The sequence below is a fragment of the Micromonospora sp. NPDC050686 genome, assembly GCF_040654475.1.
GTDB lineage: Bacteria > Actinomycetota > Actinomycetes > Mycobacteriales > Micromonosporaceae > Micromonospora.
On the sequence record NZ_JBFAID010000012.1, the window covers coordinates 1 to 55,773 of the forward strand.

The window sequence follows — 55,773 nt, forward strand, 5'->3', positions numbered from 1 at the left end:
ATCCACCACCCCCCCCGGGGGGGGGGCCGCGCGCCCCCCCCCCCCCCCCCAGCCGTCTCCCACCCACTGCGTTGATCAAGGGGTTTGCGTCGGAATCCGAGCCCTCGGTGACGCAAACCCCTTGATCAAACCGATCGGGGGCGGGGGAGGGGGGTGAAGGGGGTGGTCAGGTGGGGGGTGGCCAGGTGGGTGGCGGGACCGGCCTCGGCGAGGGTGTGCAGCAGGGTGGTGCGGGAGGTGCGGGCCTGGGCCTGGTCCTCCTCGTGGGCGTAGGCGACGGTCGGGTCGACGAGTTGGACGGCGTGCACCAGCAGGTCGCCGGTGAGCAGCAGGCGCTCGTCGTCGGTGTCGACCAGCACAGACTGGTGACCGGAGGTGTGGCCGGGGGTGCTCAGGGCGCGTACCCCGGGGGTCAGGTCGGTGTCGCCGTCGACCACCCGGAGCTGGCCGGCGGCGCGCAACGGCGCGATCAGGCCGGCCGGCAGCCCGGGGTTGATCGACTCCATGGCGTCCAGCTCGGCCCGCTGCACCACGTACTCGGCGTTCGGGAAGTAGGGGCGGCCGGGGGTGCCGGTGACCGCCCAGCCGATGTGGTCGCTGTGCAGGTGGGTCAGAACCACGGCGCGTACGTCCGCCGGGTCGATGCCGGCGGCGGCCAGCTCCGCGGGGAGCCGGCCCGGCACGGGCGCCCAGCTCGCGGCGGGTGAGTCCGCCGGGCCGATGCCGGCGTCGACCAGCATGACCGGCCCGTCCCCGGTACGCAGCGCGAAGGCGCGGAACGGCAGCCACCACTCGCCGTCGGCGGTGACCGCGCCAGGGTCGCGCCGGTCCGCCTCGCGCCAGTGCGCCTCGGTGGCGTCCGGGAACGCCTCGGTCCGCGGCTGGAAGAACAGGCCCTCGCCGTCGGTGAGGGCGGTGACCGTGATAGACCCGAGGGTGCGGCTCACTGGCATCGGCTGATGATGCCAGTGATCTCCCACGCCCGGTGTCCGGTGCTCAGGCCGGTCCGGGCCGGCTGGGGAGTGCCGGCGGGTTTCCAGTACGCTCGTACTGCTTGAGCACGTGTCCCCCGAGAGGAGCGCCGGCCGATGGCGAAGATCAAGGTAAACAACCCGGTCGTAGAGCTCGACGGCGACGAGATGACCCGGATCATCTGGAAGCAGATCCGGGAGCAGTTGATCCTGCCCTACCTCGACGTCGACCTGCACTACTACGACCTGTCGATCCAGCACCGCGACGAGACCGACGACCAGGTCACCATCGACGCCGCCAACGCCATCAAGGAGCACGGCGTCGGCGTCAAGTGCGCCACCATCACCCCGGACGAGGCGCGGGTCGAGGAGTTCGGCCTGAAGAAGATGTGGCGGTCGCCGAACGGCACCATCCGCAACATCCTCGGCGGCGTCGTGTTCCGCGAGCCGATCATCATGTCCAACGTGCCGCGGCTGGTGCCGGGCTGGACCAAGCCGATCATCATCGGCCGGCACGCGCACGGCGACCAGTACAAGGCCACCGACTTCGTCGTCCCCGGCCCGGGCACGGTGACCATCACCTACACCCCGGCCGACGGCTCCGAGCCGGTCGAGATGGAGGTCGCCAACTTCCCCGGCGGCGGCATCGCGATGGGCATGTACAACTACGACGAGTCGATCCGGGACTTCGCCCGGGCCTCGTTCCGGTACGGCCTGGACCGCAACTACCCGGTCTACATGTCGACCAAGAACACCATCCTCAAGGCGTACGACGGCCGGTTCAAGGACATCTTCGCCGAGGTGTTCGAGAACGAGTTCAAGGCCGAGTTCGACGCCGCCGGCCTCACCTACGAGCACCGGCTGATCGACGACATGGTCGCCGCCGCGCTCAAGTGGGAGGGCGGCTACGTCTGGGCCTGCAAGAACTACGACGGCGACGTGCAGTCCGACACCGTCGCGCAGGGCTTCGGCTCGCTCGGCCTGATGACCTCGGTCCTGCTCTCGCCCGACGGTCGCACGGTCGAGGCCGAGGCGGCGCACGGCACGGTCACCCGGCACTACCGGCAGTACCAGAAGGGCGAGAAGACCTCGACCAACCCGATCGCCTCGATCTACGCCTGGACCCGTGGCCTGGCCCACCGGGGCAAGCTGGACGGCACCCCGGCGGTCACCGAGTTCGCCAACACCCTGGAGCAGGTCATCGTGTCCACCGTCGAGGGCGGCCAGATGACCAAGGACCTCGCGCTGCTCATCTCGCGGGACGCCCCGTGGCTGACCACCGACGAGTTCATGAACGCGCTCGACGAGAACCTGGCGCGCAAGCTCGCCGCCTGATCCGCGTCGTCTCGCGCTCCGACGAGCCCGCCGGCCCTCGTGCCGGCGGGCTCCGTCGTGTCCGCAGTGGTCCCGTCGTCCCTGTCACGCACCGTCACGGGGGCGCTGCCCGCCAGCAGGGCGCGTCACCGGCCGGCGGTTGGCTCGTTGTATCAGGTGGACGTGGTGCCAGTCGCGTCCAGGAAGGTTGACCGCGGTCGCCTCGCGGCACGAGTGCCGATCAGCCAGCCTTCCCGGCTGTCGTGCACAGCCAGCCGTCCCTTCCCTGCGGGGGGCCCTGTCCCGGGCCCCCCGCGCCCTGTCTCCCGGTCGCCGGCGCCCGAAGCCGGCCCGGCGGCCCGGTCAGCCGGCGCGGAGAAGTTCGGCGGCCCGTTCCGGGGCGATGTCGTTGATGAACACGCCCATCCCGGACTCCGAGCCGGCGAGGAACTTCAACTTGTCCTTCGCCCGCCGGATGCTGAACAGCTGCAGGTGCAGGTGGCCCAGCTCGCGGTCGACGCGGACCGGGGCCTGGTGCCAGGCGGCGATGTAGGGCATGGGCAGGTCGAACAGCCCGTCGAAGCGGCGCAGCAGGTCCAGGTAGAGCGGCCCGAAGGCGTCCCGCTCCGCGTCGTCCAGCGCCGGGATGTCCGGCACCGGCCGGTGCGGGGCCAGGTGCACCTCGAACGGCCAGCGGGCGGCGGCCGGCACGTACGCCGTCCAGTGCTCGTTGGCCGCGACCACCCGGTCGCCGGCGGCGCGCTCGGCGGCGAGCACGTCCGCGTAGAGGTTCCGGCCGCCGGTGCGCTCGGCGTGCCGGCGGGCCGCCGCCAGCAGCGCCCGGGTCCGGGGGGTGACGAAGGGGTACGCGTAGAGCTGCCCGTGCGGATGGTGCAGGGTCACCCCGATCTCGACGCCCCGGTTCTCGAACGGGAAGACCTGCTCCACGCCCGGCAACGCGCTCAGCGCCTCGGTGCGGTCGGCCAGCGCGTCCAGCACGGTGCGCACCCGGCGCGGCGGCAACTGCGCGAACGAGGCGTTGTGGTCGTCGGTGAAGCAGACCACCTCGCAGCGCCCGCGCCCCGGCCGGACCGGGGTGAACGGGGTGATCTCGGCCGGCTCGTCGGCCACCCGCTGGCTCAGCGCGGGGAAGCGGTTCTCGAAGACCGCCACGTCGTAGTCCGGTGCCGGGATCTCGCTGAGCCGGTCGCCGCGGGACGGGCAGAGCGGGCACTGGTCGGCCGGGGGCAGGAAGGTGCGGGTCTGCCGGTGCACCGCCACCGCCACCCACTCGTCGGTCAGCGGGTCGTACCGCAGCTGGGACGCCGGCGGTGGCGGCGGCAGCTCGCGCCGGTCCGGCTGGTCCCGGACCGCGTCGTCCCGCTCGTCGAAGTAGATCAGCTCGCGGCCGTCGGCCAGCTCGATCCGCGTACGCTTCACTGCGCCCCCTCGCTGCCCGTCACGATCACCAGTTCGCCCACCTTTTCGCCGAGCACCCGCCGGGCGTCCGGCGCCAACCGGCCGTCGCTGATCAGCACGTCCGCCGCGGCCAGCTCGACGATCGAGGAGATCCCGACCGTGCCCCACTTGGTGTGGTCGGCGAGCACCACCAGCCGGTCGGCGGCGGCCACCAGCGCCCGGTCGGTCTCCGCCTCCATCAGGTTCGGCGTGGTGTAGCCGGCCCGCTCCGTGATCCCGTGCACGCCGAGGAAGAGCAGGTCCAGGTGCAGCGACCGGACGGCGGCGACCGCGAGCGGACCGACCAGGGCGTTCGACGGGGTACGCACGCCCCCGGTGAGCACCACGGTCTGATCCGGCCGCCCGCCGGTGTGCAGCACCTCGGCCACCGGCAGCGAGTTGGTCACCACGGTCAGCCCGGGCACGTCGACCAGCCGGCGGGCCAGCTCGGCGGTGGTGGTGCCGGCGGAGAGCGCGATTGCGGCGCCGGGGCGGACCAGTGCCGCGGCGCGCGCGGCGATGGCGGCCTTCTCGGCCGGCTGCCGGACCGACTTCGCCGCGAACCCGGGCTCGTCGGTCGAGCCGGAAAGGGCCAGGGTGGCGCCGCCGTGCACCTTGGCCAGCAGCCCGCGTTCGTGCAGCGTGTCCAGGTCACGCCGGATGGTCATGTCGGAGACGCCGAACTCGCCGGCCAGGTCGCTGACCCGGACCCCGCCGGCGGCCCGGACCCGGTCCAGGATGGCCGCCTGCCGCTGCCGCGCCAGCACCCTTCCCCACCCCCGGTTTCCCGCGCACGCCTCACGCGATCGAACGTGTTCCAACAAAGACGAACACTAGCGCGCGGGCCGGGCCCGACGGAAGGCGGACGGCCTGGGGTCAGGCCGACTGGAGGCGGGGCTCGACCCAGCCGTGCTCGGTGAGGTGCTCCATCACCACGCGGACCGCCTCCTCGACCGTCAGGTCCGTGGTGTCCACCACCACGTCCGCGTCGGTCGGCTCCTCGTACGGGTCGTCGATGCCGGTCATCCCGGTGAGCAGGCCGGCCCGGGCCCGGGCGTACAGGCCCTTGCGGTCGCGCTGCTCGCACACCTCGAGCGGGGTGGCCACGTGCACCAGCAGGAAACCCGCCCCGGCCGCGAGGGCCATCTCCCGAGCGGTCGCCCGGGCCTGCGCGTACGGGGCGATCGGGCAGCAGATGCCCACCCCGCGGTGCCGGGCGATCTCGGCGGCCACCCAGCCGATCCGGCGCACGTTGGCGTCCCGGTCGGCCTTGCTGAAGCCCAGCCCGGCGGAGAGCTCCCGGCGCACCACGTCGCCGTCGAGCAGGGTGGTCGTCCGGTCGCCCTGCTCCCGCAGCACGTCCGCCAGGCCCCGGGCGATGGTCGACTTGCCGGAGCCGGAGAGGCCGGTCAGGAAGATCACCATGCCCCGGTGCCGGCGGGCCGGCCGGGCCCGGGACAGCTCCTTCGCCACCGCCGGCGGGGTGTGCCACTCCGGCAGCGGGAAGCCGCGGTCCAGCAGGTCGTCGATCTCGGCGTGGGTCAGCGCCAACCGCCGGTTGCGCGGCGGGATGTCCTCCCGCCAGCGCCACTGGCCGTCCCGGTTGTCGTAGGCCAGCTCCCGGGGCACCAGCACCCGCAGGCCGGCGCCGGAGAGCATCTCGCCGGTGGAGAGCAGGTGGGTCACCCCGTACGCGGCGGCGACCCGGGCCCGCAGCAGCGCGTCGCTGATCTCGTCGACCCGGCGGGACAGCGGCACCGCGACGATGGTGGCCGGGGGCATCCGGTCCCGGGCGGCGAAGACGCTGCGGACCAGCGCCTCGGACGGCAGCCCGCCGCCCACGCCGTCACCCACCGGGATCATCACCAGCAGGTGCGCGCCGATGGTGCGGGCCGCGTGCGCGATCTGGGCGAGCTGCGGGCGGTGCAGCGGGCGATCGGCGAAGACCCCGAGCACCCGGCCCGGCGGCAGCAGCGGCCGGATCTCCTCCGGCCCCCGGCGCAGCCGCTGGAACGGCCCGTGACCGCCGTCACCGACCCGGCGTACCGGGCCGCCGACGCCGACCAGCCCGTCCCGGGCGGCCCAGCGGTCGGTCACCTCCAGCCCGGCCACCGGGGCGCCCTCGCCGTCGGTCAGCAGCAGCGCCCGGCGCTCCGGGTCGTCCGGGTCCAGCCCCTCGGCGAGCGCGGCCGGTACGTGCAGGGTGACCGGCACCGGCCAGGGGATGCCGTCGGCGAGCCGGCCCCGCCGGGCGAGCGAGGCCAGGTCGGCGCGGGTCATGAAGCCGGCGAGCGGCGCGTACGCCCCGGACAGCAACAGCTCCAGATCGGCCAGCTCGGCAGGGCGCGGCGTGTACGCCTGCGCGCCCCGAAGCACCTCGTCGGGCAGCACCCACCCGTTGCTCATCGAACCCCCACTCCTGGTCGGCACACAGTCTCGCAGTCGGTCGTCGTTCGGTCGAGACCGCCACTCCTGCGGGACCGGAGGGGAGTACGGCGGTCAGCCGGCCGGGTCGAGCGGGGCGGCGCCGAACGACACGGCGAACCGTTCGCACCAGATGGAGACGCTGGTCAGGCCGGCGAGGTCGGTCCCGGCCGGTATCGGGTACACCTGGTCGCCGCGGTTGCCCTTGAGCGCCCCGAGCGGGACGTAGCGGCCGTTGTCGAAGACGTCCCAGGCCGCCCGGCCGGTCCGGACCGGCTGGTCGGTCAGCCAGACCTTGAGATCGGGGCCGTTGGAGGTGTCCAGCCCGACCAGTTCCAGCCGGTGCCGCCCTTCGGCGTCCCGGACGATCCGCGCGGCGCCGGTGGTCTCGTGCTCGTGGCTGACGAACGAGCCCCGGCTGACCACAGTCGGCCCGGCCGCCGCCGAGGCCGCCGGGGTGCGGGCCCCGCCGGGTGTGGGGGAGGGTCGGCCGGACTCCTCGACTGCGGTGAGCGTCTCGTGTACCTCGGTGTCGGTGACCAACTTCCACGGCTGGAACCAGAACAGCCCGAAAGCGGTGCCGACCGCGAGGACGGCGAGCGCGAGCCAGGCCAGCGGTGTGCGGAGCAGGCGGATGCACATGGCATCGAGTGTTGCGCCGCCCGCGCCGGCGGTCACCCCGGGTAGCGGTTACGGAACTCTTACCACTCCTCGTCACCCCCCTGTCGCCTGCGATCCATAGCCGGTCCACAGGCTGTTCATACGAAGTTTCCATGGCTGTCCGCTTTCCTTCCTCGCAAGCCGTTCCCTGCCCACGAAACGACAGAGGAAGACCCATGCGTCTGCGGTTCAACCGCCGTGCCCGCCCGCCTGATCCGCCCACCGACGAGGAGGCCACCGCCGTGCCGGAGTCCCGCCGGCCGGAACGGCCGGCCAGCCGGGACAGCGACCAGGCCGGCCACGCCCTGCGCGCGCCGAGCAAGCTGCACGCCTTCAACCGGTACGAGATCAAGTACCTGGTCGACAACACGAGGCTGGCCGCCCTGCGGGACCAGCTCGCCGCCCGCCTCGTGCCGGACAGCCACGGTGCCGACGGTGGGTACGGCGTCTGGAGCGTCTACTACGACACGACCGACCTGCGCTTCTACTGGGAGAAGATCGAAGGTCTGAAGTTTCGCCGCAAGCTGCGGATACGCCACTACGGCGACCGCTCCACGGTGGACGACGACAGCACCGTTCATGTCGAGATCAAGCAGCGGGTCAACCGGGTCACCCAGAAGCGGCGCATCGCCCTGCCGTACCGGGTGGCGCGGCAGCTCTGCGACGAGCGGCAGATGATCGAGCACGACCCGTCCCAGCACGGGTTCGTCTCGGAGGTGCTGGAACTCGTCTCCGGGCTGGATCTTCGGCCGGTCGCGATGACCGGTTACCAGCGGGAGGCGTTCGTCGGGCAGGACGCCGACCTCGGCCTGCGGGTCACCCTTGACCGGCGTGTCCGGGGTCGGGACCGGGACTTCCATTTCGGCGCCGACGCCGAGAACCGACTGATCGTCCCGGCGTCGCGCTCGATCGTCGAGATCAAGGCCAACGAGCGGGTTCCGTACTGGCTCACCGACCTCTCCGCGAAGGCCGAACTGCAGGTGGTGCGGGTCTCCAAGTACTGCCAGTGCGTGGAGGCGTACGGCCGCGCCCCACGCTCGATCTTCCACATCCAGGACGACGACCCGTCCGCCGAACTGCTGACCACCACCACGAGAAGTGAGGCCTGAGTACCGATGGACATCACGTTCCAGGATCTGTCCGGCACCTTCAGCGTTGGCGACATCGCCATCGCGTTGTCACTGTCCTTCCTGCTCAGCGCGTTGATCGGCTGGGTGTACCGGGCCACCCACCGCAACGTGTCGTACAGCCAGTCGTACGTCCAGACCTTGATCATCCTCGGCATGCTGATCTCGCTGATCATGTTGGTGGTGGGCTCGAACATCGCGCGCGCCTTCGCCCTGGTCGGCGCGCTCTCGGTCGTCCGCTTCCGCAACGCGATCAAGGAGACCCGGGACGTCGGCTTCATCTTCCTGGTGATGGGGGTCGGCATGGCCGCTGGCACCCGCTTCTACACGCTCGCCATCGTCGCCGCGGTGGCGATCAGCTTGATCATCCTGGTGATGTACCGGTTCAACTGGTTCGCCCTGAACGTGCAACGCCAGGTGGTCAAGGTCCAGGTGCCGGCTGGCGGCAGCTACGCCAGCGACATCCAGGACGTGCTGGTCCGCTACACCACGGAGTTCGAACTGGTCAGCATGGAGTCGATTCGGGCCGGCGCGCTCACCGAGCTGATGTACACCGTTCGGCTGAAGAAGGGCAGCGAGCCGGGTGACCTCATCTCGGCGCTGAGCGAGCGGACCTCCGGCCAGCGGGTGACGGTGCTGACCGGCTACGACCAGACGGACCTGTGATGCGGGAGCCGTTGGTCGCCCGTTCACCGCTGCCCCGCCGGCTCCGGCAACGGCTGCCGTTGCGGGTACGGCAGAACTGGAAACTGCTCACCGTCTGCGCGGCGTTCCTGGCGGTGCTCTCGCTGGTGTTCGGAACGGAACGGATCCGTCCGTACGTCAGCAGCGCGAGTGACCGGTCGTCCGAGGTGCCGATCACGAACATCGCCGGCGGCGTGGACCTGTTCGACGCGAGCACGCGGCACAGCATCAAGCTCACCTTCCGCAACGCCGACTACGAGCGGATGCTCGACACCTACTGGAAGGAGGGGGAGAAGGAGTACGTCGAGGCGGACCTGACGATCGACGGCACCACGGTCCCGAGCGTCGGCATCCGGCTCAAGGGCAACTCGACCCTCGGCTCGTTGAGCTGGAAGGGCCAGACCAAGCCGTTTCGGGGTGGCGAGGGCGACCAGGGTGCCAGGCCGGGCGGCGCCCAGTTCCCGGGCGGCGCCCAGTTCCCGGGCGGCGGCCAGGTGCCCGGCGGCCAGCAGCCGGGCGGCGGCGAGCGACCGGGTGGGGCGCCCGGTGGCGGGATGACCCGGGTCGCGCTGAAGGCCGAGGAGCCGGAGACGCTGCCCTGGTTGATCAGCTTCGACGAGTTCGTCGACGGCCGGCGCTATCAGGGGTACCGGGAGGTGGCGGTCCGGGTCTCCGGCATCGGTGGCGGCTCGGCGGTGCCGAACGAAGCGCTGTCCCTCTCCCTGCTCGACAGCGCCGGCGAGCCCGCCCAGCGGTACGCGTACTCCTCGTTCACGGTCAACGACCGGCCCACCGCCGCCCGGTTGCTGGTCGAGCACCCGGACGAGCAGTACGCCGACCGGATGGGGAGCCACGGGGTGCTCTACAAGTCGCTGGCCAGCAGCAGCTTCACCGATCAGGGTGACGACCCGACCGACTACCAGGACGACTTCAAGCAGATCAATATGCGCGGCAGCCAGGACCTGCAACCCGTCATCAACCTGATCAAGTGGGTGAACTCAGCCAGCGACGAGGAGTTCGACGCCCACCTGGCCGACAAGGTCGACGTGAAGTCGTTCGTCCGCTACCTCGCCCTGCAGAACCTGCTGCTCAACTTCGACGACATGGGCGGACCGGGGAAGAACTACTACCTCTGGTATGACCTGACCACGAAGAAGTTCAGCGTGCTCAGCTGGGACCACAACCTGACCTTCAGCGGCAGCGCCAGCCAGGGACCGCACGACAGCGGCAGCTTCAGCATGCCCGGCGCCGCCGGCCAGAACCCGGGCGCCGGCCGGAATCCCGGCGGTGACCAGGGGAACCCCGGAGCCGCCGACCAGGACCCGGGCGGCCTGGCGCCGCCCGCGGGAATGCAGCTCCCGGAGGGCTTCAAACTGCCCGAGGGCATGGAACCCCCGCCAGGTATGCAGCCGGACGGCGGTGCGGGGCAGCCGGGCCGGGCCGACGGAGGCAACGGCGGGCGAATGGGCGGCATGATGATGGGCCACAAGCTCAAGGAGCGATTCCTCGACAGCGATGCCTTCAAGCAGGTGTACGAGGACGCGTACCGGGAGCTGTTCCAGGAGGTCTACGGCAGCGGGCGGGCGACAGAGTCGCTCGACGCCATCACCGCGGTGCTGAAGACGGTGGACGGTGTGGACGCCGCGGCCGTGGACAGCGACGCCGGAACCCTGCGCACCCTGATCCGGCAGCGTACCGAGAGCCTGGCGAAGGACGAGGTGATCAGCCGGAGTTGACCCGAGCGGACGACGGGGGGCCCGGACAGCACTTCGGGCCTCCGGGTGGGCGGAAATCAGGGGCATCCCCGAGCGTTTCCCGATGCCCTGGCTGGCATCAGCTCCCTACGCTGAACCCCGTGGCACTGCTCGCGACCGAGTCGCTCACCAAGACGTACGGCGGACGGGTGACCGCCCTCGCCGACCTCACCGTGTCGGTGGAGCCGGGGATCATCGGACTGGTCGGTGCCAACGGCGCCGGCAAGTCCACCCTGATCAAGATCCTGCTGGGTCTGCTCCCGCCGACCAGCGGCCGGGTCTCCGTGCTCGGCCTGGACCCGACCACCGACCCGGCGGCGGTGCGCGCCCGGGTCGGCTACATGCCCGAACACGACGCCCTGCCACCCGATCTCTCCGCCGCCGAGCTGGTCACCCACCTGGGTCGGGTCAGCGGCCTGCCGCGCACCGTGGCCCGGGAGCGGGCCTCCGAGGCGCTGCGCCACGTCGGCCTGCACGAGGAGCGGCACCGGGCGGTGGGCGGCTACTCCACCGGCATGAAACAGCGGGTGAAGCTGGCCCAGGCGCTGGTGCACGACCCCGACCTGCTGCTGCTCGACGAGCCGACCAACGGCCTCGACCCGGCCGGTCGGGACGCCATGCTCACCCTGATCCACCGGATCGGCACCGAGTTCGGCATCTCCGTGCTGGTCTGCTCGCACCTGCTCGGCGAGGTGGAACGGATCTGCGACACGCTGGTCGCCATCGACGGCGGGCGGCTGCTGCGGGCCGACCGGGTGTCCGCCATGACCACCGCCACCGACGTGCTCGCCGTCGAGGTCAGCGAGGGCACCGACGGCCTGGCCGCCCGGCTGGCGGCGCTCGACCTGCCGGTGGCCCGGGAGGGGCGGCTGCTGCTCGTCCCGCTCGCCGACGAGGCCACCTACGACCTGATCCTCGGCGCGGTGGCCGAGCTGGACCTGCCGCTGCACCGGCTGGACCAGCGGCGGCACCGGGTGGCCGAACTCTTCGCCCCGAGGGAGCCCAGCCATGTCTGAGCTGACCGGCGTCATCCACGACATCGGCTACCAGCGCTACACCGGGCCGCGGCTGGGCCGCCGGCACGTGTTCGGCGCGCTCTACCTGCACGGCGTACGGACCGCGTTCGGCCTGGGCCGGTCCGCCAAGGCCAAGATCTTCCCCTGGCTGGTGGTCGCCATCGTGCTGGCCGTCGCCGCCGGGCTGACCGCGGTACGCGCCCAGTTCGGCGAGACCGTCATGACGTACGCCCAGTTCGCCGACGCGATGAGCTGGCTGGTCATCTTCTTCGTCGCGGTCGCCGCGCCCGAGCTGGTCTCCCGTGACCTGCGCAGCGGTGTGCTGCCGCTCTACTTCTCCCGGCCGCTGCCCCGCGGCGACTACGCGCTGGCCAAGCTCGGCGCGCTGGCCACCGCGCTCTGGCTGCTGCTCGGCGCGCCCCAGCTGGTGATGTTCCTCGGTGCGGCGTTCACCACCGGCGACGGGATGAGCGGGGTCTGGCACGAGCTGCTCGACCTGCTCCCGGGCCTGCTCTACGCGGCCCTGTGGGCGGTGGTGTTCGCCTCGATCGGCCTGCTGATCGCCTCGCTCACCGGCAAGCGGGCGTTCGCCGCCGGTGGCATCGTGGCGATCTTCCTGATGACCACGCCGGTCGTCGGCGTGCTGTCGATCATGCCGTCCCGGGCGATCAACGAGCTGGCCTTCCTCGCCTCGCCGTCGACCCTGGTCGGCGGCGTGGGCACCTGGGCGCTCGGCGACCTGCTGGTGCCCGAGGGACAGGGCGGCGGCATGCCGATCGGCGACTTCGGGCCGGTCTACGCGGCCGCCGCCGTACTCCTGGTGGCCGGCTGCGTCACCCTGCTGCTGCTGCGATACCGGAAGGTGGCCGCCCGATGACCACGATCAGCGCCCAGCCTGCGGCGCCGACCACGCCCGCGTCCACCCTCGACCTCGCCGGGGTCTCCCGGTGGTACGGCAACGTGGTGGCGGTCAACGACGTCTCCATGCGCCTCGGCCCGGGGGTGACCGGCCTGCTCGGCCCGAACGGCGCCGGCAAGACCACCCTGCTGCACATGATGGCCGGCTTCCTCAGCCCGTCCCGGGGCACGGTCAGCCTCGACGGCGAGCCGACCTGGCGCAACCCCCAGGTCTACCGGCGGTTGGGCCTGGTCAGCGAGCGGGAGGCGGTGCACGCCTTCCTCACCGCGTACGAGTTCGTGCTGGCCAGCGCGAAGCTGCACCAGCTGCCCGACCCGGCGGCGGCGGCCCGGCGGGCGATCGACCTGGTGGAGATGGCCGACGCGCAGGACCGGCGGATCGGCACGTACTCCAAGGGCATGCGGCAGCGCACCCGGGTGGCCGCCGCGCTGGTCCACGACCCGCAGGTGCTGCTGCTCGACGAGCCGTTCAACGGGATGGACCCGCGCCAGCGGCTGCACATGATGACCCTGCTGCACCGCCTCGGCGACGCCGGCCGGACCATCCTGTTCAGCTCGCACATCCTGGAGGAGGTCGAGCAGGTCTCCGGCACCGTGCAGGTGATGGTCGCCGGCCGGCTCGCGGCGTCCGGCGACTTCCGTACCATCCGCCGGTTGATGACCAACCGGCCGCACGTCTTCGCGATCCACTCCACCGACGACCGGGCGCTGGCCGTGGCGCTGATGGCCGAGCCGTCGGTCACCGGCGTCGAACTCGGCCGCACCGGCCTGAGCGTCAAGGCCGGCGACTACGGCGCCTTCACCCGGGCGCTGCCGAAGCTCGCGCTGCGCCACGGCATCCGGGTCCGGCAGCTGTTGCCCGAGGACGAATCGTTGGAGAGCGTCTTCTCGTACCTGGTGGAGGCATGATGTCGACCGTTGGTTGGATCACCGCGCGCGGGCTGTTCGGCCGCCGCCGATTCCTGATGCTGGTGCCGCTGCCCCTGCTGCTGGTGGGGCTGGCCGTGCTCTGCCGGGCCCTGGGGGTGGCGCCCGGTGAGTGGGGTCCGGCGGTGCTGGTCGGGCTCGGCCTGGCCGTGGTCCTGCCGGTGGTGGCGCTGGTCGTCGGCACCGGCGTGCTGGGCGCCGAGATCGAGGACGGCACCGTGGTGCACATCCTCACCAAGCCGCTGCCGCGCTGGCAGATCGTGCTGCCGAAGCTGGCCGTGGCGACCGGGGTCAGCGCGGCCACCGTCGCCGTCCCGCTCTTCGCCGCGGGCACGCTCGCCGACTCGGTACGCCTCGGCCTGGCGCTGGCCGCCGCGTCGGCGCTGGGCGCGCTGGCGTACTCGGCGTTGTTCCTGGCGCTCAGCCTGCTCACCCGCCGGCCGGTGCTGCTCGGCCTGGTCTACGTGCTGATCTGGGAGGGGCTGCTCGGCCGGTTCGCGGACGGCACCCGGGTGCTCTCCGTCCAGCAGTGGGTGATCGCGCTCGCCGACCGGATGGCCCCCACCGACCTGCTCGGCACGTCGGTGTCGGTGCCGGTCGCCGCGGTGCTGACCGCCCTGGTGGCGGTGGGCTTCACCGTGCTCGCCATCGACCGCCTCCGCTCTTTCAGCGTCGCCGGCGAAACCAGCTGAGGTGTGAGGAGGGGGCCCTTGTTGACAAGGGCCCCCTGCGCACCCTCCTGCGGCTCAGAAGGCGCAGGCGATCACCAGTTCGGGGGTGCGGTCCGGCAGCAGGTCGAGTTTGGCGATCCGGCCCGCCGCGCGGACGTCGGCGGCGACCAGGGTGAGCTGGTCGAGCAGGGCGGCCGGGCCGAGCGCCTCGGCCAGCGGCACCTCCGCCTTCATGGACAGCTTCCGCTCCGACTTGGCCCGGCGCACCTGGCCGAGCGCATCCGCGGCCAGCCGCAGCAGCTCCGGATCACCCGGGGCCTGCACCGCCCGGCCCACCTCGTACGTGGTGGGCCAGGGCGCGCGGTGCACCGAGCCGTACCGCCACCAGGACCACACCTCCTCGGTGACGAAGGGCAGCACCGGGGCGAACAGCCGCAGCTGCACGGAGAGCGCGGTGGCCAGCGCCGCCCGGGCCGAGTCGGCCCCCGGCCCGGTGCCGTAGGCGCGTTCCTTCACCAGCTCGATGTAGTCGTCGCAGAACCGCCAGAAGAACGCCTCGGTCGTCATCAGCGCGGCGGTGTGGTCGTACCCGTCGAAGGCGGACGTCGCCGTCCCGACCAGGCCGGAGAGTTCGGCGAGCATGGCGGTGTCCAGCGGCTCGGTGGCCGGGGCGCGCAGCGCGTCGGCGGCGCCCAGCCCGAGGGCGAACTTCGACGCGTTGAGCAGCTTGGTGGCCAGCCGCCGGCCGACCTTGATCTGCGCCGGGTCGAAGGCGAGGTCCATGCCGGGCTTGCCGTTGGCGGCCCAGTACCGGACCGCGTCGGAGCCGTGCCGCTGCAGCAGCTCCATCGGGGTGACCACGTTCCCCTTGGACTTGGACATCTTCTTCCGGTCCGGGTCGAGGATCCAGCCGGAGAGCACGGTGTTCCGCCAGGGCAGCACGTCGTGCTCCAGGTGGGACCGGACCACGGTGGCGAAGAGCCAGGTCCGGATGATCTCCTGCCCCTGCGGGCGCAGGTCCATCGGGAAGACCCGGCGGAACAGGTCGTCGTCGGTCTCCCAACCGCCGACGATCTGCGGGGTCAGCGACGAGGTGGCCCAGGTGTCGAGCACGTCCGGGTCGCCGACGAACCCGCCCGGCCGGCCGCGCTGCGACTCGGTGAACCCGGGGGGCGGTTCGCTGGACGGGTCGACCGGCAGCAATGACTCCTCCGGTGTGAGAGGCTGGGACCAGTCCGGTTCGCCAATGTCGTCGAGCCGGTACCACACCGGCACCGGCACCCCGAAGAAGCGCTGCCGGCTGACCAGCCAGTCACCGGTCAGCCCACCGACCCAGTGCTCGTAGCGGTGTCGCATGTGCTCCGGCACCCAGCGCAGCTCCCGGCCGCGGGCCAGCAGCTCGTCGCGGAGCCGGCCGTCGCGGCCACCGTTGCGCAGGTACCACTGCCGGGTGGAGACGATCTCCAGCGGCCGGTCGCCCTTCTCGTAGAACTTCACCGGGTGGGTGATCGGGCGCGGCTCGCCCACCAGCGCGCCCGCGTCGGCCAGCAGCGCCACGACGGTACGCCGGGCGCCGTTCACCGCCTGCCCGGCCAGCGCCGCGTACGGCTGCGCCGGCACGCCGGCCGGCGGCTCGGGCAGCAGCCGCCCGTCCCGGCCGATCACCACCCGGGTCGCCAGCTCCAGGTCCCGCCACCAGGTCACGTCGGTCAGGTCACCGAACGTGCAGACCATCGCGATGCCGGTGCCCTTGGCCGGGTCCGCCAGCGGGTGCGCGCGCACCGGCACCTCGACCCCGAAGACCGGGGTACGCACCGCGGCGCCCACCAGGTCGGCGTACCGCTCGTCGTCGGGGTGGCAGACCAGCGCCACGCAGGCCGGCAGCAGCTCCGGCCGGGTGGTGTCGATCAGCACCTCCCGTCCGTCCGGCCCGGCGAACCGCAGCCGGTGGTACGCCCCGGGCCGCTCCCGGTCCTCCAGCTCCGCCTGGGCGACCGCGGTGGCGAACCCGACGTCCCACAGGGTCGGCGCCTCCGCCTGGTACGCCTCGCCCCGGGCCAGGTTGCGCAGGAACGCCCGCTGGCTGGCGGCCCGGGCCACCCGCCCGATGGTGGTGTACGTCAGCGACCAGTCCACCGACAGCCCGAGCCGCCGCCACAGCGCCTCGAAGACCTGCTCGTCGGAGGCGGTGAGCAGCTCGCACAGCTCGATGAAGTTGCGCCGGGAGATCGCGGTCGGGTTCTTCCGCGCGTCGTCGTTCACCGGGGTGGCCGGCGCCGTCCAGTCCGGGTCGTACGGCAGGGCCGGGTCGGGGCGCACCCCGTACACGTTCTGCACCCGGCGCTCGGTGGGCAGGCCGTTGTCGTCCCAGCCCATCGGGTAGAAGACGGCCTTGCCGCGCATCCGCTGGAACCGGGCCACGGTGTCGGTGTGCGTGTACGAGAAGACGTGCCCCATGTGCAGCTCGCCGGATACGGTCGGCGGCGGGGTGTCGATCGCGTACACGTCGGACCGCTGCTTGCTGCGGTCGAACGCGTACGTGCCCTCCTCCTGCCAGCGGCGCGCCCAGGGGTCCTCGAGGCCGTCCAGGGTGGGACGCTCGGGGACTCCGGCGCGGGACGTCTTCGCCGTGTCGCTCATCGCCCGATCGTAGGCAGCGCCGCTGGGCGGGACCACCGGGTTGCGCTCAGATCAGCGATTCGCGCCACTGCCGGTGCAGGGCCGCGTACCGGCCGCCGGCCGCGGTGAGCCGGTCGGGTGGGCCGTCCTCGACGATCCGCCCGCCGTCGACCACCAGCACCCGGTCGGCGATCTCCACGGTGGAGAGCCGGTGCGCGATCACCAGCGCCGTCCGGTCGTGCAGCACGGTGGCCAGCGCCCGCTGCACCAGCCGCTCGCTCGGCACGTCGAGCGAGGAGGTCGCCTCGTCCAGGATCAGCACCCGGGGGTCGGCCAGGAACGCCCGGGCGAACGCCACGAGCTGCCGCTGCCCGGCGGAGAGCCGGCCGCCGCGCCGGTGCACCTGGGTGTCGTACCCGTCGGGGAACGCGGCGATGAACTCGTGCGCGCCGATGGCCCGGGCCGCGGCCGTCACCGCGGCGTCGTCGGCGTCCGGCCGGCCGAACCGGATGTTCTCCGCCACCGTGCCGCTGAACAGGTGGTTCTCCTGGGTCACCAGCACCACCGCCCGGCGTAGCTCGGCGTCGCCGAGGTCGCGCAGGTCCACCCCGTCCAGGCTGACCGTGCCGGTGTCCGGGTCGTGGAACCGGGCCACCAGCTTGGCGATTGTCGACTTGCCGGCGCCGGTCGGCCCGATCAGCGCCACCGTCTGCCCGGCCGGGATCCGCAGCTCCAGCCCGCACAGCACGGCCGCGTCCGGCCGGTAGCCGAAGGTGACCGACCGGAAGGCCAGCGCGCCGCGCCCGGGACCGGCGGGCAGCGGCACCGGCCGGGCCGGCTCCGGCACCGTGGACCGCTCGTCGAGCACCCCGGCGAGCTTCTCCAGCGCCGCCGTCGCCGACTGCAACGAGTTGTAGAACTGGCTCAGCTCCTCCATCGGCTCGAAGAAGCGGCGCAGGTAGAGCAGGAACGCGGCGAGCACGCCGACCGCCATGTCGCCGCCGAGCACCCGGGCACCGCCGTAGCCGAGCACCACCGCGACCATCACGTTGCCGACCGCCCGGATCCCCGGCGAGTAGAGCGCCCCCAGCCGGAAAGTGCGCAGGATGGCCGCCCGGTAGTCGTCGTTCACCGCGTCGAAGATCCGCTGGTTGCGCCGCTCCCGCCGGTACGCCTGCACCGCCCGGATGCCGCGCAACGACTCGACGAAGTGAACGATGACCAGCGCCACCGTCTCCCGGGTGCGCCGGTACGCGGTGGCCGACGCCCGGGTGAACCAGCGGGACAGCCAGAACAGCAGCGGGAAGGCGAGCAGGGCCACCCCGGCCAGCGGCGGGTCCAGCCAGAGCAGGATGCCGGCCACGGTGAGCACCGACAGCGCGGAGACCACCAGCCGGTCGATGCCGCCGTCGACCAGCTCGGCGATCGAGTCCAGGTCGCTGGTCAGCCGGGACACCATTCGGCCGGAGGTGTACCGCTCGTGGAAGCCGACGGGCAGGTGCAGGAAGTGGCCGTACACCCGGCGGCGCAGCTCCAGCAGGACGGCCTGGCCGATCCGGGCGGAGAGGGTGAGGAAACCGCGCCGGGCCGCGTACTCGATCAGGGCGGCGGCGGCGAACGCGCCGGCGATCGCGACCAGCGGCGCCGGGTCGCCGGCCCGCAGCGGGCCGACGCCCCGGTCGATGCCGAGCATGACCAGGTACGGCCCGGCCATCGCGGCGGTGTTCTGGGCGAGCAGCAGCGCGACCGCCCCGCCCAGCCGGCGGCGGTGCGGGCGCAGCAGGTCCCGCAGCAGCGCCCGGCTGCGCATCCGCAGCCGGGCCACCGCCTCGGGGGAGGCGTCCTCGGCGCGGCTGCGGTCCGCGTCCGGGTCGGTGGCGCGGCCCCGCCACCGGGCCAGCTCCGCCGCCTCCGCCTCCGCCGTCGCCTCCGCTTCGCCGCCGTCCCGCCGGCCCGGACCGGGCCCCGGTGCCGGTGCGCGGGCGGCCGGGCTCGCCCGGTCGCGGGTCACGAGCGCACCAGCCCGGCGCCGTCCGGCTCGCCCAGCCGGGGCCGCGGGACGGCCGGGGGGTCGGTGCCGGCGGAGAGCACCGCCCGGTACGCGGGCACGGTGGCCAGCAGCTCGGAGTGGCTGCCGGTGGCCACGATCCGGCCCCCGTCGAGCAGCGCCACCCGGTCGGCCAGCGCGACCGTGGACGGACGGTGCACCACCAGCAGCGCGGTGGTGTCCCGCAGCACCCGGCGCAGCGCCGCCTCGACCTGCGCCTCGGTGTGCACGTCCAGCGCGGAGAGCGGGTCGTCCAGGATCAGCAGCGCCGGGTGGCCCAGCACCGCCCGGGCCAGCGCCAACCGTTGCCGCTGGCCGCCGGAGAGCGACAGCCCCTGCTCGCCGACCCGGGTGGCCAGCCCCCACGGCAGGTCGTACGCGAAGTCGGCCTGGGCCAGCGCCAGCGCGGCCCGGACCTCCTCCTCGCCGGCGTCCGGCCGGCCCAGCGTGAGGTTTTCCCGGACCGACATCGAGAACAGGGTCGGCTCCTCGAACGCCACCCCGACCAGCCGGCGCAGCGACCCCAGCCGCACGTCCCGCACGTCGTGCCCGTCCAGGGTGATCCGGCCGCCGGTCACCTCGTGCAGCCGGGGCACCAGCGAGAGCAGGGTGCTCTTGCCGCACCCGGTCGCGCCGACCAGCGCGAGGGTCTCGCCCGGTTCGACGGCGAGGTCGACGTGCCGCAGCACCGGCTCCGGGCTGCCGGGGTAGCGGAAGGAGACGCCCTCGAAGGCCAGCCGGCCGCGCACGGTGGCGCGGGACAGCTCCACCGCGTGCGGGGCGTCCACGATGGCCGGCGGGGTGTCCAGCACGTCGTGGATCCGGTCCGCGGCGGTGGCCGCCTCCTGCCCGTTGGCGATGATCCAGCCCAGCGACTGGACCGGCCAGATCAGCATCAGCTGGAGGCTGACGAAGGCGACCAGCTGGCCGACGGTCAGCGCGCCGTGCGCCACCGCGGTCGCGCCGGCCACCAGCACCACGCCCAGGGTCAGGTTGGGCACCAGGTCGAACAGCGCCGAGGTGCGGGCCAGCAGGCGGGCCTTGCCCACCCCGATGTCGTGCAGGGCGCCGGCGCCGGTGGCGAACCGCGCGGCCAGTTGCGGCCCCCGCCCGTACGCCTTCATGGTGCGCAGCCCGGCGGCGGTCTCCTCGACCAGCGTGGCCACCTCGCCCTGCTGTTCCTGCATCCGCCGGGACGCCGCGTGGTACGTCCGCGCGAACCGGCGGCTGATCAGCACCAGCGGGACCGCGCTGGCCGCGACCAGCAGGCCCAGCGCCGGGTGCAGCCGGACCAGCAGCACCACCACCGCCACGTAGGTGACCAGGTTGAGCACCAGGAAGAGCAGGTTGAAGGAGAGGAAGCGGCGGATCGCCGACAGGTCGCTGGTGACCCGGGACAGCAGCTGGCCGGTCTGCCACCGGTCGTGGCAGCCGGCCGGCAGCCGTTGCAGGTGGGCGTAGACGTCGGCGCGGATCGCCGCCTCCATGCCCACCGACGCGGACGACTGGGTCCACCGCCGGACGACGATCAGCGCGGCCTCGGCCAGCCCGAGCAGCAGGGCCAGCCCGCCGAGCCGCAGCACCCCGGCGGGATCGCGGTCGGCGATCGGCCCGTCCACCACCCGCTGGGTGAGCAGCGGCACGGCGAGGCTGGCGGCGGTGGCCGCCAGCGCGGCGGCCAGCAGCCAGCAGTAGCGCGGCAGATACGGCCGCAGGTAGGGATGCAGCCGCAGCATGTTGCGAAGCGGCCGCCTGCGGGGGGTGAGGTCGCCGTCGCGCTGCGCGGGCACTACCCGACGGTAGCGGCAGAATCCGAGAGTTCTTCTGTCAGGTTGCCGTCATCGGCCGCTCATGGGCGAGAAGCCACCTCTTCACCGGCAGGCCCCACCGGTAACCGCCGAGCGTCCCGTCGGTGCGCAGCACCCGGTGGCAGGGGACGAAGAGGGCGACCGCGTTGCGGGCGCAGGCGGCCGCCGCCGCGCGGACCGCCGCGGGCCGTCCGGCGCGGGCGGCGAAACCCGTGTACGTCACCGGCTCGCCCGGCTTCACCTCGCGCAGCACCTGCCAGGCGTGCGCCATGAACACGCCGCCGGTGTGCTGCTGGACCGGCACCCCGTCGAGCGCGGTCAGGTCGCCGGCCAGGTAGTCGGCGACGGCCCGGTCCACCGGCCCGAGGTCGGCCCGGTGCCGCAGGTCGCCGCGCATGCTGGGGTGGGTCAGCGGGAGCAGGGTCGCCGGGTCGGCGGTGAAGCCGGCGGCGCGTACCGCCCCGTCGGGGCCGGCGAGGACGCTCAGCGGGCCGGCCGGGGTGTCGATGACGGTGCTGTCCAGGATGGTCATGCCGCTCTCCAGAGTCGGATCACCGCGTACGACCGCCAGGGGCGCCAGCGGTCGGCGTACGCGTCGAGGGTGGTGGGGGTGTCGGGCAGGCCGAGGGCGGTGGCCCCCCGGCGTACCGCCAGGTCGGTGGGGAGCAGGACGTCCGGGTCGCCGAGCGCCCGCATGGCGACGTAACCGGCCGTCCAGGCGCCGATCCCCGGCAGCGCGGTCAGCCGCCGTACGGTCTCCTCCCGGTCCCCGCCCGGATCAAGATCGAGGCGCCCCTCAACCACCTCCCGCGCCAACGCCCGGATCGTCTCCCGCCGCGCCGCCGGCATCCGAAACCCCTCATCCCCCACCCGCAGCACCTCCTCCGCACCGGCAAACACCCCCAACGGCTCGTCGCGTTGATCATGAAGTCTGCGTCCGGCTGAGGCCGTTTCCTCGACGCAAACTTCATGATCAACCCGGTTGGTGGCGAGGAGGAGGTGGGTGAGGGTGGTTTTGGCGGAGGCCAGGGAGATCTGTTGGGTGGTGATGGCGCGGAGGGCGATCTCGAAGCCGTCCACCGCGCGGGGAAGGCGGACGCCGGGCTCGACCGCCACCGCCCCGGCCAGCGCCGGATCGGTGGCCAGGGTGGCGTCGACGGCTTCGGGGTCGGCGTCCAGGTCGAGCAGGCGCCGGCAGCGGGCCACCGCGGGTGCCAGGTCCCGCATGTCGGTCAGCCGCAGCGTGGCCACGACGTGGCCGTCCGCGGGGGTCAGGACCGCCTCGCCGGTGCCGCGTGGCAGCCGCAGGCCCCGGTGGTACGTCCCGTCGCGTACCTCCTCCACGCCGGGCAGCGCCCGCACCGCGAGGAAGTCCAGCAGGGCGGCGGCGTGCAGCGGCGGCCGGTACGCCAGCCGCAGCGTGATGGTGCCCGCCCCGGCCGGTACCGGCTGCCGGCCGCGGGTGATCCGCAGCTCGGACGGGGGCGCCGCGTACACCTCGCGGATCGTGTCGTTGAACTGCCGGACGCTGCCGAAGCCCGCCGCGAACGCGATTTCCGCCATCCCCATCGCGGTGGTCTCGATCAGCGTCCGGGCGGTCTGTGCCCGTTGCGCCCGGGCCAGCGCGAGCGGCCCGGCGCCGAGCTCGGCGTGCAGCATCCGGTGCAGGTGCCGCTCGGTGTAGCCGAGCCGGCTGGCCAGCCCCGGCACGCCGTCCCGGTCCACCACCCCGTCGGCGATCAGCCGCATGGCCCGGCCCACCACGTCGGCCCGGACGTCCCACTGCGGCGAGCCGGGCGCCGCGTCGGGGCGACAGCGGCGGCAGGCGCGCAACCCGGCGCCCTGCGCCGCGGCGGCCGACGGAAAGAATCGGACGTTGCGCCGCTTCGGCGTCATCGCCGGACAGGACGGCCGGCAGTAGATCCCGGTCGACGTCACGCCGGTGTAGAACCAGCCGTCGAACCGCTGGTCGCGGCTGTCCACGGCCCGGTAGCACCGCTCGAAGTCCAACTCCATGTCACCGATCCTGCCTCGCAGGTGGGACGCTCGGCTGGCGGGATTCGGACCTGACCGTCTCGGGCCCGGCGGTGGCGCGTCGTCGCGGTGTGCGCAGGTACCCCTCGGGGTCGGCGTGCCGCAGCGTCCGCCACCTCGGGATCGTTTTGGCCAGCGCCGACTGGAGGAGATCCTCGGCGGCGTGCCGATCGCCGGTGAGCAGGTACGCGACCTGCATCAGCGCCGGCGTACGGCCGGTCACGAACTCGGCCAGCCGCGCGCGTTCGTCCTCGTCCACCCACCCTCCCGCTCTTCTTCGTCACAGATACAGACGCCCCAGCTCAGGCCAGCTATCCCTGACGCGGCAACGGATTTCGCGGCGGAAAGTGTCGGTGGTGGCCGTTACCGTCCCGCCCACCAACTCAAGAAGAAGGTGCGGGGAAATGGCGAGCGTGGCCGGGCGGGGTGCCCGCTGATGCGGTCGGGGCGGGCACGGCTGGACCGCGTGGTGGTGCAGGGCTTCTACGACCGGATGCGGGTGGTGGCGCCGGCCGCGTACGGCGCGATCGAGCGGGACCGGGCCGGTGACCCGGAGCGCCCGTTCGCCGAGACCGCCTGCGGCCGGCTCGCCGGCTCGCTCGACGCCGACGGGCTGCGCGCGCTGGGCATGTGGGCACACCACTGGTGCATGCGCTTCTACGACGACGACACCCGGGTCGGGCTGCGCCTGGTGCGGGAGATCGCCGGCCGGACCGGGCTGGGCTGGACGCTCGACGAGGTGCGCTGGCTGCTCGGCGAGTCCTACGCGGCCGGGCCGGCCGCCGCCCATCGGTTCACGCTGCCCCGGGCGGCGGTCGCGGAGCTGCCGTCGGGGGCGCTGCCCGAGCTTGCCGCCGGCGAGGTGGACTGGCGCCTGGCGGGCTGACGCCGGGTGCGGGGCGGCAGCTGGGCGACGATCATGGCCGCCATCGCGACGGCGAAGCCGCCGAGCTGGACCGGGGTGAGCGCCTGCCCCAGCACCAGCCAGCCGAGCGCGGCGGCGGTGAGCGGGCTCAGCGCCCCGAGGATCGAGACCTGGGTCAGCGGCAGCCGGGCCGCACCCCGGAACCACAGCGCGTACGCGAGCGCGGTGCCGGCCAGCCCGAGCCAGGCGTACCCGAGCAGGGCCGGGCCGTCCGGTGCGGGCGGCGCTCCCTCGACGGCGACCGCGACCGGCGCGATGAGCAGGCCGCCGGCGGTGAGTTGCCAGCTGGTGGCGGCGAGGCCGCCGATCCCGGCCGGGCGCCCCCATCGGCGGGTGAGGACCAGTCCGGTGGCCATCGCGGCGGTGGCGACGAGCCCGGCGGCGACGCCCAGCGGGTCGGTGCCGGCGTCCGGCCGGAGCACGACCAGCCCGACGCCCAGCGGGGCGACCGCGGCGGCGAGTAACGCCCGGCGGTGCGGGCGGTCCCGCAGGGCGAGCACGGTCAGCCCGGCGACCAGCAGCGGCTGGACGGCGCCGAGCACCGCGGCGGTCCCGCCGGGCAGCCGGTACGCGGCGAGGAAGAGCAGCGGGAAGAACGCGCCGATGTTCAGCGTGCCGAGCACCGCGCTGCGCCACCACCAGGAACCGTGCGGTGCGCGGCGGGTGACGGCGAGCAGCAGCAGGCCGGCGGGGAGAGCGCGGAGCGCCCCGGACCAGAGCGGTCGGTCGGCGGGCAGCAGCTCGGAGGTGACGAGGTAGGTGGTGCCCCAGGTGGCGGGCGCGAGGGCGGTCAGCGCTACGTCGGTGCCGCGACGGCTCATCGGACCCTCGATTCTCTCTCGGCGCTAAGTAGCTTAGCACTAAGCTAATCATTGCCGAGTGAAGAAGGGAAGTGAGCTGTGCGGCACAATCCGGTGGTGACCGAGCAGGACGACGTCGACGTGATCGTCGAGCAGTGGCGGCGCGAACGCCCCGGCATGCGGCCGGAACCGATGGCGGTCTTCGGCCGGATCTACCGGCTGTCCCGCCTGGTCGGTGACGCACAGGAGAAGGTCTACGCCGGCTGGGGGATCAGCCGCGGGGAATTCGACGTGCTCGCCGCGCTGCGCCGCTCCGGTGAGCCGTACGCGCTGGCGCCGAAGGCGCTCGCGGCCGGGCTGATGCTCACCTCCGGCGGGATGACCGGCCGGCTGGACCGGCTGGAGCGGGGCGGCCTGATCCGTCGTACCCCCGATCCGGCGGACCGGCGCGGGCTGCGGATCACGCTGACCGGCGAGGGGCGGCGGGTGGTCGAGGAGTCGGTCGACGCCGGCCTGGCCGTGCAGCGGCGGATCCTGGATGCCCTGCCGGTGCAGGACCGGGAGCGCCTGGGTGAGCTGCTGCGCGCCCTGCTCGCCGCCGCCGAGACGGGGGCCTGATCCCGCCGGCGAGGCACCGTGCCGGAGGATGATCGTCGGCACCGACGGAAAGGAAGAGCGATGCCCGCCAGCGAACCGACCATCGTCGCCACCAGCATGGGTTACTCCCGGCGCAACCGCGGCCCGTGGGACGCCGCGCCCGGGCCGGTCTTCGACCTGATGGCCGAGCTGTCCGGCGCGGACGAGCCGAGGATCTGCTATCTCAACCAGGCGGTCGGCGACCAGCCCACCTCGTACACCGTCTTCTACGGCGCCTTCGCCGGCACCCGGTACCGCCCCTCCCACCTGGCGCTCTTCCCGATGCCCAACGTCGACGACATCCGGGCCCACCTGCTCGGTCAGGACATCGTCTGGGTCGGCGGCGGCAGCGTCGCCAACCTCTGCGCGGTGTGGCGCACCCACGGTCTCGGCGAGATCCTCCGGGAGTGCTGGGAGGCCGGCGTGGTGCTCGGCGGGGTCTCCGCCGGCTCGATCTGCTGGCACGTCGGCGGCGCCACCGACAGCTTCGGCCCGCGGTTGCGCGGCTTCACCGACTCGCTGGGCTGGCTGCCGTACGGCAACGGGGTGCACTACGACAGTGAGGAGCAGCGCCGGCCGCTGATGCACCGGCTGGTCGGTGACGGCACGCTGCCCACCAGCCACTGCACGGACGACGGGGTCGGGCTCGTCTACCGGGGCACCCGGCTGGTCGAGGCGGTCGCCGACCGGGCGGGCGCGGCCGCGTACGAGGTGAGCCGGGGCGAGGACGGCACCGTGCGGGAGACCCGGATCGAGCCCCGGCTGCTCACCGCCTGACCCCGATCCCCCGGTGACCGGGGTCCCTTTTCGCGCCGGGGCGGGCCTGGCTGCCCGCACGGCGCGGCGAACCGCGTAAGCTGGCTCGTCGTGAGTCTCACCATCGGCATCGTCGGCCTGCCCAACGTCGGCAAGAGCACCCTGTTCAACGCGCTGACCAAGAACGACGTGCTCGCGGCGAACTACCCGTTCGCGACGATCGAGCCGAACGTCGGTGTGGTCGGGCTGCCGGACGATCGGCTGGCCACGCTGGCCGAGATCTTCTCCTCGCAGAAGGTACTGCCGGCGCCGGTCTCGTTCGTCGACATCGCCGGCCTGGTCCGCGGCGCCTCCAAGGGGCAGGGCCGGGGCAACGCGTTCCTGGCGAACATCCGCGACGCGTCGGCGATCTGCCAGGTGGTGCGCGCCTTCTCCGACCCGAACGTGGTGCACGTCGACGGCAAGGTCTCCCCGGCCGACGACATCGAGACGATCAACACCGAGCTGATCCTGGCCGACCTCCAGACCCTGGAGAAGGCGCTGCCCCGGCTGGAGAAGGAGGCCAAGCTCCGCAAGGACCGGGCCGCCGCCGTCGAGGCCGCGAAGAAGGCCGCCGAGGTCCTGGACACCGGCACCACCCTGTACGCGGGCGCCGCCGCCGCCAAGATCGAGCTGGAGCACCTGCGCGAGCTGCACCTGCTCACCACCAAGCCGTTCCTCTACGTCTTCAACGTCGACGAGGCCGAGCTGGGCAACGCCGAGTTCCTCGACGAGCTGCGGGCGCTGGTCGCCCCGGCCGAGGCGGTCTTCATGGACGCCAAGATCGAGTCTGAGCTGGTGGACCTGCCCGAGGAGGAGGCCCGCGAGCTGCTGGAGTCGATCGGCCAGTCCGAGCCGGGGCTGGACCAGCTCATCCGGATCGGCTTCCGCACGCTGGGGCTCCAGACGTACCTGACGGCCGGGCCCAAGGAGGCACGGGCCTGGACCGTCCCGGTCGGCGCGACCGCGCCGGAGGCCGCGGGGGTCATCCACAGTGACTTCCAGCGCGGCTTCATCAAGGCCGAGGTGGTTTCCTACGCCGACCTGGTCGAGGCCGGATCGATGGCGGCGGCGAAGGCCGCCGGCAAGGTCCGGATCGAGGGCAAGGAGTACGTCATGCAGGACGGCGACGTGGTGGAGTTCCGCTTCAACGTGTAAGCAGGGGCCCCCTGTTAACGCTTTCGGTAGCGCAGGCGCCCCTTGTCAACGCGTCGGCCGAGCGCGACGGCTCAGGCGGCATCCGGCACGGGAGCGGCCTCGGGGCGGGGGTGTTGCCGGGCGGCGCGGGTCAGCAGGTGGCTGAGCGTGGACAGCAGCAGCCCGAGGACCAGCCCGCAGAAGCTCAGGGCGAGGTCGCTGTCGGCGCCGTTGACCGGCGGGTTGCCCGCCACCACCGTCATCGCGCTGCCGACCCCCATGCCGACCAGGTACAGGGCGATGGCCGCGGGAAGCAGCGCCGCGCCACTGATGATCGCCACGGGGAGCAGCCGGCCCAGCGGGACGTCCCGGGCCGCGGCGACGGCGAGCGTGGCGCCGACGAACATGACGATCATGCCGAGCGGCTTGCCCCCGCCGTCGCTGCCGACGGCGAGCCAGGCACCGAGCGCGGCCACCCCGACGAAGGCGGCCACCCGCGGCAACTGGGCGGCGGTGTGCACGACGAGCGCGAGGGCGGCGGCCAGGAACAACACCACCAGCGCGGCCTTGAGGCCCGCCAGCGCGTTCTCGACCGTGACCCGATCGGGTGCGCTGACCGGCTCGTCCCACGGCGTGCTGACCACCATCGTGGTGACCGCCAGCAGCGCGGCGACCGTTGCCGTCACGTGCCGGGCCAGCGGTGACCCGTCCGCACCGGCGGACATCCGGTGCGCGAGGACGGCGCTGGCGGCGAAGACGGCGATCCCGCCGGCCGCGAGCCACGCCGCGGCGGCGGCACCGGCCACGTCGATCCGGTCCAGCCACAGGTCCGCCCCGAGCCAACCGACGGTGACGGCCGCGCCGGCGGTCAGGCCGCGCGGATTGCCGCGGCAGATCAGGAGTACGCCGGCGAGGGCGAGCAGGATCGCCAGTTGGCGGATGTCCCGCGGCCAGTACGTGTTGTTGCTGGCCAACTCCGGGAGCCTCTCGCCGCTGCCGCTGTCGGTCCAGAACCCGTCCGGCTGCATGACCGGCTGATAGATCGCCGCGGCCAGGGCCCAGATCACCGCGCCGGTGACGCCGGCCAGCACGCCCAACCCGGTCCGCCAGCTTTTCCGCATGCCGCATCTTCGCCGTTGCCGCCCCGGATCGGAAGAGCCAGCATTGCCCAACCCATTTTCCGTCCACTATGGTCAACCGTCATCGGCGACCGCCCGGCATGAGCGTCATGGTCGCCGCACCGATTGCCAGCACCGGAGGCGCACGGGGGCAGGGGTGCACTGTCCGGCTCCAGTGAGGAGATGACATGAAGCACAGGCTGATCCTGCCGATCAGGATGGCCCTGGCCACTCTGATGGCAGCGACCCTCGTACTGGCAACAGGCCAGGCACCTGCGGCGGCGTCGCTGCCCTCCGATTACAAGGTCACCACGAGCGTGATCCTGCACGGCTCCGACTACTCGCAGTCGTACACGCGGATGATCTTCATCAAGAACGGCTGGGGCGAGACGGTCGGGACGGCCGAGTTCCGTGCCGACCCGATGGACGGATCTCCGGGTGACGCACTGGGCGCGTGCGACGAACTCGCCGACGGGCTGGGCGTCGAAATTCGAATGGACATCGGATCGTCAAGCGGCTTCTACCAGACCGACCGGATCGCCTCCACGCGCGGAAGGAACTCGCCGACCTGCACGGGATGGGTGACCGGCGACATCGCCGAGAACACGCCGGTGGCCCTCAAGGTGTGTCTGGTGAGCGGCACCCTTGAATACTGCACCGGCGTCTACTACGCCCGGTCCTGAGTCCGCCCGTGACGCAGACCCGCCTCCCGGCGCGGCCGGGAGGCGGGTCTACCGCTGGTCGTCAGATCCGGCTGCGGCGCACGTCCCGTCGGGCGTGTCCGGCGGGCGGAGGTAAGACCCCGACGAGCGTGATACCTCTGAGGCATATTGATGACTGAGAGGTATCACGCTCGTGTCGGGTCCTGCTCGGCTCCCGGCGTCACTGTCGGTGTCCAGGAGCGCCGGTCAGGGGGTCAGCGCACGGGCGGACGCCCGGCTACCCTCGCGGCATGTCGACCTTGACCGTCGGGCTCACCGACGCCGAGCTGGCAATCGCCGGGGCGCGGGCGGGGGCCGCCGTGGCGCGAGCCCGTTACGGCACCCCGCTGACCCGGATCGAGAAGTCGGCGACCGACTTCGCCACCTCCGCCGACATCGAGGCGGAGCGCGCCGTCCTGGACACGCTGCGGGCGGCCCGGCCCGACGACGCCGTGCTGGGGGAGGAGGGCGGCCACACCGGGAGTGCGGACGCCGCGCGCACCTGGCTGGTCGACCCCCTCTGCGGCACCCTCAACTTCGCGGCCCGTACCCAACTGGTGGCGGTGAACGTCGCCCTGCGCACCACCGCCGGGGTCACGGCGGCGGCCGCCGCCGACCCGTTCACCGACGAGGTCTTCTGGACCGATGGCGCGGGCGCGTACGTCCGGCGGGGCGACGCGGACGAGCCGCTGGTGCCGACGGCCGAGTCCCGGATCGTCGACGTCAACCTGGACCCGCCGTTTGCGAACGCGCCCGCCTTCCGGGGCGTCGACCTGCTCGCCGACGACCGGCTCGTGGCCCGGTTCCGGCCGCGGGTGGTTTCCACGAGCCTGGCGGTCGCCTGGGTCGCCGCCGGCCGCCGGGCGGCGTACGTGACCGACGGCCCGCTGATCGACACCGTGCACTTCGCCGCCGGGGTGGCCCTGTGCCGGGCGGCCGGCGCCGTGGTGACCGGCCTGCTCGGCCAGCCGCCGGAGACCGGCGTGGGTGGGCTGCTGGTGGCGGCGGACGCGGAGGCCCACGCCGAACTGCTCGCCCTGGTCCGCGACCGGTTCGCCGGCTGAGCCGACCGGGCGGCGACTGAGCGGCCGGACCGACTGACCCGGCCGCTCAGTCGCTCGGCCGGGGCGGTCCCGGTCGGGCGGCTCGCGGTGGCGGTCAGACCGCCGCGCCGTACCGCTGGAGCAGGGTCGGCCAGCCGCCCTCCCCGGCGACGGACGCGCGCATGCCCGGCCAGCCGGGGCCGTGCGCGTCCAGCCGGTCGTGCACCAGGTCGACCTGCGTGCCGGTGTCGGTGGGGGTGAAGGTGACGGTCACCCGGCTGCTCGGCGCGTCCGGCGTGGGCGGCTGCCAGTCGGTGCCGATCAGCCAGGCGAAGGCGAAGGTGCGGGGCGGGTCCCAGGTGAGGACACGCCCCCAGGCGCAGACCTCACCGGCGTCGTTCTGCTCCCAGAGCCGGCCGCCCTCGTGCGGGTCGATGCCGACCTCCTTCAGCTCGCCGGGCAGCAGGTGGTGTTCGCGGATCCACCAGGAGTCGATGCCGCCGGTGAACACCTCGAACGCGCGTTCCGGCGGGACGGCGACGTGGATGCTGCTGCGTACGGAGCCGTCCTGGTCGGTGTGGGTCGTCATGATCTCTCCTCTACCGGGTTCCCGGTGGCCCCGCCCTCGGCGGCCTGCGCGAACGCCGCCAGGGACTGGTGCCAGAAACGGTCGAAGTAGGCGCGCACCGCCGCCAGACCCGCCGGGTCGACGGCGTAGACGCGCCGCGTGCCCACGGCGGTGGCCGAGACGAGCCCGGCCTCCTTGAGCACCTTGAGATGTTGGGAGACCGCCGGCCTGCTGACCGGCAGGCCGTCCGCGATCTGCGCGACCGAACGGGGACCGGCGGCGAGGAGTTCGAAGATCGTCCGCCGGGTCCCGTCACCCAGGGCCTCGAGCATGCGCCCTTGGTAAGCCGTCACGAACGGTAAGTCTAAACTTTCCATTGGGCCTGTCAAGGGGCCCGGGAGGCAGCTCAGGCGTCGCGGCGGTAGACGGAGATGTGCGACCGGCTCTGCGTGGTGAACGGCGCCCGGTCCCAGTCGGCGTACCGCTCGGTCAGCCGCAGCCCGGCCCGCTCGGCCATCGCGTCGATCTGCTCCGGCCAGGCGTAGCGCATGGCGAACGGGTGCAGGTGCACGCCGTCGCGGTCGAAGGTGATGGTCTGCCGGACGAACGTCTGCTCCGCCCGGTCGTACTGGTGCAGCCGGATGGTGGCCGAGTCCTCGGTGACCGCACTCATCCGCACCTGCTCGTTCCGGTCGAAGTCCGCCGGGTCGGGCACGAAGGTTTCGATCACGAACGCGCCGCCGGGGGCCAGCACCCGGGCGACGTTGCCGAAACAGTCCTCCTGCCGGCCCGCGCCGGTCAGGTTGAACAGCGTGTTGAAGACCAGGAAGACCAGGGAGTACGGCCCGTCGACCGGCACGTCGGCCATGTCGCCGATCACCACCGGCAGCCCGTCGCCGCCCGGCTTGCCCCGCAGCACGGCCACCATCTCCTCGGACGCCTCCACGCCCTCCACCGCCAGCCCCCGCTCGGCCAGCGGCAGTGCCACCCGGCCGGTCCCGATCGCCAACTCCAGCACCGGGTCCGGCCCGGCGAGGTCGGCGAGGAAGTCCACGGCCGGCCCGGGGTCCGGGTTGCCCGGTCCGTCGTAGGTGGCGGCCCAGAGTCGTCCGAACAGGGCGGGATCGTCGAAGATGGACATCGCTTCCTCTCGATTGGCGTCGACCCCAGCCAACCGCCGCCCGCCGAGCGGGGCAACCACTTTTCCCCGCCGGCCGGTGCCCGGGGCGGTCAGTCCGGGCGGTGCGCCAGCAGATAGCAGCGGTCGGTCGCCGCCTCCTGCGGCAGGTGCGCCCGTTCCAGCCGTGCCTGCACCGTCAGGCCTGCCCCGCGCAGCGCCTCGACGACCGTCTCCACCGCGAAGAAGTGGAAGTCCACGTCGACCGGGTGCCCCCACCAGTCGTCCAGGTGGCGTACCCCGGCGCCGACGTGGAACGCGACCAGCAGCGGGGCGCCGGGGCGCAGCACCCGCCGCATCTCGGCGAACGCCGACGGCAGCTCGGCGGGGGTCAGGTGGATGACCGAGTAGAGCGCCACGGCCGCCGCGAACTCGCCGTCCGCGGCCGGCAGCGCCAACAGGTCACCCTCCCGGAACTCGACCTCCGGGTACGCCCGCCGGCCGGTGTCGAGCATGGCGGGGGAGAGGTCCACGCCGACCGCCCGTACGCCCTGCCCGGCCAGCCACGCCGCCACGTGCCCGGGGCCGCAGCCCAGGTCCGCCACGGTGGCGCGCGGCCCGGCCAGCTCGACCAGCGCGGCGAGCAGCGCCCGGTCCAGCGGCTTGCCGTCGAGTTCGTCGCCGATCCGCTCCCGGTAGGAGCCGGCGACCGTGTCGTAGCTGCGGCGTACCCGATCGTGGTCGGTGGCGGGCGGCATGGCCTCAGCCTGCCACCGGCGCGGCCGGTCCGCCGCCCCCGGCCGTCACGAGGAGATGTAGTGCAGGATCACGTTGTGCACGTGGTGGCTCTTCTCCGCGCCCCGGAACTCCACCTCGTAGGTCTGCGCGCCGACGTGGACGGCGATCGAGCCGGTGGAGAAGAACGACCCGCCCCACGACTTGTTGCTCACCACGCTCACGCTGGTGATCTTGCTGTACGGGATGCTGGTGATGGCGTGCTTCTTCCCTACGAACGAGCGGTCCTGGATGATCACGCGCCGGTCGGTGAGCCCGATGAACCCGGTGCCGGTCCCGACGGCGTCGTAGACGGCGATGATCCGTTCCCCGTCGAGCAGCCCGCTCTGGATCTGCTGGAACTGCTCCTTGCGGTCGTACGTCGCGTTGGCCATGCGTCCCACCGTAGGCAGCCGGGTCCACCGGCTCAGGTCAGCGGGTTCGCCTCGACTGCGGCCCGGACGAACTCCCGTACCCGCGCCGTGCCGTTGCCGGGCGACCAGACCGGCCCGCGCAGGATCGGCGGCGCGTCGTGGATCGGCACGTACGCCACGTCGGGGCGCGGGTAGTAGCGCCGGGTGTGCGCGCCCACCGGCAGCACGCCGCGGCCCATGGCAACCAGCGTCAGCATCTCGGAGAACGTGTTGCCGACCGGCCCCTTCGGCACCGCCCGGCCCGACGGCGTCACCTCCGGTGTGCGGTCCCGCTTGAATCCCGCCGAGGTCACCGCCGGGTACTGCACCACGGGATGTTCCGCGAGCACCTCCAGCGAGACGGAATCCGCGCCGGCCAGCGGGTGGGTCGCGGCCACCGCGAGCATCCTGGGCTCCGACAGCAGCGCCGGGCCGCAGTCCATCCCGTCGAACGGGTACGCCGCGACGAGCACGTCCACCGAGCCGTCCTGGAGGCTCTGCCGGGAGTTGGACAGCTGCACCTCGTGCACCTCGACCGCGCACTCCGGGTGGCGTTCGCCGAACAGCGCGACGGCGCGCAGCAGCACCGGCGCGGTCCACTCGCCGAGGAACGCGACCCGCAGCCGGCCGGTGATCCCGCGACCCGCCTCGACCGCCCGGCGTACCGCCTCGTCCATGCCGGCGACCAGCGGAGCCAGGTCGTCGGCGAGTTGGCGGCCGATCGGAGTGAGCCGCACGACCCGGCTGGTACGCGCGAACAGCGGCGCGCCAATCCGCCGCTCCAACTTCCTGATCACCTGGCTGATCCGCCCGGTCGTCACCCGCAGTCGCTCGGCGGTCCGGCCGAAGTGCAGCTCCTCGGCGAGCGTCAGGAAGGTCTCCACCTCGTGGCGTTCCAGCACGTCCCGCCCCTTCGTTGAATCCGGCTCAACGATGGTAGAGCCATCGTGTCTTGGTCGGCCCCGCCGCTGAGCGCAAGGTGGGAGCAACACCGGCCAACACGGAAGGCAGCACGATGACCACGACGACCGTCAGCGATCACCTGACCACCCTCGACCCGCCACTGCGCCACCTCGCGGAGGAACTCCGCACCGTCATCGAGGCGGCGCTGCCCGAGGCGGCCGGGGCCGTGTGGCACGGCCATCCGGTCTGGGGGCTCGGCGACAAGCCGGGCCGGCAGCCGGTCTGCCTGGTCAAGGGGTACTCCTCGTACGTCACCTTCGGGCTGTGGCGTGGGCAGGACATCGAGGACCGGTCCGGGCGGCTCGTGCCGGGTGCCCGGCGGATGGCGTCGGTGAGGTTGCGTGGCGTCGCCGACGTCGACCCGGACCTGTTCACCGGCTGGCTGCGCCAGGCGTACGCGCTGGAGGCGAAGTGAGCGGGGTGCGGGTGAGCGGGTTCGACCACCTGGTGCTCAACGTCGCCGACGTCGAGCGGTCGCTGGACTTCTACTGCGCGACACTCGGCCTGGCCCCGGTCCGGGTCGACGAGTGGCGGGCCGGCCGGGTGCCGTTCCCGTCGGTACGGGTCGACGCGGGCACCATCATCGACCTGGTGCGCGGCGATCGGGGCGGCGCCAACGTCGACCACTTCTGCCTGGTCGTCGCGCCGCTGGACTGGCAACGCGTGATCGACGCCGGGGTCTTCACGGTGCTGGCGGGCCCGGTCGAGCGGTTCGGGGCGCGGGGCACCGCCACCTCGGTCTACGTCCGCGACCCGGACGGCAACTCGGTGGAGCTGCGCTGGTATCCGCAGGACGTGGCGGGCTGAGGGGTCAGGAGCCGGTGACGGCGCGGTACGCGTCCTCGATGCGGGCGGCCAGCAGAACCTCGCCCTCGCTCAACGGGGCGCCGTCGCCGTGCCCGACCCGGATCTGCGTACGGTCCGCGCGTCGGCTGATGTCCGGGCGCAGGCGCAGGGCGTCCGCGACCACCTTGACCCGCTCGGTCAGGGCCGCGTGCTGGGTGTCGTCCATGACCAGGGTCCGGCGGATCTGCTCGCCCTCGCGCGTCCAGCCGGACAGCAAGGTCAACGCGTCACTGAGATAGTCCTGTTTCGCTCGGCTCGCAAACAGCGCACGCATCACCGCACCTCCCAGGCGTCGTTGCCGGCTCGTGGCCAAATCGTCGCCGTCCCGTGTCCTCGTCGGTTCCCCAAGTCTGGTCGTCGGCGCGGGGGTGTGTCCACGCCCACACTTCCCACATCTACTGGCCTGGCGGCCGGCCAAGGTACCCAAACCGCCGATTGATCTGGCACGCTGGACGCCCGTGCGGACCGAACGGGCGAATGGGCATGGGCAGGCCGACCGACGCGACCCGAAGGTCGTGGTCGGGGCCGCGATCATCGACGACGGGCGGGTGCTCGCCTGCGCCCGGGCCGCCCCGCCTGAGGTCGCCGGCCGGTGGGAGTTCCCCGGCGGCAAGGTCGAGCCCGGCGAGAGCGAGCCCGCCGCGCTGATCCGGGAGTGCGCCGAGGAGTTGGCCGTACGCGTGGCGGTCGGCGAGCGGGTCGGCCGGGACGTGCGGATGGCCCACGGCCGGTCCGTGCTGCGGGTGTACACGGCCCGGCTGCTGCACGGCGACCAGCCGGAAGCGCTGGAGCACTCGGCCCTGCGCTGGCTGTCGGCCGACGAACTGGACACCGTCGACTGGCTCCCGGCGGACGTTCCGATCGTGTCGGCGCTGCGGCCGCTGCTCGCCAACAGCTGACGCGGAAGCGGACACCCGGTCGAAAACGGGACGGGGGCCGCCGGCAGTCGCCGTGGCCCCCGTCATCGTCTTCGTCGGTGTGATCAGTGCTTCTCGTCCTGCTGCGGGTGAGCGAAGTTCAGGTGCTCCGGCGGCAGCGGGAAGCTGACGTCGTCACCGAACGGCGACGGGGCCGCGGCCCGGTCGAAGGTCAACTCGGTCAGCGGGAGCTTGCCGCTGGCGTCGACGGCCGGGGCGGTCGGGTGGGGCACCTCGCGGTGCCAGTTGACGCCCTGCTGCGCCTGGCGCTCGGCCAGTGCGTCGTGCGAGCCGCCGGCGTGCGAGTGCACGCCGCCGTGGCCGGCGCCCGCGCGCCCCGCACCGCTGGAATGGCCGCTGGTCACGCTGGTCTGAGGCACCTGACCCCTCCGGAAGATCTTGCTACCAAGCCACACGAGGGGATCGTACCCGCGGTCGACGACCCGCTCCTTCATGGGGATGATCCCGTTGTCTGTGATCTTGATGTGCTCGGGGCAGACCTCGGTGCAGCACTTGGTGATGTTGCAGAAGCCCAGGCCCTGCTCGGCCTGCGCGTACTCCTTGCGGTCGGTCTTCGCGTCGAGCGGGTGCATGTCCAGCTCGGCGGCCCGGATGAAGAAGCGCGGCCCGGAGAACGCGGGCTTGTTCTCGTCGTGGTCCCGGATCACGTGGCAGACGTTCTGGCACAGGAAGCACTCGATGCACTTGCGGAACTCCTGCGAGCGTTCCACGTCCACCTGCTGCATCCGGTACTCGCCCGGGGCCAGGTCGGCCGGCGGCGCGAACGCCGGGGTCTCCCGGGCCTTCTCGTAGTTGAAGGAGACGTCGGTGACCAGGTCGCGGATGACCGGGAAGGTCCGCAGCGGGGTCACCGTGACCGTCTCCTCCTCCTCGAAGGTGGACATCCGGGTCATGCAGCTCAGCCGCGGCTTGCCGTTGATCTCCATGGAGCAGGAGCCGCACTTGCCCGCCTTACAGTTCCACCGGCAGGCGAGGTCGGGCGCGTCGGTGGCCTGAAGCCGGTGGATGACGTCGAGGACCACCTCGCCCTCGTTCACCTCGACCGTGTAGTCCTGCAGGTCACCGCCGGTGTCGTCGCCGCGCCAGATCCGGAACTGCCTTTTCGCGCCCGCCTTGCCGGGTGCCTGCGTCGGTTCGGTTCCCATTCCTCAGCGCTCCTCCTTCGCGAGGGCGTCGAACTCGGCGAGTTCCTCGTCGGTCAGGTACTTGGCCAGCTCGGCCCGGTCGAACAGGCCGATCAGCTCTGCCCGCATCTTCGGCAGCGGCTTGTGGGTCAGCGCGACGGTGTCCCCGTCGAGCTTGCAGACCAGGTTGACCTGGCGCCACTTGGGCTCCATCCCCGGGAAGTCCTCCCGGGTGTGCCCGCCACGCGACTCCTGCCGCTCCAGCGCGGCCTTCGCGGTGCACTCCGACACCACCAGCATGTTGCGCAGGTCCAGCGCGAGGTGCCAGCCCGGGTTGTAGCGCCGGCCGCCGGCCGCACTGACCTTCGCCACCCGCTCGCGCAGCTCGGCCAGCCTGCCCAATGCGTCCACAAGCTCGCCGTGACGGCGGATGATTCCTACTAAATCTCCCATCACCGCCTGGAGGTCCTGCTGGAGGACGTACGGGCTCTCGCCGGTGTCCCGCTGCAACGGCGCCAACGCCGTCTCCACCGCGGCCTCGACCGCCCGGATCGACACCTGCGGCCGGGCGGCCAGCCCGTCGGCGTACGAGGCGGCGTGGCCACCGGCCCGCTTGCCGAAGACCAGCAGGTCGGACAGCGAGTTGCCGCCGAGCCGGTTGGAGCCGTGCATGCCGCCGGAGACCTCACCGGCGGCGAACAGCCCCTGCACGGTGCCGAACGCCGCCCCGCTGTCCGGGTCGACCTCGACGCCACCCATCACGTAGTGGCAGGTCGGCCCGACCTCCATCGGCTCCTTGGTGATGTCGACGTCGGCCAGCTCCTTGAACTGGTGGTACATCGACGGCAGCCGGCGACGGATCTCCTCGGCCGACTTGCGGGAGGCGATGTCCAGGAAGACGCCGCCGGCCGGCGTACCGCGGCCGGCCTTGACCTCGCTGTTGATCGCCCGGGCGACCTCGTCGCGGGGGAGCAGCTCGGGTGGGCGCCGGTTGTTGTCCGGGTCCTCGTACCAGCGGTCCGCCTCCTCCTCGGTCTCCGCGTACTGCTTGCGGAAGACGTCGGGGACGTAGTCGAACATGAACCGCTTGCCGTCGGAGTTCTTCAGCACGCCGCCGTCGCCCCGGACCGACTCGGTGACCAGGATGCCCTTCACCGAGGGCGGCCAGACCATGCCGGTCGGGTGGAACTGGAGGAACTCCATGTTGATCAGCGTCCCGCCGGCCCGCAGCGCCAGCGCGTGCCCGTCCCCGGTGTACTCCCACGAGTTCGAGGTGACCTTGTAGGAGCGGCCCACGCCGCCGGTCGCGAGGACCACCGCCGGGGCCTCGAAGAGGACGAACTCCCCGGACTCGCGGTAGTAGCCGAACGCCCCGGCGATCCGGTCGCCGTCGAGCAGCAGCTCAGTGATGGTGGTCTCGGAGAAGACCCGGATCCGGGCCTCGTAGTCGCCGAGGTCGCGCTTGTCCTCCTGCTGGAGGGAGACGATCTTCTGCTGGAGGGTACGGATCAACTCCAGGCCGGTCCGGTCGCCGACGTGCGCCAGCCGCGGGTACTCGTGGCCACCGAAGTTGCGCTGCGAGATCTTGCCGTCCTTGGTGCGGTCGAAGAGCGCGCCGTACGTCTCCAGCTCCCAGATCCGCTGCGGCGACTCCTTGGCGTGCAGCTCCGCCATCCGGAAGTTGTTCAGGAACTTGCCGCCGCGCATGGTGTCGCGGAAGTGGACCTGCCAGTTGTCCCGGCTGTTCACGTTGCCCATGGCGGCGGCCGCGCCGCCCTCGGCCATCACCGTGTGCGCCTTGCCAAACAGCGACTTGGAGATGATCGCGGTCTTCTTGCCCGCCAGTCGGGCCTCGATCGCCGCCCGCAGGCCGGCGCCGCCGGCCCCGATCACGACGACGTCGTAGTGGTGTCGTTCGATTCGCGTCTCAGTCATGTCCCGGGCCTTCAGTTGATGAACCGCAGGTCGTTGAACCAGCCGGCGGCGATGGCCATGACGTAGAAGTCGGTCAGCGCCAAAGTGCCGAGGGTGATCCAGGCGAGCTGCATGTGCCGTACGTTCAGCCAGGACACGCCGGTCCAGGCCTTGTACCGCACCGGGTGCTTGGAGAAGTGCTTCAGCCGGCCGCCGATGATGTGCCGGCAGGAGTGGCAGGAGATCGTGTACGCCCAGAGCATCACCACGTTGCCCAGCAGGATCAGGTTGCCGAGCCCGAAGCCGAAGCCCTTGGGGGAGTGGAAGGCGTAGATCGCGTCCCAGGTGTTGACCAGCGAGATGATCACGGCGGCGTAGAAGAAGTAGCGGTGCAGGTTCTGGCCCAGCAGCGGGAACCGGGTCTCACCGCTGTACGACTTGTGCCCGTCCGGCACCGCGCAGGCCGGCGGCGACAACCAGAACGACCGGTAGTACGCCTTGCGGTAGTAGTAGCAGGTCAGCCGGAACAGCAGCAGGAACGGCAGGGTGAAGGCCGCGTCCGGGATGATCCACCAACCGGGCAGGTACTGGCCGAAGTGCGAGGAGCCCTCGACACACCGGTCGGTGACGCACGGCGAGTAGAAGGGTGTCAGGTAGTGGTACTGGTCCACCCAGTACCACTTGTGCATGAAGACCCGGACCGTCGCGTAGATGACCCACGCGCTGAGCCCGACGAAGGTGATCAGTGGCGCCAGCCACCAGCGGTCGGTGCGCAACGTCTTCGCCGCGATGGCGGCGCGTGCCCGCGCTCCCCGCGGCTGCGATCTCGGCGTCTTGGCCGACGTTGTTGTCATTCGAGTCGTCTCCCTGACGTCGCTGCCCCCGCCGGGCGGCGGCTCACGTTCCGTTCGGCCGGCGGACCGGCGAGGCCGCGTCCACTGGCACGTGTGGTGCACGCATGCGACCGCGCCGCGAAAGGGCGCAGCTAAATGACACACGTTACGCCGATCTTCACGGCCCGGCCGTGCAACGCAGTGTCCCGTGTGTTTTCCAGCTTGGAAAGACCTTCCTCCAAGATCAATATTTCCGTGCGCGTCGCCTGCGCTGGGCGGCGTCTGGCGTGCGCCGGGCGGGCGTCGTTCCCGGCGGGTCGTCGCGCTCGCCCGGGGCCGGTCAGCCGGAGGCGCCGCCGGTGAAGTTCCAGGACGCCAGGCGCATCGCCGGCGCCGCCCACCACACCCCGTCGGTCCGGTCCGGCTGGCGGGCCGCCCGGCTGCCCAGGCCGAGGACCGCGCCCGGCCCCATCGCCCGGGGGTACGCCTCGGTGAACCGGAGGTTGCGCACCGCCCGGACGGGCACCCCGTCCTCGACCAGCCACACACCGTTACGGGTCAGCCCGGTCACCACCAGGCTCTTCGGATCGAGCACCCGGGTGTACCAGAGGTCGCTGACCAGCAGCCCGCGTGTCATGCCCGCCACCAGCGCCGCGGTGTCCGGGTCGCTCACCGCGCCCGCCACCGGCCCGGCCGTCGCGCCGGGGCCGGGCAGCAGGCGGAGGTTGTGCGGGAGCGGGCCGAAGGTGCCGGAGCCGGCCATCGCGTGCCCGGTCGACGACCCACCCGCCCCGGCCGCGCTGCGCCGGTCGTGCGCCACCGCCCGGGTCACCCCGCCGTCCACCAGGGTCACCGCCCGGCGCGGCGTGCCCTCCAGGTCGAACTGGAGGTGCGAGCCGTGCAGCGGATCGTCCACCAGGGTCACCGCCGGGTCGAACTGGGCGACGCCCGGCTCGGCGAAGGACTGCCGCTCGGCGTACCGCTTGCCGTTGAAGCCGTACCAGGCGAGTTTCTGCAGCAGGTCGCTCACGGCGGCCGGCTCGAAGACCACCTCGTACCGGCCCGGGGGCAGCTCGACCGGCTCGGCGGCGGCGCGGGCCTTGGCGGCGGCCCGGGCACCCAGCGCCGCGCCGTCCAGGTCGGCGAGGCGGTCGGCGTGCCCCCGGGCCACCCCGTCGGCGGTGCCGGTCCGGGCGATCCCGTCCATCGCCGCCTCCGCCGAGCGGCCGGTCGCCGAGTGGCCCGCGGAGTTGGCGAACGCCTCCTGCCGGGACGACGTACGGCAGTAGCCGGCCGCCTCCAGGCCGCCCACCGCGGCCACGAACGCGCGGACGCGCTCCGCGCGGTCCTCGGGCCGGGCCTGCTCGGTGGCGTCGTCGGTGGGCGGGGCGGACGGGACCGGCGTGCGCGGGGTCAGCCCCGGCCAGGCCGGGTCGGGCGGGGCGAGCCGGGCCGCCGCCACGGTCCGCTCGACCAGCGCGGCCAGCCCGTCGGCGTCGACCAGGCTGCCGCTGCCGCCCGCCGTCCGCCCGCCGAGGTGCAGCCGCAGCCGCACCGCCACCCCCACCTCGTCGACGTTCTGGTGGATGAAGGAGTTGGCGAACCGGGTCAGCGCCAGCTGGTGCCGGGCGACGGTGACCTCGGCCTGGGCGTCCGGGCCGGCCAGGCGGCGGACCAGCTCCACCACCCGGGCGGCGACGTCCAGCTCGGTGCCGGTCATGCGCGTACCCCCACTCGCACGTCGCGGAAGCGGGCCGGGGCGGCCGGATGGCCGGTGTGCCCGATCTGGCCGGGCTGGCCCTTGCCGCAGTTCGGCGTGCCCCAGGAGACGGTCTCGGCGGAGAGCATGTCCATCGAGCGCCAGAACAGCGGGCCGATGCCGGTGTAGGTGGGGTTGCGCAGCATCCGACCCCGCCGGCCCTTCTTGATCTCCCAGCCGACCTCGCAGCCGAACTGGAAGTTGAGCCGCTTGTCGTCGATCGACCAGGACCGGTTGATGTCCATCAGCACCCCGTCGTCGGTGGCGTCGATGATCTCGTCGAGGGTGTGCGGGCCGGGCTCCAGGCCCACGTTGGTCATCCGCACCATCGGCAGCCGGGCCCAGCCGTCCGCCCGTACGCTGCCGCCGTAGTCCAGGCCGGCGACGGCGGCCGAGTCCCGGCCGGCGAGCACGCCCACCCAGCGCCCCTCGCGGACGGCGTCCCGCCGCACCGCCGGGGAGCCCTCGTCGTCGAAGCCGAAGCTGCCCAGCGCGCCGGGGATGGTCGGGTCGATGGTGACGTTCATCAGCTCGGAGCCGTACCGCAGCGAGCCGAGCCGGGCCAGGTCCAGCCAGGACGTGCCGGCGAAGGCGGCCTCCCAGCCGAGGATCCGGTCCAGCTCGATGGCGTGCCCGACCGACTCGTGGATCTGCAGGGCGAGCTGCTCGCCGCCGAGGATCAGGTCGGTCTCGCCGGCCGGGCACTGCGGCGCGGTGAGCAGCGCCCGGGACTCCTCGGCGATCCGCGCCGCGTGCGCGGCCAGGTCGAGGGAGGTGACCAGCTCCCAGCCGGTGGTGCCGTACTGGCCGCGGTAGCTCGGGTAGGACCGGCGCTGGGTCTCGCCGTCGCCGATCGAGGTGGCCGAGATGCCTCCGCCGCACTCCCGGATCCGCTGGTCGATCCGGTGCCCCTCGCTGGAGACGAACCACTTGGCCGTGTCCCAGATCTGGTAGAGCCCCTCGGCCAGGTCGGCCCCGTGCGAGCGCATCGTCGCGGTGGCCCGGACCAGCAGGTCGCCCTTGTCGGACAGGGCCACCCCGAGCGGGTCGACCACGCAGGTCGAGGCCCAGCTCGCGGTGGTCGGCGTCGCCGGCACCAGGTCGATCGGCGGGCCGGGAACGCGGGCGCTCGCGGTGGCGATCGCCGCGGCCCGCCGGCCGGCCGCGCGCGCCGCCCGGTCCGACAGCTCGGGTACGGCGTGGAAGCCCCAGCTCGACCCGACCAGCGCGCGCACCCCCAACCCGAGGCTCTCGTCCTGGGTCAGCTCCTCGATCGCCCCGTCGCGGGCCGACATCGACTCGTAGCGGCGGTGCATCACCCGGGCGTCCGCGTACCGCGCGCCGGCGTCCAGGGCGGCCTGCACGGCGGCGGTCGCCACATCGAACTCGGTCATGGCCCGACCCTAGGCGAGCCGACCGACATCCGTCAGGTGAGCAGAGCCTCGGGGCGGACGCTCGGCCGGACCGGCCGGGTCAGCTCCAGCACCTGCCCCGGCCCCGCGGTGGCGTGCTCGACCTAGCCGTCACCGGAGCGCCGGTGCAGCCGGACGCGCTGTCGTGTCGTGTCGGGGCTGCGACAGGCGTTGTCGACTCGTTACGCTCGGCCCTGCTGACACCGCCTGCCATGTAGCTTATTTTCACCTTCGGATCACTGCTGTAGGTTCTCTACAACCCGAGGGAGGCGGTCGTGGACGGTCCGGAAGCTGCGCGGTCGGACGACCGCCCCGACCTGCCGGCGCAGCGCGCCGCGGAGGACCCGTACCTGCGGGTGGACGACCTGCGGGTCCGGTTCGACACGCCGGACGGGGTGGTGCGGGCCGTCGACGGGGTGTCGTTCGCCGTGGCCCGCGGGCGCACCCTGGGCATCGTGGGGGAGTCGGGCTCCGGCAAGAGCGTCACCTCGCTGGCCGTGCTGGGCCTGCACGACGCCCGGCGCGCCACCATCACCGGTCAGATCACCGTCGGCGGCCGCCAGCTGGTCGGCCTGCCGGACGAGGAGGTACGCCGGCTGCGCGGCCGGGACATGGCGATGATCTTCCAGGACCCGCTGTCGGCGTTGCACCCGTACTACACGGTCGGGCGGCAGATCGCCGAGGCGTACCGGGTGCACCATCCGCGCGCCGGGAAGCGGGAGGCCCGCACCCGGGCGGTGGACATGCTCGGCCGGGTGGGGATCCCGCAGCCGGCCCGCCGGTTCGACCAGTACCCGCACGAGTTCTCCGGCGGCATGCGGCAGCGCGTGATGATCGCGATGGCCCTGGTGAACGACCCGGACCTGTTGATCGCCGACGAGCCGACCACCGCGCTGGACGTGACAGTGCAGGCGCAGATCCTGGACCTGCTGGCCGACCTGCAGGCCGAGTTCCATTCGGCGATCATCCTGATCACCCACGATCTCGGCGTGGTCGCCCAGGTCGCCGACGAGGTGCTGGTGATGTACGGGGGCCGGGGCGTCGAGCACGGCAGCGTCGAGCAGGTGCTGCGCTCGCCGCAGCACCCGTACACCTGGGGTCTGCTGTCGAGCGTGCCGTCGCTGCACGGCGACGCGGACGTGGACCTGCTGCCCATCCCCGGCAGCCCGCCCTCATTGATCAACCTGCCGTCGGGCTGCGCGTTCCACCCCCGCTGCCGGTACGCGGACCGCAACGGCGACCGGTCCCGCACCCAGGTGCCGGTGCTCGCGCCCGCCGGGCGGCCCGGGCACCTGGTCGCCTGCCACCTGTCCGCCGAGGAACGCGACCGGCTGTACCGGTCCGACGTGGCCCAGGTGGGAGTCGCGCGATGAGTTCGGACAGCGAGCCGCTGCTGCGGGTACGCGGGTTGACCAAGCACTTCCCGGTGCGCGACGGGTTCCGCACCCGGGGGCTGGTCCGCGCAGTCGACGGGCTGGACTTCGACGTCCGGCCGGGGGAGACGCTGGGCCTGGTCGGCGAGTCCGGCTGCGGCAAGACCACCACCGGCCGGATGCTGGTGCGGCTGCTGCAGCCGACGGCGGGGACGATCGAGTTCGCCGGGCGGGACATCACCCACGCCGGGCGCCGGCAGTTACGCCCGCTGCGGCAGGATCTCCAGATCATCTTCCAGGACCCGTACGCCTCGCTGAACCCCCGGCACACCGTCGGCCGGATCGTGGCGATGCCGTTGCAGGTCAACGGGATCGACCCGCCGGGCGGGATCCGCAAGCGGGTGCAGGAGTTGCTGGAACTGGTCGGGCTGAACCCGGAGCACTACAACCGCTATCCGCACGAGTTCTCCGGCGGGCAGCGGCAGCGCATCGGCATCGCCCGCGCGCTGGCGCTGCGGCCGAAGCTGATCGTGGCCGACGAGCCGGTCTCCGCGCTGGACGTGTCGATCCAGGCGCAGGTGGTGAACCTGCTGCGCGACCTGCAACGCGAGCTGGACCTGGCGTTCGTCTTCATCGCCCATGACCTCGCCGTGGTCCGGCACTTCTGCCAGCGGGTGGCGGTGATGTACCTAGGGCGGATCGTGGAGATCGGCGAGCGCGCGGACATCTACGAACGGCCGCAGCACCCGTACACCCGGGCGTTGCTGTCGGCGGTGCCGGACGTGACGGCGCTCGGCCCGGCGGGCCGGATCCGGCTCACCGGTGACGTGCCGACCCCGCTGAACCCGCCGTCGGGGTGCCGGTTCCGGACCCGGTGCTGGAAGGCGACCGAGCGCTGCGCCACCGAGGAGCCGGCCCTGGTCTCCCGGGACGGCGGGCGGCAGGCCGCCGCCTGCCACTACCCGGAGGGCGGACCGGTGGCGGCGCGGCCGGCGCCGGTGGGCGGCGGCAGCGACGAGGAGGTGGCGGAGTGAGCCTGTCCCCCGTGGAGGGCGTGGCGCTGGCCGAGATCGAGTCGTCCGGCGACGGCGACGCGCCCCGGGAGAAGGGCTTCGTCGGCCGCTCGCCCGGCCAGCTCGCCTGGGCGCGGCTGAAGCGCGACCGCACCGCCCTGGTCAGCGGCGCCCTGCTGGCCTTCTTCGTGCTGGTCGCGCTGGCCGTCCCGCTGATCGAGGCGGTGTACGGGGTGGGGCCCAGGGAGCAGTTCCAGGACCGCCTGGACGGTTACAGCATGCCGCTGGGCTACGCCGGCGGGGTGTCCGGCGAGCACTGGTTCGGGCTGGAGCCCGCCCTGGGCCGGGACATCTTCATCCGGATGGTGCACGGCCTGCGTACCTCGCTGTTCATCGCGTTCGCCGCCGCGGTGCTCACCGCCGCCATCGGCGTGACGCTGGGCACCCTCGCCGGGTACCTGGGCGGCTGGCTGGACACGGTGATCAACTGGATCACCGACCTGACCCTGGCCATGCCGTTCCTGATCATCGCGCTGGCCCTGATGCCGACCGTCGCGCTGCGCTTCTACGGCCAGCGGGAGACGGTGCCGGCGTACTTCCAGATCAGCGTGCTCATCGCGATCTTCGCGCTGTTCGGCTGGACCAGCACCGCCCGGCTGGTCCGGGGCCAGGTCATCGCGCTGCGCGAGCGGGAGTTCGTGGAGGCGGCCCGGGCCAGCGGCGCCGGACTGGGGCACATGCTCTTCCGGCAGCTGCTGCCGAACGTGTGGGCGCCGATCCTGGTCTCCTTCTCGCTGGCGGTGCCGCAGTACATCACCAGCGAGGCGGCGCTGTCGTTCGTCGGGGTCGGGTTGACCGACGAGACGCCGAGCTTCGGCCGGATGATCTACCTCAGCCTCGACTACCTGCAGACCGACCCGGCGTACGTCTTCTTCCCGGGCGTCACGATCTTCGCGCTGGTGTTCGCCTTCAACCTCTTCGGCGACGCGCTGCGCGACGCGCTCGACCCGAAGTCCTCCCGGTAGGTATCTGATGCTGCGATTCCTGGTCCGGCGGCTGCTCTCGGCCGCGCTCACCCTGTTCGCGGTGAGCGTGCTCAGCTTCCTGATGTTCTTCGCCCTGCCGCGCGACCCGGTCAGCGGCATGTGCCCCAAGAACTGCAACCCGGAGCGGCTGGAGCGGGTCCGCCAGGAGCTGGGCCTGCGCGACCCGCTGGTCAGCCAGTACGCCGGCTACATGAAGGGCATCGTCACCGGGCGGGACCTGGGCAGCGCCCAGGGCGGCCGGTGCGACGCCCCCTGCCTCGGCTGGTCGTACGTCTCCAACGAGGCGGTCTCGGACACCATCGCCCGGGTGCTGCCGGTGACGCTGAGCATCGTCATCCCGGCGGCGATCCTCTGGCTGGTGCTCGGGGTCGGCCTGGGCATGGTTTCGGCGCTGCGCCAGGGCACCTGGCTGGACCGGGCGGCGATCGGTTTCTCGCTGACCGGCGCCTCGTTGCAGCTGTACTTCGTCGGCGCGGTGCTGCTGATCGTCTTCGTCTACAACCTGCGGTTGCTGCCGGTGCCGAACTACACGTCGCTGTTCGACAACCCGCTGAAGTGGACCAGCGGGCTGGTGCTGGCCTGGGTGGCGCTGGCCTTCCTCTTCTCCGCCATCTACGCCCGACTGTCCCGGGCGCAGATGCTGGAGACGCTGTCGGAGGACTTCGTGCGCACCGCGCGGGCCAAGGGACTGGCGAAACCCAAGGTGTACGGGCGGCACGCGCTGCGCGCGGCGATCACCCCGGTGGTGACCATCGCCGGGTTGGACGTGGGCGGGGCGCTGGGCGGGACGGTGATCACCGAGACCACCTTCGGCCTCAACGGGATGGGGCGTACCGCGGTGGACGCCGTCCGCTCCGGTGACCTGCCGACCATCATGGCGACCGTGCTGATCGCGGCGGTCTTCGTGGTGTTGGCGAACGTGGTGGTGGACCTGCTCTACGCGGCGATCGACCCGCGGGTGCGGCTCGGCTGACCGCGACGGAATTTATCGACAACTGTTACCCAACTTGTAGGTTTTTTTCTTTACGATCCTCGGGACGTCGGCGGATTCGCCCGGCGTACGGGTGGAGGAGGTAGGAGATGCGACCACGCGCAGCGGCCGCCGCTGGCGGTGCCATCGCACTGGTTGTGGCGCTGGGTGCCTGCTCGGAGAACACGGGCGAGGGCACCACGGTGGACACCAACCGGCAGCAGACCGGGGTCATCGCGACCGACCCCAAGGACTCGCAGGGGCCGGCGGCCGAGGTGGCGGGGGCCGCCAAGGGCGGCACGTTCACCATCATCCGGGAGACGCCGATCTCCCATCTGGACCCGCAGCGGACGTACTCGTTCGCCGGCCTGATGGCCAACCCGCTCTTCGCGCGTTACCTGACCACCTGGAAGGACGACGGCAAGGGCGGCCTGGTCCTGGTGGGCGACCTGGCGGAGACGCCGGGCACGAACGTCAACAACGACTGCAAGACCTGGGAATTCAAGATCAAGGACGGGGTGAAGTTCGAGGACGGCAGCCCGATCACCGCCAAGGAGATCGCGTACGGCATCGCCCGGTCCTTCGACCCGGACCTCACCGGCGGCCCCACCTACCTTCAGGAGTGGCTGGCTGACACCGCGCAGTTCGACACCAAGTGGGACTTCAAGAAGAACAAGACGTCGCTGCCGCCGGGCCTGACCACGCCGGACGACAAGACGCTGCGCTTCGAGTTCGCCAAGCCCCGCTGCGACCTGCCGTTCGCGGTCTCGCTGCCGACCACCGCCCCGCTCAAGCCGGAGCTGGACACCGGGGTCAACCTGGACCAGAAGCCGTTCTCGTCCGGCCCATACAAGATCGCCAAGAACCAGGCGGGCGTGCAGATCACCCTGGACCGGAACCCGAACTGGGACCCGAACACCGACCCGGTGCGGCACCAGTACCCGGACCAGTTCGTGTGGACGTTCGGCCCGACCGCGGACGCCGCGGTCAACCGGGTGATCGCCGACAACGGCGCCGACCAGAGTGCGCTGGCCTGGAACTACGTGCCCGCCTCCCTGGTCGCCAAGGTGGCCGGTGACCAGGCGCTGAAGTCCCGCACCATCCTGTCCCCGACGCCGAGCGCCAACCAGCTGGTGATCAACAACCAGCGGGTCAAGGACCTGAAGATCCGCCAGGCGCTCAACTACGCGATCGACCGGGAGGGCATGATCAAGGCCCTCGGTGGGCAGACCGTGGCCCAGCCGCTGACCACCCTGATGCCGCCGTCGGCCATCGGCTACCAGGCGTACGACGCGTACCCGGCCGGCGCCACCGGCGACGTGGCGAAGGTCAAGGAACTGCTCGGCGGGCAGACCCCCGAGCTGGTCCTCGGCGTCGCCGACAACTCGACCGAGCAGCGGCAGGGCACCCAGCTCAAGGCCAACCTGGAGCGCGCCGGCTTCAAGATCACCGTCCGGAACATCCCGGACGACGCGAAGCTCGACGAGGTGAAGAAGAAGGACAACCCCTGGGACCTGTACATCGGCAACTGGGCGGCGGACTGGCCGAGCGGCGCCTCGATCCTGCCGGTGCTCTACGACGGCCGCACCATCAAGGCCGAGGGCAACAGCAACAGCGCGTACTTCAACGACGACGCGATCAACGCCGAGATGGACCGGATCCTGGCACTGCCCCCGGCCGACCAGGGCCCGGAGTGGGGCAAGCTCGACGAGCGGATCATGAAGGAGCACGCCCCGGTCGTGCCGTTCTACGTCGACGTGGCGTACGCGGTGCACGGCTCGAAGGTCGGTGGCGTCTTCATCTCGTCCGTCTTCGGCTACCCGAGCTTCGTCAACGCGTACGTGAAGCAGTAACCACCCGGCGGTAAGGAGGGGCCCCCGCTCAACACCCCGGCGTTGAGCGGGGGCCCCTCCCATACCGGAGGGGCGTTAACAAGGGGCCCCTCCTTACACCGAGGCGCGCAGGAAATCCAGTTCGAGGCGGAGCAGTCGTTCGGCGAGGCCGCCGGCGGCCAGATGGGTGGCGCCGGTCAGCGGCAGCACCGAGTGGGGGCGCCCGGCCGCCAGCAGCGCCGCCGACAGCCGCAGGGTGTGCGCGGCCACCACGTTGTCGTCCACCAGGCCGTGCACCAGCAGCAGCGGGCGGGCCTGGTCCGGGCCGGTCACCGGCTCGGCGGCCAGCTCGACCAGCGAGTGGTGGGCGTAGACGTCCATCCCGTCGTCCGGCAGGCCCAGGTAGCGCTCGGTGTACGCGGTGTCGTACAGCGCCCAGTCGGTCACCGGGGCGCCGGCGATGCCGCAGCGGAACAGCTCCGGGTGGCGCAGCACCGCCAGCCCGGCCAGCCAGCCGCCGAACGACCAGCCGCGCACCGCCACCCGGCCGAGGTCCAGGTCGGGGTGCTTCTCGGCGAGGGCGGTGAGCGCGTCCACCTGGTCGCCGAGCACCACGTCGGCCACCCGCCGGTGGATCGCCTTCTCGAACGACGGGGACACCCCGGGGGTGCCCCGGTTGTCGACGGCCACCACGGCGAAACCGGCGTCGGCCCACCACTGCCGCTCCAGCCAGGCCGCCCGGGCGGCCACCACCTCCTGGTGGCCGGGGCCGCCGTAGACGTCCAGCAGCACCGGCAGCCGCCGGCCGGTGACGTGGTTGTCCGGGTAGAGCACCGCGGCCGGCAGCCGCCGGTCGGTGACCCGCTCCAGCAGCGGCAGCGGCTGGTACGGCGGGGTGGCCGCCAGCGACCGCAGCTCGGCCACCTCGTCGTCGCCCCGACGCACCGTCCAGCGGGTGCCCGGGTGGTCCAGCGAGGCGAACCCGACCGCCAGCACGTCCCCGCCCACGGCGGCGGTGTGCCAGCCGGCGTCGGTGGTCAGCCGGCGGGCGTCCACCCCGCCGCCGACGGCGGTCCGCACCCGGAACAGGTGCCGCTCGCTCGGCTCGCCGTCGCTCGCCTCCACCAGCAGGTCCGCCGGGGCGTTGCCGGTCGCCGGCAGCCGGCCCACCACCCGGCGTACGTAGAGCGACGGCGGGGTGAGCAGGGTGCCGTCGGCGAAGAGGCAGCGGGCGTCGTACCCGTCGTGGGCCAGTTCCCCGCCGACCAGCACCCGGCCGTCGGGCAGGTGGGCCGGGGTGCCCGGGATCGGCTCCACCCAGCGCGGGTCGGCCAGCTCGGCGTGCACCTGCGTCTCCCCGGTACGCGGGTCCACCGCGAGCACCAGGCCGTGCTGCTGGGAGCGGCGCAGCACCGTGATCAGGGGCCCGCCGTCGGCCCAGTCCACCGAGGTCAGGTACGGGTACGTCTCCCGGTCCCAGTGCACGTCGACCCAGCCGTCGTCCAGGTCGAGCAGGTGCAGGCTGACCTCGGCGTTGGCCCCGCCGGCCACCGGGTACGCCAGCGTCGTCGGCGGGGCGGCCGGGTCGGCCGGGTCGTGCAGGTGCCAGCGGTTCACCCGGGACTCGTCCACCCGGGCGGCCAGCACCGACCGGCCGTCCGGGGCCCACCAGTAGCCGCGGAACCGGTGGAACTCCTCGGCCGCGATGTGCTCGGCCAGCCCCCAGGTGACCCCGGAGTCCTCCCCGGCCAGCAGGTTGTCGGTGCCGTCGGACTCCACCACCCGCAGCTGCCCCCGGCGGACCCCGTCGGCGGCGTCGGTGACGTAGGCCAGCCGCTCGCCGGCCGGGTCGGGCCGGGGGTCGAGCGCCGGCCCGACGGTGCTCACCTCGACCACGTCGCCGTGCACCAGGTCGGCCCGGAACACCCGCCCGGCCAGCGCGAACACCGCCACCCGGCCGGCCGCGTCCAGGGCGTACGAGCCGATGCCGGCGGAGCTGAGCCGCAACCGCTCGCGCAGCGCCCGTTCCCCGGGGGAGAGCGCCGCCGGGTCGGCGTCCGCGCCGAGCAGCGCCGCCGGGTCGGCGACCAGCCGTTCCTCCCCGGACCCGACGTCGAGCAGCCAGAGCGCCTCGACGGTGTCCTCGGGGCCGCCCGAGCGGAGGAAGACCACCCGGGAGCCGTCATCGGCGACGGTGACGGCGCGCGGCGCTCCGAGGCTGAACCGACGGGTCCGGGCGGCCAGCTCGGGAAAGTCCACAACCCGGATCGTAGGCGGGTGCCGGGCGTGATGTGGCCGACCTGCCTGGACGCGTCCGGCGCCCCGGGGAAGGACCGCCGGTTAGAGTGACGGTCGTGACGAAGCTGCCCGATCGCCGACTGCTGCTGGTCCACGCGCACCCCGACGACGAGTCCATCGGCACCGGTTCGACGATGGCGCGCTACGCCGCCGACGGCGCTCACGTCACGCTGGTGACCTGCACCCTCGGCGAGGAGGGCGAGATCCACGTGCCGGAGCTGACGCGGCTCGCCGCCGCCGAGGCCGACCAGCTCGGCGGGTACCGGATCGGCGAGCTGGCCGCCGCCTGCGCCGCGCTGGGCGTCACCGACCACCGGTTCCTCGGCGGTGCCGGCCGCTACCGGGACTCCGGGATGATGGGGCTGGCCACCAACGAGCACCCCCGGGCGTTCTGGCGGGCCGACCTGGACGAGGCCGCCGGGCTGCTGGTGGAGGTCATGCGCGAGGTCCGCCCGCAGGTCATGATCACGTACGACCCGAACGGCTTCTACGGTCATCCGGACCACATCCAGGCGCACCGGGTGGCGATGCGGGCGGTCGAACTGGCCGAGGCGCAGGGGTGCGCCCCGGCCAAGGTCTACTGGACGGCGATGCCGCGCAGCGTGCTGGAGGCCGGCCTCAACCACTTCACCGACTCGTCGGACAACCCGTTCGCCGGCATCGAGGACGTCGACCAGTTGCCCTTCGGCACGCCGGATCCGGAGATCGCGGCCCGGGTCGACGCCACCGACCAGCACGCCGCCAAGGAGGCGGCGATGCGCGCGCACGCCACCCAGATGCCGGCCAACTCCTGGCTCTACGCCATCGCGGGCAACTTCGGCGCCGAGTTCATGGGGGTGGAGTACTTCACCCTCGCGGTCGGCGAGAAGGGCCCGGGCGGTGGCCCGTACGGCTGGGAGGACGACCTCTTCGCCGGTCTGGCGCCCGACGCGTCCGACCGGTCCCCGGTCGGGGCGGTCGGGCTCCGGTGAGCCTGCCGGCCGCTGCCGTGTCGGCCCCGCCGGAGGAGGAGACCGTCCCGTCGCCCGGCGGGTCGGCGCGGCTGCTCGACGTGCTGCTGCGGGTGGCCGGCGGGCTGGTCGCGCTCTTCGCCGGGGCGCTCGTCGCCGTGCTGGAGCTGATCCTCGCGGTCGCCGCCTGGGAGCAGGTGAAGGCCCGGCCCACCACCTCGGGCGAGGTGCTGGTGGGGGTGGCGGCCGGGGTGGCCGGGCTGGTCCTGGTGGTGGTCGCGACGGTGGCGCTGAGCTGGTTCGCCCACTCGGCCGTCGGCACCCGCTGGGCGGCCCTGCTGCCCGCGCTGCCCTGGTTCGTGCTGATGGCGGTGGCCGCCGTCCGGACCCGGGAGGGCGACCTGCTGCTCGGTGGCGACAACCTGCTCGGGCTGGGGCTGATCCTGGCCGGCGCGGTCACCTTCGCGGTGATGCTCTTCCGCCAGTTGCTGGCACCCGTCCCCGCGGTCCGAGGGTGATGACGCCACCCAGGTACGGGTGGTAGACATTCCTGCCAGAAGGCCCGCCGCGCCCGGCGGGCGGAGTACGGCAGGAGACATGCGATGAGGGATCGGTGGCGCGTGATCGGCGCCCTCGCCGCGGCACTGTTCGCGGTCAACGTGGCGGCCCGGCTGGTCATCAAGTTCGCCTTCCCGGACGACGACCCGACCGCCGACCGGGTCTCGCTGGTGATGTTCCTGGTGATCGGCCTGATCCTCGCCGGGGTGGCGTTCCGGCGGGGGACCACCCGGCCGCTCGCCGAGTGGTCCACCGACCTGGCCGCGGCGGTGGGGGTGGCGCTGGCGTTGACCGTGCTGGTCGGCCCGCTGCTGGTCGGCGACAACCCGTTCGGCGGGGGAGCGGGCCTGTTCTTCGCCCAGATCTGGCTCTACCTGGCCGCCGCGCTGGCCGGGGTGGCGATCGGCTACCTGCTGCTCACCGCGCTCGGCCGGGACTACCGCTCGCAGCAGCTCAAGCGGTACGCCGAGATCAAGGCCGCCAAGCCGCGCCGCGTCGTCCGCCGCTGATCCAAGCCGGTGCCCCTCGCACCTTAATGCGGCAGATGGGCCTTCCCGCCAAGGGGAAGGCGCAATGTGTCGCATAACGCGGCCTGCCGATCAGGCCGGGGCGACCCGGGTCAGGTAGGTGTGGTGGGTGGTGAAGCCGAGGCCGCGGTAGAGCGCCACCGCGGCCGTGTTGCGCTGCTCGACCTGGAGGAAGGCGTCCCGCGCGCCGAGCCCGGCACCCCACTCGGCGAGCGCCCGGACGACAAGGCCGGCCAGGCCCTGGCGGCGTGCCTCGGGGACCACCTCGATCAGGCTGAGCCCCAGCCAGCGCCCCTGCCCGGTGACCGTGCCCCGGCCCATGGCGAGCAGCCGCCCGTCGGCGTACACGTGGGCGAAACGGACCTGGTCCACCGCGGTGAGCACGTGCCGCGCGGCGTCCGGGAGGCCGCCCTTGCGGCCGGCGGCGACGGCCAGCCAGTCCTCGGACGGCGCGGCGGCCAGCTCGACCGGCGGGCCGGCGGCCGGCGGCAGCGCGGCCAGGGCGACCGCCTGGACCAGTACGGGCGGGCGGGCGGCCCAGCCGCGGGCGTCGAGTTCCGCGGCCACCGGGGTGGCCAGCGGCAGCGGCGTGTTGACCAGCGCCGGCCGGCCCCGCTCGGCGTACCAGCGTTCGATGGCGTCCACCGCGTCCGGCAGCGGCCGGTCCGGGTCGCCGACCGGCAGCGCCGAGTTGGCCCGGCCGCTCCAGCCGCCGGCGCTGCGCAGCAGCCAGTCGCCCAGCCGGCCGCGTACGGCCGCCGGCCAGGCCTCGTCGGCGGCGAGTTCCAGCGCGACGACCGCGGCGGCGGCCGGCCGACCGACCGGCGGCACCCGCTTGGCCCGGTGCACCTGGGCCAGCGGGACCTGCAACCGGCCCTGCCGGGTGGCCAACGTGAGATGGGTCTCGTCCAGCTCGACCAACTCGCCCAGGGCGTCCGAGAAGAGCGGCCGGCCGGCCCGAACGCCCACGATCCGCCGCACCACGATCCGGTGGCCCACATCCTGCTGTCGGAGCACGATCGACCTCCTCCCCGGCGAGATACTAGGCTCTTACCCGTCGCGGAGATCGCGGCGAGTCTTGCGGAGGAGAAGACCGGTGACCTACATCATCGCCGAGCCGTGCGTGGATGTGCTCGACAAGGCATGCATCGAGGAGTGCCCGGTCGACTGCATCTACGAGGGCAATCGGATGCTCTACATCCACCCCGACGAGTGCGTCGACTGTGGTGCCTGTGAGCCGGTCTGCCCGGTCGAGGCGATCTTCTACGAGGACGACGTGCCGGAGCAGTGGAAGGACTACACCGGCGCGAACTACGAGTTCTTCGAGGAGCTCGGCTCGCCCGGCGGCGCGTCGAAGATCGGCAAGATCGAGAAGGACGCGACCTTCGTGGCGGCCCAGCCGCCGCGCGAAGAGGGCCACTGAACCGGCCCGCGCCGGTCTCGTCGCGGCTGCCCGACTTCACCTGGGACACGCTGGACGCCGCGGCCACCCTGGCCGCGGCGCACCCCGGTGGACTGATCAACCTGTCGATGGGCACCCCGGTCGACCCGGTGCCCCCGGTGATCCGGCAGGCGCTCGCCGACGCGTCCGACGCCCCCGGCTACCCGCTGACCGCGGGCACCCCCGCGCTGCGGGACGCCATCGCGGCCTGGGTGGCCCGGGCCTGCCGCGCCGGCGTCGACGGGCTCGGGGTGCTGCCCACCATCGGCTCCAAGGAGCTGGTCGCCTGGCTGCCCACCCTGCTCGGGGTGGGGCCCGGTGACGTGGTCGTGGTGCCGTCCGTCGCGTACCCGACGTACTCCGACGGGGCCCGGCTGGCCGGCGCGACGATCGTCCGCGCCGACTCGCTGACCGCGGTCGGGCCGACCCCCCGGGTACGCCTGGTCTGGGTGAACTCGCCCGGCAACCCGACCGGCCGGGTGCTGCCCGCCGCCCACCTGCGCAAGGTGGTCGACTGGGCGCGCGAGCGCGGCGCGGTGGTGGCCAGCGACGAGTGCTACCTGCCGCTGGGCTGGTCGGCCGACGCCGAGCCGGTGTCGGTCCTGGCCCCCGAGGTGTGTGGCGGCTCGTACGACTCGGTGCTGGCGGTGCACTCGCTCTCCAAGCGCTCCAACCTGGCCGGGTACCGCGCGGGCTTCGTCGCCGGCGACCCGGCGCTGGTCGCCGAGCTGCTCAAGGTCCGCAAGCACGCGGGGATGATCGTGCCGGCCCCGGTGCAGGCGGCGATGGTGGCCGCGCTGGCCGACCAGGAGCACGCCGACGCGCAGCGCGAGCGCTACCGCGCCCGGCGCGAGCAGCTGTACGCGGCCTTCACCGGCGCGGGCTTCACGGTCGAGCACTCCGAGGCGGGGCTCTACCTGTGGCTGACCCGGGGCGAGGACTGCTGGGCGACGGTCGACTGGCTGGCCCGGCGGGGCATCCTGGTCGCCGCCGGCGCCTTCTACGGCCCGGGCGGCGCACAGCACGTCCGGGCGGCGCTGACCGAGTCCGACGAGCACATCGCCGCGGTCGCCGGCCGGCTCGCCGAGGCCTGACCCGGCCGTCGAGGTACGTGATGGGGGACACTTCCGGCCCGCGGGTCGCCGTGGTGGGCACCGGTCTCATCGGCGGCTCGATCCTGCTGCGGCTGCACGAGGCGGGCGCCGACGTGCGCGCCTGGGACCCGGACGGGCCGACCCGGGCGGAGGGCGTACGCCGGGGTCTGGCCTTCGCGGACCGGCTGGCCGACGCGGTCCGCGACCGGGACGTGGTCTTCCTCGGCGGCCCGCTGCCCAGCCTGCCGGAGACCCTGCTGGCCGTGGCGGCGCACGTCCGACCGGGCTGCGCGATCAGCGACGTGGGCAGCACCAAGGCGGCGCTGGCCGGGTTCGCCGCCGAGCGCGGGCTGACCGATCGGTTCGTCCCCGGCCACCCGATGGCCGGCGCCGAGTTCGCGGGCCTCACCTCGGCGCAGCCGG

Annotated in this window: 54 protein-coding genes and 1 pseudogene (1 of these 55 only partly in view); 28 read left to right on the top strand and 27 right to left on the bottom strand. The window is 72.9% G+C overall.

What is annotated here, in order from left to right; translation table 11 throughout:
* Positions 1-125 precede the first annotated feature (125 nt).
* On the bottom strand, positions 126-953 hold the full coding sequence (locus tag AB0H57_RS11345; RefSeq protein ID WP_357505143.1) for an MBL fold metallo-hydrolase: 828 nt from the start codon (positions 951-953) through the stop codon (positions 126-128).
* A 135-nt stretch (positions 954-1,088) separates the two neighbouring features.
* On the opposite strand from AB0H57_RS11345, the gene AB0H57_RS11350 reads away from it, so the two are divergent.
* Positions 1,089-2,306, top strand: coding sequence for an NADP-dependent isocitrate dehydrogenase (locus AB0H57_RS11350; protein ID WP_357505145.1), 1,218 nt, complete (start codon positions 1,089-1,091; stop codon positions 2,304-2,306).
* 342 nt (positions 2,307-2,648) lie between these two features.
* Here AB0H57_RS11350 and galT read toward each other — a convergent pair whose 3' ends face one another.
* The 4 genes from galT to AB0H57_RS11370 all read right to left on the bottom strand — a co-directional run bounded on the left by galT (position 2,649) and on the right by AB0H57_RS11370 (position 6,809).
* Positions 2,649-3,725 carry a galactose-1-phosphate uridylyltransferase gene (gene galT / locus AB0H57_RS11355; protein ID WP_357505147.1) on the bottom strand — a complete coding sequence of 359 codons (1,077 nt, stop codon included), beginning with the start codon at positions 3,723-3,725 and terminating at the stop codon, positions 2,649-2,651.
* Entirely contained in the window at positions 3,722-4,510 is a 789-nt protein-coding gene (locus tag AB0H57_RS11360; protein WP_357505149.1) for a DeoR/GlpR family DNA-binding transcription regulator, read from the bottom strand. The genes galT and AB0H57_RS11360 overlap by 4 nt, the downstream gene beginning before the upstream one ends.
* 109 nt (positions 4,511-4,619) lie before the next feature.
* Complete coding sequence (gene cysC, locus AB0H57_RS11365; protein ID WP_357505151.1) at positions 4,620-6,149, bottom strand: adenylyl-sulfate kinase; 1,530 nt, start codon at positions 6,147-6,149, stop codon at positions 4,620-4,622.
* Positions 6,150-6,242: 93 nt separating this feature from the next.
* Positions 6,243-6,809, bottom strand: coding sequence for a DM13 domain-containing protein (locus AB0H57_RS11370; RefSeq protein ID WP_357505153.1), 567 nt, complete (start codon positions 6,807-6,809; stop codon positions 6,243-6,245).
* A 194-nt stretch (positions 6,810-7,003) separates the two neighbouring features.
* On the opposite strand from AB0H57_RS11370, the gene AB0H57_RS11375 reads away from it, so the two are divergent.
* The 7 genes from AB0H57_RS11375 (at position 7,004) to AB0H57_RS11405 (ending at position 13,945) form a co-directional block, all read left to right on the top strand.
* Positions 7,004-7,936, top strand: a complete 933-nt coding sequence (locus AB0H57_RS11375; protein WP_357505155.1) for a polyphosphate polymerase domain-containing protein — start codon at positions 7,004-7,006, stop codon at positions 7,934-7,936.
* Positions 7,937-7,942: 6 nt separating this feature from the next.
* Entirely contained in the window at positions 7,943-8,620 is a 678-nt protein-coding gene (locus tag AB0H57_RS11380; RefSeq protein WP_357505157.1) for a DUF4956 domain-containing protein, read from the top strand.
* Complete coding sequence (locus AB0H57_RS11385; RefSeq protein ID WP_357505159.1) at positions 8,620-10,374, top strand: CotH kinase family protein; 1,755 nt, start codon at positions 8,620-8,622, stop codon at positions 10,372-10,374. The genes AB0H57_RS11380 and AB0H57_RS11385 overlap by 1 nt, the downstream gene beginning before the upstream one ends.
* A 119-nt stretch (positions 10,375-10,493) precedes the next feature.
* Positions 10,494-11,408 carry an ABC transporter ATP-binding protein gene (locus AB0H57_RS11390; RefSeq protein ID WP_357505161.1) on the top strand — a complete coding sequence of 305 codons (915 nt, stop codon included), beginning with the start codon at positions 10,494-10,496 and terminating at the stop codon, positions 11,406-11,408.
* The gene (locus tag AB0H57_RS11395; protein WP_357505163.1) at positions 11,401-12,285 is read left to right on the top strand and encodes an ABC transporter permease subunit; all 885 of its coding nucleotides are present in this window, start codon (positions 11,401-11,403) and stop codon (positions 12,283-12,285) included. Before AB0H57_RS11390 ends, AB0H57_RS11395 begins: the two co-directional genes overlap by 8 nt.
* Positions 12,282-13,235, top strand: a complete 954-nt coding sequence (locus AB0H57_RS11400) for an ABC transporter ATP-binding protein (RefSeq protein WP_357505165.1) — start codon at positions 12,282-12,284, stop codon at positions 13,233-13,235. The genes AB0H57_RS11395 and AB0H57_RS11400 overlap by 4 nt, the downstream gene beginning before the upstream one ends.
* Positions 13,235-13,945, top strand: a complete 711-nt coding sequence (locus AB0H57_RS11405; RefSeq protein ID WP_357505167.1) for an ABC transporter permease subunit — start codon at positions 13,235-13,237, stop codon at positions 13,943-13,945. Before AB0H57_RS11400 ends, AB0H57_RS11405 begins: the two co-directional genes overlap by 1 nt.
* Positions 13,946-13,999: 54 nt before the next feature.
* Here AB0H57_RS11405 and valS read toward each other — a convergent pair whose 3' ends face one another.
* From valS to AB0H57_RS11435, 6 genes are all read right to left on the bottom strand, one after another.
* Positions 14,000-16,564 carry a valine--tRNA ligase gene (valS, locus tag AB0H57_RS11410; protein WP_357505169.1) on the bottom strand — a complete coding sequence of 855 codons (2,565 nt, stop codon included), beginning with the start codon at positions 16,562-16,564 and terminating at the stop codon, positions 14,000-14,002.
* A 46-nt stretch (positions 16,565-16,610) separates the two neighbouring features.
* Positions 16,611-18,443 carry an ABC transporter ATP-binding protein gene (locus AB0H57_RS11415; RefSeq protein ID WP_357505364.1) on the bottom strand — a complete coding sequence of 611 codons (1,833 nt, stop codon included), beginning with the start codon at positions 18,441-18,443 and terminating at the stop codon, positions 16,611-16,613.
* A 107-nt stretch (positions 18,444-18,550) separates the two neighbouring features.
* Positions 18,551-20,380, bottom strand: a complete 1,830-nt coding sequence (locus AB0H57_RS11420; RefSeq protein ID WP_357505171.1) for an ABC transporter ATP-binding protein — start codon at positions 20,378-20,380, stop codon at positions 18,551-18,553.
* Positions 20,381-20,417: 37 nt separating this feature from the next.
* Positions 20,418-20,930 carry a methylated-DNA--[protein]-cysteine S-methyltransferase gene (locus AB0H57_RS11425; RefSeq protein ID WP_357505173.1) on the bottom strand — a complete coding sequence of 171 codons (513 nt, stop codon included), beginning with the start codon at positions 20,928-20,930 and terminating at the stop codon, positions 20,418-20,420.
* Positions 20,927-22,414, bottom strand: a complete 1,488-nt coding sequence (locus tag AB0H57_RS11430; RefSeq protein ID WP_357505175.1) for an AlkA N-terminal domain-containing protein — start codon at positions 22,412-22,414, stop codon at positions 20,927-20,929. Before AB0H57_RS11430 ends, AB0H57_RS11425 begins: the two co-directional genes overlap by 4 nt.
* Before the next feature lies 1 nt (position 22,415).
* Positions 22,416-22,691, bottom strand: a complete 276-nt coding sequence (locus tag AB0H57_RS11435; protein WP_357505177.1) for a sigma factor — start codon at positions 22,689-22,691, stop codon at positions 22,416-22,418.
* Positions 22,692-22,868: 177 nt separating this feature from the next.
* Here AB0H57_RS11435 and AB0H57_RS11440 point away from each other — a divergent pair, with 177 nt between their 5' ends.
* Positions 22,869-23,318, top strand: coding sequence for a hypothetical protein (locus tag AB0H57_RS11440; RefSeq protein ID WP_357505179.1), 450 nt, complete (start codon positions 22,869-22,871; stop codon positions 23,316-23,318).
* A 38-nt stretch (positions 23,319-23,356) separates the two neighbouring features.
* Here AB0H57_RS11440 and AB0H57_RS11445 read toward each other — a convergent pair.
* Positions 23,357-24,178 (bottom strand): annotated as a pseudogene (locus AB0H57_RS11445) (EamA family transporter); the annotation flags it as partial.
* A 96-nt stretch (positions 24,179-24,274) separates the two neighbouring features.
* Here AB0H57_RS11445 and AB0H57_RS11450 point away from each other — a divergent pair.
* The 3 genes from AB0H57_RS11450 (at position 24,275) to ychF (ending at position 26,746) form a co-directional block, all read left to right on the top strand.
* Positions 24,275-24,775, top strand: coding sequence for a MarR family transcriptional regulator (locus AB0H57_RS11450; protein WP_357505181.1), 501 nt, complete (start codon positions 24,275-24,277; stop codon positions 24,773-24,775).
* A 60-nt stretch (positions 24,776-24,835) separates the two neighbouring features.
* The gene (locus AB0H57_RS11455) at positions 24,836-25,570 is read left to right on the top strand and encodes a peptidase E (protein ID WP_357505183.1); all 735 of its coding nucleotides are present in this window, start codon (positions 24,836-24,838) and stop codon (positions 25,568-25,570) included.
* A 90-nt stretch (positions 25,571-25,660) separates the two neighbouring features.
* Positions 25,661-26,746, top strand: a complete 1,086-nt coding sequence (gene ychF / locus AB0H57_RS11460) for a redox-regulated ATPase YchF (protein WP_357505185.1) — start codon at positions 25,661-25,663, stop codon at positions 26,744-26,746.
* Positions 26,747-26,817: 71 nt separating this feature from the next.
* On the opposite strand, the gene AB0H57_RS11465 is transcribed toward ychF, so the two are convergent.
* Complete coding sequence (locus AB0H57_RS11465) at positions 26,818-27,846, bottom strand: hypothetical protein (RefSeq protein WP_357505187.1); 1,029 nt, start codon at positions 27,844-27,846, stop codon at positions 26,818-26,820.
* A gap of 185 nt (positions 27,847-28,031) precedes the next feature.
* Between AB0H57_RS11465 and AB0H57_RS11470 the strand changes: the two genes are divergently transcribed.
* Together AB0H57_RS11470 and AB0H57_RS11475 are read left to right on the top strand one after the other, a co-directional pair.
* Positions 28,032-28,526: a hypothetical protein gene (locus AB0H57_RS11470; protein ID WP_357505189.1), complete on the top strand. Its 495-nt coding sequence runs from the start codon at positions 28,032-28,034 to the stop codon at positions 28,524-28,526.
* A gap of 269 nt (positions 28,527-28,795) precedes the next feature.
* Positions 28,796-29,608 (top strand): inositol monophosphatase family protein, encoded by an 813-nt coding sequence (locus tag AB0H57_RS11475; RefSeq protein WP_357505191.1) that lies wholly within the window; start codon positions 28,796-28,798, stop codon positions 29,606-29,608.
* Between the two features lie 94 nt (positions 29,609-29,702).
* Here the strand turns inward: AB0H57_RS11475 and AB0H57_RS11480 are convergent, their stop codons facing one another.
* From AB0H57_RS11480 to AB0H57_RS11505, 6 genes are all read right to left on the bottom strand, one after another.
* A complete protein-coding gene (locus AB0H57_RS11480; RefSeq protein WP_357505193.1) occupies positions 29,703-30,176 on the bottom strand; it encodes an SRPBCC family protein in 474 nt (157 codons plus the stop codon).
* Complete coding sequence (locus AB0H57_RS11485; protein ID WP_357505195.1) at positions 30,173-30,487, bottom strand: metalloregulator ArsR/SmtB family transcription factor; 315 nt, start codon at positions 30,485-30,487, stop codon at positions 30,173-30,175. Before AB0H57_RS11485 ends, AB0H57_RS11480 begins: the two co-directional genes overlap by 4 nt.
* 74 nt (positions 30,488-30,561) lie before the next feature.
* Positions 30,562-31,296 carry a class I SAM-dependent methyltransferase gene (locus AB0H57_RS11490; RefSeq protein WP_357505197.1) on the bottom strand — a complete coding sequence of 245 codons (735 nt, stop codon included), beginning with the start codon at positions 31,294-31,296 and terminating at the stop codon, positions 30,562-30,564.
* 89 nt (positions 31,297-31,385) lie between these two features.
* On the bottom strand, positions 31,386-32,030 hold the full coding sequence (locus AB0H57_RS11495) for a class I SAM-dependent methyltransferase (protein WP_357505199.1): 645 nt from the start codon (positions 32,028-32,030) through the stop codon (positions 31,386-31,388).
* Positions 32,031-32,075: 45 nt separating this feature from the next.
* Positions 32,076-32,441, bottom strand: coding sequence for a PH domain-containing protein (locus AB0H57_RS11500; RefSeq protein WP_357505201.1), 366 nt, complete (start codon positions 32,439-32,441; stop codon positions 32,076-32,078).
* A 32-nt stretch (positions 32,442-32,473) separates the two neighbouring features.
* Positions 32,474-33,361, bottom strand: coding sequence for a LysR family transcriptional regulator (locus AB0H57_RS11505; RefSeq protein WP_357505203.1), 888 nt, complete (start codon positions 33,359-33,361; stop codon positions 32,474-32,476).
* A gap of 113 nt (positions 33,362-33,474) precedes the next feature.
* Between AB0H57_RS11505 and AB0H57_RS11510 the strand changes: the two genes are divergently transcribed.
* Positions 33,475-33,837, top strand: coding sequence for a DUF1801 domain-containing protein (locus AB0H57_RS11510; protein ID WP_357505205.1), 363 nt, complete (start codon positions 33,475-33,477; stop codon positions 33,835-33,837).
* Entirely contained in the window at positions 33,834-34,229 is a 396-nt protein-coding gene (locus AB0H57_RS11515) for a VOC family protein (RefSeq protein WP_357505207.1), read from the top strand. The genes AB0H57_RS11510 and AB0H57_RS11515 overlap by 4 nt, the downstream gene beginning before the upstream one ends.
* Before the next feature lie 4 nt (positions 34,230-34,233).
* Here AB0H57_RS11515 and AB0H57_RS11520 read toward each other — a convergent pair whose 3' ends face one another.
* On the bottom strand, positions 34,234-34,542 hold the full coding sequence (locus tag AB0H57_RS11520) for a 4a-hydroxytetrahydrobiopterin dehydratase (RefSeq protein ID WP_357505209.1): 309 nt from the start codon (positions 34,540-34,542) through the stop codon (positions 34,234-34,236).
* Between the two features lie 184 nt (positions 34,543-34,726).
* Here AB0H57_RS11520 and AB0H57_RS11525 point away from each other — a divergent pair, with 184 nt between their 5' ends.
* Positions 34,727-35,167, top strand: a complete 441-nt coding sequence (locus AB0H57_RS11525; protein WP_357505211.1) for a (deoxy)nucleoside triphosphate pyrophosphohydrolase — start codon at positions 34,727-34,729, stop codon at positions 35,165-35,167.
* Positions 35,168-35,250: 83 nt separating this feature from the next.
* On the opposite strand, the gene AB0H57_RS11530 is transcribed toward AB0H57_RS11525, so the two are convergent.
* The 5 genes from AB0H57_RS11530 to AB0H57_RS11550 all read right to left on the bottom strand — a co-directional run bounded on the left by AB0H57_RS11530 (position 35,251) and on the right by AB0H57_RS11550 (position 42,230).
* The gene (locus tag AB0H57_RS11530) at positions 35,251-36,351 is read right to left on the bottom strand and encodes a succinate dehydrogenase/fumarate reductase iron-sulfur subunit (RefSeq protein WP_357505213.1); all 1,101 of its coding nucleotides are present in this window, start codon (positions 36,349-36,351) and stop codon (positions 35,251-35,253) included.
* A gap of 3 nt (positions 36,352-36,354) precedes the next feature.
* Positions 36,355-38,265: a fumarate reductase/succinate dehydrogenase flavoprotein subunit gene (locus tag AB0H57_RS11535; protein WP_357505215.1), complete on the bottom strand. Its 1,911-nt coding sequence runs from the start codon at positions 38,263-38,265 to the stop codon at positions 36,355-36,357.
* 11 nt (positions 38,266-38,276) lie between these two features.
* The gene (locus AB0H57_RS11540; RefSeq protein WP_357505217.1) at positions 38,277-39,098 is read right to left on the bottom strand and encodes a hypothetical protein; all 822 of its coding nucleotides are present in this window, start codon (positions 39,096-39,098) and stop codon (positions 38,277-38,279) included.
* A gap of 319 nt (positions 39,099-39,417) precedes the next feature.
* Complete coding sequence (locus tag AB0H57_RS11545; protein ID WP_357505219.1) at positions 39,418-40,797, bottom strand: metallopeptidase TldD-related protein; 1,380 nt, start codon at positions 40,795-40,797, stop codon at positions 39,418-39,420.
* The gene (locus AB0H57_RS11550; protein ID WP_357505221.1) at positions 40,794-42,230 is read right to left on the bottom strand and encodes a TldD/PmbA family protein; all 1,437 of its coding nucleotides are present in this window, start codon (positions 42,228-42,230) and stop codon (positions 40,794-40,796) included. Before AB0H57_RS11550 ends, AB0H57_RS11545 begins: the two co-directional genes overlap by 4 nt.
* 335 nt (positions 42,231-42,565) lie before the next feature.
* Between AB0H57_RS11550 and AB0H57_RS11555 the strand changes: the two genes are divergently transcribed.
* The 5 genes from AB0H57_RS11555 to AB0H57_RS11575 all read left to right on the top strand — a co-directional run bounded on the left by AB0H57_RS11555 (position 42,566) and on the right by AB0H57_RS11575 (position 48,503).
* The gene (locus AB0H57_RS11555; protein WP_357505366.1) at positions 42,566-43,621 is read left to right on the top strand and encodes an ABC transporter ATP-binding protein; all 1,056 of its coding nucleotides are present in this window, start codon (positions 42,566-42,568) and stop codon (positions 43,619-43,621) included.
* On the top strand, positions 43,618-44,655 hold the full coding sequence (locus tag AB0H57_RS11560) for a dipeptide ABC transporter ATP-binding protein (RefSeq protein ID WP_357505223.1): 1,038 nt from the start codon (positions 43,618-43,620) through the stop codon (positions 44,653-44,655). The genes AB0H57_RS11555 and AB0H57_RS11560 overlap by 4 nt, the downstream gene beginning before the upstream one ends.
* Positions 44,652-45,659: an ABC transporter permease gene (locus tag AB0H57_RS11565; protein ID WP_357505225.1), complete on the top strand. Its 1,008-nt coding sequence runs from the start codon at positions 44,652-44,654 to the stop codon at positions 45,657-45,659. The genes AB0H57_RS11560 and AB0H57_RS11565 overlap by 4 nt, the downstream gene beginning before the upstream one ends.
* 7 nt (positions 45,660-45,666) lie before the next feature.
* On the top strand, positions 45,667-46,653 hold the full coding sequence (locus AB0H57_RS11570) for an ABC transporter permease (RefSeq protein ID WP_357505227.1): 987 nt from the start codon (positions 45,667-45,669) through the stop codon (positions 46,651-46,653).
* Positions 46,654-46,760: 107 nt separating this feature from the next.
* Positions 46,761-48,503 (top strand): ABC transporter substrate-binding protein, encoded by a 1,743-nt coding sequence (locus tag AB0H57_RS11575; RefSeq protein ID WP_357505229.1) that lies wholly within the window; start codon positions 46,761-46,763, stop codon positions 48,501-48,503.
* A gap of 93 nt (positions 48,504-48,596) precedes the next feature.
* Here AB0H57_RS11575 and AB0H57_RS11580 read toward each other — a convergent pair whose 3' ends face one another.
* Entirely contained in the window at positions 48,597-50,741 is a 2,145-nt protein-coding gene (locus tag AB0H57_RS11580; protein ID WP_357505231.1) for a prolyl oligopeptidase family serine peptidase, read from the bottom strand.
* Between the two features lie 86 nt (positions 50,742-50,827).
* Between AB0H57_RS11580 and mshB the strand changes: the two genes are divergently transcribed.
* The 3 genes from mshB (at position 50,828) to AB0H57_RS11595 (ending at position 52,797) form a co-directional block, all read left to right on the top strand.
* A complete protein-coding gene (gene mshB, locus AB0H57_RS11585) occupies positions 50,828-51,751 on the top strand; it encodes an N-acetyl-1-D-myo-inositol-2-amino-2-deoxy-alpha-D-glucopyranoside deacetylase (protein WP_357505233.1) in 924 nt (307 codons plus the stop codon).
* Positions 51,752-51,753: 2 nt separating this feature from the next.
* Positions 51,754-52,248 carry a hypothetical protein gene (locus AB0H57_RS11590; protein WP_357505368.1) on the top strand — a complete coding sequence of 165 codons (495 nt, stop codon included), beginning with the start codon at positions 51,754-51,756 and terminating at the stop codon, positions 52,246-52,248.
* Between the two features lie 84 nt (positions 52,249-52,332).
* Complete coding sequence (locus AB0H57_RS11595) at positions 52,333-52,797, top strand: hypothetical protein (protein ID WP_357505235.1); 465 nt, start codon at positions 52,333-52,335, stop codon at positions 52,795-52,797.
* 90 nt (positions 52,798-52,887) lie between these two features.
* On the opposite strand, the gene AB0H57_RS11600 is transcribed toward AB0H57_RS11595, so the two are convergent.
* A complete protein-coding gene (locus AB0H57_RS11600) occupies positions 52,888-53,832 on the bottom strand; it encodes a GNAT family N-acetyltransferase (protein ID WP_357505237.1) in 945 nt (314 codons plus the stop codon).
* A 79-nt stretch (positions 53,833-53,911) separates the two neighbouring features.
* Here AB0H57_RS11600 and fdxA point away from each other — a divergent pair, with 79 nt between their 5' ends.
* The 3 genes in view from fdxA to AB0H57_RS11615 are tightly spaced (at most 20 nt apart) and all read left to right on the top strand, a layout consistent with a single transcriptional unit that may run on beyond the window.
* A complete protein-coding gene (gene fdxA / locus AB0H57_RS11605; RefSeq protein ID WP_357505239.1) occupies positions 53,912-54,238 on the top strand; it encodes a ferredoxin in 327 nt (108 codons plus the stop codon).
* Complete coding sequence (gene dapC, locus AB0H57_RS11610; protein ID WP_357505370.1) at positions 54,235-55,350, top strand: succinyldiaminopimelate transaminase; 1,116 nt, start codon at positions 54,235-54,237, stop codon at positions 55,348-55,350. Before fdxA ends, dapC begins: the two co-directional genes overlap by 4 nt.
* Positions 55,351-55,370: 20 nt before the next feature.
* A protein-coding gene (locus tag AB0H57_RS11615) for a prephenate dehydrogenase/arogenate dehydrogenase family protein (protein ID WP_357505241.1) crosses the window boundary here: on the top strand, positions 55,371-55,773 show its start. Its footprint extends 602 nt past the window's final position; 403 of the gene's 1,005 nt are visible here — the first part of the coding sequence; the start codon lies at positions 55,371-55,373; the stop codon falls past the right edge of the window.

Excerpts from the sequence above, each read along its gene's own strand:
- AB0H57_RS11400 (WP_357505165.1), top strand. The coding sequence starts at position 12,282 with ATGACCACGATCAGCGCCCAGCCTGCGGCGCCGACCACGCCCGCGTCC.
- AB0H57_RS11490 (WP_357505197.1), bottom strand. The coding sequence starts at position 31,296 with ATGTCCATCTTCGACGATCCCGCCCTGTTCGGACGACTCTGGGCCGCC.
- AB0H57_RS11350 (WP_357505145.1), top strand. The coding sequence starts at position 1,089 with ATGGCGAAGATCAAGGTAAACAACCCGGTCGTAGAGCTCGACGGCGAC.
- AB0H57_RS11495 (WP_357505199.1), bottom strand. The coding sequence starts at position 32,030 with ATGCCGCCCGCCACCGACCACGATCGGGTACGCCGCAGCTACGACACG.
- AB0H57_RS11425 (WP_357505173.1), bottom strand. The coding sequence starts at position 20,930 with ATGACCATCCTGGACAGCACCGTCATCGACACCCCGGCCGGCCCGCTG.
- AB0H57_RS11570 (WP_357505227.1), top strand. The coding sequence starts at position 45,667 with ATGCTGCGATTCCTGGTCCGGCGGCTGCTCTCGGCCGCGCTCACCCTG.
- AB0H57_RS11520 (WP_357505209.1), bottom strand. The coding sequence starts at position 34,542 with ATGCGTGCGCTGTTTGCGAGCCGAGCGAAACAGGACTATCTCAGTGAC.
- AB0H57_RS11500 (WP_357505201.1), bottom strand. The coding sequence starts at position 32,441 with ATGGCCAACGCGACGTACGACCGCAAGGAGCAGTTCCAGCAGATCCAG.
- AB0H57_RS11550 (WP_357505221.1), bottom strand. The coding sequence starts at position 42,230 with ATGACCGAGTTCGATGTGGCGACCGCCGCCGTGCAGGCCGCCCTGGAC.
- AB0H57_RS11480 (WP_357505193.1), bottom strand. The coding sequence starts at position 30,176 with ATGACGACCCACACCGACCAGGACGGCTCCGTACGCAGCAGCATCCAC.
- AB0H57_RS11430 (WP_357505175.1), bottom strand. The coding sequence starts at position 22,414 with ATGGAGTTGGACTTCGAGCGGTGCTACCGGGCCGTGGACAGCCGCGAC.
- AB0H57_RS11345 (WP_357505143.1), bottom strand. The coding sequence starts at position 953 with ATGCCAGTGAGCCGCACCCTCGGGTCTATCACGGTCACCGCCCTCACC.
- AB0H57_RS11465 (WP_357505187.1), bottom strand. The coding sequence starts at position 27,846 with ATGCGGAAAAGCTGGCGGACCGGGTTGGGCGTGCTGGCCGGCGTCACC.
- AB0H57_RS11385 (WP_357505159.1), top strand. The coding sequence starts at position 8,620 with ATGCGGGAGCCGTTGGTCGCCCGTTCACCGCTGCCCCGCCGGCTCCGG.
- AB0H57_RS11470 (WP_357505189.1), top strand. The coding sequence starts at position 28,032 with ATGAAGCACAGGCTGATCCTGCCGATCAGGATGGCCCTGGCCACTCTG.
- AB0H57_RS11475 (WP_357505191.1), top strand. The coding sequence starts at position 28,796 with ATGTCGACCTTGACCGTCGGGCTCACCGACGCCGAGCTGGCAATCGCC.
- valS (WP_357505169.1), bottom strand. The coding sequence starts at position 16,564 with ATGAGCGACACGGCGAAGACGTCCCGCGCCGGAGTCCCCGAGCGTCCC.
- AB0H57_RS11440 (WP_357505179.1), top strand. The coding sequence starts at position 22,869 with ATGCGGTCGGGGCGGGCACGGCTGGACCGCGTGGTGGTGCAGGGCTTC.
- AB0H57_RS11380 (WP_357505157.1), top strand. The coding sequence starts at position 7,943 with ATGGACATCACGTTCCAGGATCTGTCCGGCACCTTCAGCGTTGGCGAC.
- AB0H57_RS11405 (WP_357505167.1), top strand. The coding sequence starts at position 13,235 with ATGTCGACCGTTGGTTGGATCACCGCGCGCGGGCTGTTCGGCCGCCGC.
- AB0H57_RS11375 (WP_357505155.1), top strand. The coding sequence starts at position 7,004 with ATGCGTCTGCGGTTCAACCGCCGTGCCCGCCCGCCTGATCCGCCCACC.
- AB0H57_RS11510 (WP_357505205.1), top strand. The coding sequence starts at position 33,475 with ATGACCACGACGACCGTCAGCGATCACCTGACCACCCTCGACCCGCCA.
- AB0H57_RS11595 (WP_357505235.1), top strand. The coding sequence starts at position 52,333 with ATGAGGGATCGGTGGCGCGTGATCGGCGCCCTCGCCGCGGCACTGTTC.
- AB0H57_RS11540 (WP_357505217.1), bottom strand. The coding sequence starts at position 39,098 with ATGACAACAACGTCGGCCAAGACGCCGAGATCGCAGCCGCGGGGAGCG.
- AB0H57_RS11370 (WP_357505153.1), bottom strand. The coding sequence starts at position 6,809 with ATGTGCATCCGCCTGCTCCGCACACCGCTGGCCTGGCTCGCGCTCGCC.
- AB0H57_RS11560 (WP_357505223.1), top strand. The coding sequence starts at position 43,618 with ATGAGTTCGGACAGCGAGCCGCTGCTGCGGGTACGCGGGTTGACCAAG.
- AB0H57_RS11575 (WP_357505229.1), top strand. The coding sequence starts at position 46,761 with ATGCGACCACGCGCAGCGGCCGCCGCTGGCGGTGCCATCGCACTGGTT.
- AB0H57_RS11395 (WP_357505163.1), top strand. The coding sequence starts at position 11,401 with ATGTCTGAGCTGACCGGCGTCATCCACGACATCGGCTACCAGCGCTAC.
- AB0H57_RS11455 (WP_357505183.1), top strand. The coding sequence starts at position 24,836 with ATGCCCGCCAGCGAACCGACCATCGTCGCCACCAGCATGGGTTACTCC.
- AB0H57_RS11530 (WP_357505213.1), bottom strand. The coding sequence starts at position 36,351 with ATGGGAACCGAACCGACGCAGGCACCCGGCAAGGCGGGCGCGAAAAGG.
- AB0H57_RS11535 (WP_357505215.1), bottom strand. The coding sequence starts at position 38,265 with ATGACTGAGACGCGAATCGAACGACACCACTACGACGTCGTCGTGATC.
- AB0H57_RS11485 (WP_357505195.1), bottom strand. The coding sequence starts at position 30,487 with ATGCTCGAGGCCCTGGGTGACGGGACCCGGCGGACGATCTTCGAACTC.
- AB0H57_RS11545 (WP_357505219.1), bottom strand. The coding sequence starts at position 40,797 with ATGACCGGCACCGAGCTGGACGTCGCCGCCCGGGTGGTGGAGCTGGTC.
- cysC (WP_357505151.1), bottom strand. The coding sequence starts at position 6,149 with ATGAGCAACGGGTGGGTGCTGCCCGACGAGGTGCTTCGGGGCGCGCAG.